Source organism: Streptomyces sp. NRRL B-1140, from assembly GCF_001280065.1.
Lineage (GTDB): Bacteria > Actinomycetota > Actinomycetes > Streptomycetales > Streptomycetaceae > Streptomyces.
The window spans coordinates 56,080-113,750 of sequence record NZ_LGEA01000014.1; the positions used below are offsets into that span (position 1 = coordinate 56,080).

Sequence of the window (57,671 nt, forward strand, 5' to 3'; positions counted from 1 at the left end):
CATGAACTGCCCGATGCACAACCTGATCTTCGACGCGCGCGGGCGCTCCTACCGTGAACTGCCGCTGCGCCTCTTCGAGTTCGGGACCGTGTACCGGTACGAGAAGTCCGGCGTCGTGCACGGCCTGACCCGCGCCCGCGGCTTCACCCAGGACGACGCGCACATCTACTGCACCCGCGAGCAGATGTCGGAGGAACTCGACAAGACGCTCACCTTCGTCCTCGGCCTGCTGCGCGACTACGGCCTGACCGACTTCTACCTGGAGCTGTCCACCAAGGACCCGGAGAAGTTCGTCGGCTCGGACGAGGCCTGGGAAGAGGCCACCGAGACGCTGCGCCAGGTCGCCGAGAAGCAGGGCCTGCCCCTCGTCCCGGACCCGGGCGGCGCCGCCTTCTACGGCCCGAAGATCTCCGTCCAGGCCAAGGACGCCATCGGCCGCACCTGGCAGATGTCGACGATCCAGCTCGACTTCAACCTGCCCGAGCGCTTCGACCTGGAGTACACCTCCGCCGACGGCTCCAAGCAGCGCCCCGTCATGATCCACCGCGCGCTGTTCGGCTCCATCGAGCGGTTCTTCGCGGTGCTCCTGGAGCACTACGCGGGTGCCTTCCCGGCCTGGCTGGCACCGGTCCAGGCCGTCGGCATCCCGATCGGCGACGCGCACGTGGAGTATCTGGAGAAGTTCGCCGCCGCGGCCAAGAAGAAGGGTCTGCGCGTCGAGGTCGACTCCTCCTCCGACCGCATGCAGAAGAAGATCCGCAACGCCCAGAAGCAGAAGGTGCCCTTCATGGTCATCGCGGGCGACGAGGACATGTCCCACGAGTCCGTGTCCTTCCGCTACCGCGACGGCTCGCAGGAGAACGGCATCCCCTTCGACGAGGCCATCGCGAAGATCCTCAAGGTCGTCGAGGAACGCGCCCAGGTCTGATCACACGGTGCGTAGGCCCCCGGGGAGACCCGGGGGCCTTTGCCGTCCCCCCAGGTCGACGCCATATGCTGCACTGCATGACGAGTGAGCCGGAGCAGCAGCTGGGAGTAGGGACGCAGGACGCGTTCCAGCGTCTGTGGACGCCCCATCGGATGGCCTACATCCAGGGCGAGAACAAGCCCACCGGCCCGGGCGCCGGCGACGGCTGCCCCTTCTGCTCGATCCCGGCCAAGTCCGACGAGGACGGGCTCGTCGTCCGGCGCGGCGAGCAGGTCTACGCGGTGCTCAACCTCTACCCGTACAACGGCGGCCACCTGATGACCGTGCCCTACCGGCACGTCGCCGACTACACCGACCTCACCGCGGGGGAGACAGCCGAGCTCGGCGAACTCACCAAGCAGGCGATGACGGCCTTGCGCACGGCCTCCGGCGCCCACGGCTTCAACATCGGCATGAACCAGGGCACGGTCGCCGGCGCCGGCATCGCCGCACACCTGCACCAGCACATCGTGCCGCGCTGGGGCGGGGACACGAACTTCATGCCGGTGGTGGGACACACGCGGGTGCTGCCACAGCTCCTGGCCGACACAAGGAAGATGCTGGCGGACGCCTGGCCGTCATGAACCGCGGGCATGCGTGCCGCCCGGGGCGGTGGGGGTCCCCCCCTGCTCGAGCGAAGCCGAGAGCTTGGGGGAGGGCGGGCGCGGCGGCACCCCGCGGCGCCGGGCCGCGCACCCACCCGTGCCCCAGCACCAACGCCGGACACCTCACCGACTAGGCGTCGTAGACGTCCGCCTTCTTCGGCGAAGCCTCCTGCACCGCCCCGCTGAGCGCCGCCGACCTGGACCCGAACTTCTCCACGTCCACGCCGTTCTCCCGCAGCACCTTCAGGGCCGCCGTATGCACCACCCGCAGCACCGGCGTGGCCGCCCGCAGCGCGTCGTCGGCCATGAAGCGGTGCCGCCACGGCTGGTCGGCCCACGCGTGCCGCAGGCCGAACGGCTCCGGCAGCGTCAGGCTGCCGCCGAGCCAGTTGAGCACCGGCGGATACCAGGTCAGCGGGGCGCGCGCGGCCAGCCGTACCACCTCGTCGGCGTCGATCAGCGGGAGCTTGACCGTGCGGGTCTCCCAGAACTTGAACGACTTCTGGACCGTCTTCTCCTTGGCGGCGGGCTTCTCGTTGAACAGGGAGTTCACCGGCCCCAGCGCGTGCCCGGTGACCTCGATGCGCAGCGTGTCGTGCAGCACGGTCACCGTGATCAGCATCGTGATCACCAGGTGGCCGTCCCACAGGGTCCACTGGACGCCCAGGTAGTGCCGGTCGCCGCTGCCGAACTGCTGCTTGTTGCAGATGTCCTGGATGGCGTGCGTCCGGACCGTGTACGCGTCGACGTCCGTGCCGCTCGGCCGGGACACCTCCGTCGCCTTCTCGCCGATCGGCGTGACGACCCAGTGCGTGATGGACGGCTTGGGGAAACCGCCGGTGTTGATGGACGTACGCTCCAGCATGCCGAGGCCGCCCTGGATCGCCACGATGACGTCCCAGCTGCGGAACGGGTGGAAGTCCTTGCCCGGCTCGGCCGATACCAGTTCCTCGGCCAGTTGCCAGCTGCCCCACCGCGTGCCCATGCCGAGTATGCCCTTGGGACCGGCGTAGAAGACCGAGTTGGAACGCTGCTCGGCCGCGAGGCGGGCCAGCTCCTTGCGGACCTGCTCGGCGGCGTCACCGGGGTTGCCGGGGACGGCCTCGGGGATCTTGGCGCCGACACCGCCGCCCGACAGCAGGCTCGCCCAGCGCTCCCGCAGGTCCCGGGCGGTCCGCTCGCAGATGTGCTTGGCCCAGAACCAGCCCACGACGGGCATGATCACCGCCGCGCGCCCGTACAGGGCCCAGAATCCCGTGAACGGCATGCGCAGCAGGAACAGCACGGCCAGTGCGCCCACGGCGACCAGCAGCGTCGTCGCGAGGGCACCCGCACGCTTGTCCTCGCGCTTGGCCATGGTGGTGCGCAGGGTGAACACCAGCAGCCACACGAGGAAGCCCGGCAGGAACAGCAGCCCGCAGATCACCGTGACCGCCGACAGGCGGTTGTCGCGGTCGCGGCGGATGCGGTGGGCCGCCAGGCAGTGCTCCACGACGACCTGGGGCTCGATGCCGAAGGACTGGATGACCGGCTTGCGCTCGGCACCCAGCATCCGGTCGATCACCGCGCGGGAGAAGGCCTCGCCCAGCCTGGGGCGGAAGATCTTCGCCCAGGAGCGCGGCGGGGTCACCTTCGACTGGTGCCACTCGTTGTCGGCGGCCAGGATCTTGGTGACCTCGTCGTCCCGGTAGGCCGCCGCCGCCAGCGCGTAGGTCGCCGCCGTCTGGCCGCTCGCACCCGCGAGGGGTACCTGAGCCCCCGGGCTGAAGTCGAATCCGTCCGTCACTGCCGCCCCCATCGCTGCCGCATCCGCATCTGCGGCCTTCCCGACTTCCGCGCTCCGCACACCTGTTGATCAGGTCATCAGCGTATCCGCCCGTGCCGGAGAGCGGGGCGGGCGGCCCGTCAAGCCGCCCGCCCCGGCGGAGAGAAGCCCCCAGGAGGGAACGTGGTGGCGCCCGGCGCCGACTACGAGGCCACGCGCTCCTCTTCGCGCACCCGGTCCGCGACCTGCTGCGGCATCGGTTCGTGCCGCGCGTACCGCCGGCTGAACCCCGCCGTGCCGTGCGCCATCGACCGCAGGTCGATCGCGTACCGGCCGATCTCGATCTCGGGCACCTCGGCCCGGATCAGCGTGCGCCCGCCGGGGGTCTGCTCGGTGCCCAGCACCCGCCCGCGCCGCCCCGACAGGTCGCTCATCACGGCACCCACGAAGTCGTCGCCGACCAGCACCGACACCTCGGCCACCGGCTCCAGCAGATGGATCCTCGCGCCGGCCGCGGCCTCCCGCAGCGCCAGCGCTCCGGCCGTCTGGAACGCGGCGTCGGAGGAGTCCACCGAGTGCGCCTTGCCGTCGAGGAGGGTCACCCGTACGTCGATGAGCGGGTACCCGGCAGCGACTCCCCTGGCCGCCTGAGCGCGCACGCCCTTCTCCACCGACGGGATGAACTGCCGGGGCACCGCGCCGCCGACGACCTTGTCGACGAACTCGATGCCGGACCCGCCGGGCAGCGGCTCGACCTCGATCTCGCAGATGGCGAACTGCCCGTGCCCGCCGGACTGCTTGACGTGCCTGCCCCGGCCGGCCGACCTGGTCGCGAACGTCTCGCGCAGCGACACCCGGTGCGGCACGACGTCGACTTGGACGCCGTACCGGCTGCGCAGCCGCTCCAGGGCAACGTCGGCGTGCGCCTCGCCCAGGCACCACAGCACCACCTGGTGGGTGTCCTGGTTCTGTTCGAGCCGCATCGTCGGGTCCTCGGCCACCAGCCGGGCCAGGCCCTGGGAGAGCTTGTCCTCGTCCGGTTTGCTGTGCGCCCGGATGGCCAGCGGCAGCAGCGGGTCGGGCATCTGCCACGGCTCCATGAGCAGCGGGTCGTCCTTGGCGGACAGGGTGTCGCCGGTCTCGGCGCGGCCCAGCTTCGCCACGCAGGCCAAGTCACCCGCGATGACGTGCGACACCGGGCGCTGCTGCTTGCCGAACGGCGTGGACAGGGCGCCGATCCGCTCGTCGACGTCGTGGTCCTCGTGCCCCCGGTCGGCCAGCCCGTGCCCGGAGACGTGGACCGTCTGATCGGCGCGCAGGGTGCCGGAGAACAGCCGGATCAGCGACAGCCGGCCGACGTACGGGTCGGAGGAGGTCTTCACGACCTCCGCGACCAGCGGAGCGCCCGGGTCGCACGGCTTGAGCTCGCGCGGCTTGCCGTCGATGGTCGTGACCTGCACCCTCTCGTGCTCCAGTGGCGTGGGGAAACCCCGCGTGATCAGCTCCAGCAGCTCCAGGGTGCCGAGCCCCTGCCGGGCTCCCTCACCCGCGGGGGCGGCGGCCAGGACGGGGAAGAAGACGCCTCGCGCGACGGCCCGCTCCAGATCCTCGATGAGCGTGGCGACGTCGATCGGCTCCCCGCCGAGGTAGCGGTCCATGAGGGTCTCGTCCTCGCTCTCGGAGATGATCCCCTCGATGAGCCGGTTGCGGGCCTCCTCGATCAGCGGCAGCTGGTCCTCGCCCGGCTCGGATTCCTTGCGCTCGCCGGCCGAGTAGTCGAACAGCTTCTGCGACAGCAGGCCGATCAGCCCGGTCACGGGCGCGTGCCCGTCGGGAGCCTGGGGGCCGTGCAGCGGCAGGTAGAGCGGCAGGACCGCGTCGGGATCGTCCGCGCCGAAGGCCTCCGCGCAGGTCCGTGTCATCTCCTCGAAGTCGGAACGCGCCGACTCCAGGTGCGTGACGACGATGGCCCGGGGCATGCCCACGGCCGCGCACTCCTCCCACACCATGCGGGTCGAGCCGTCCACGCCGTCCGAGGCCGAGACGACGAAGAGGGCCGCGTCCGCCGCGCGCAGACCGGCCCTGAGCTCACCGACGAAGTCGGCGTATCCGGGGGTGTCGAGGAGATTGACCTTGATGCCGTCCCACTCGACGGGCACCAGGGAGAGCTGCACCGAGCGCTGCTGCCGGTGCTCGATGTCGTCGTAGTCGGAGACGGTGCCGCCGTCCTCCACGCGACCCGCCCGGTTCACCGCCCCCGCCGTGAGTGCGAGGGCCTCCACCAATGTGGTCTTGCCCGATCCGGAGTGGCCGACCAGCACCACATTCCGTACGGAGCGAGGGTGGTCGGCCGCTCGTGCCCTGCCGGCGGCCCCAGGGTGTGTCTGTGCCTTGTCGCCCATGATCCTGCCTCCCGTGCACGGTGAGGTCACTGTGGGCGCGGACACGCGGAGCCCGCGTGCGGTGCGGCTCCGGCGACGCCCGCGGTCATTCGACCTTCCCACTCCCGTCACGGCGCGTCCATACGAACGACGTGGGCGCGCCGCCCACCAGGGGCTCGAGGGTTCCCCCGAAAGGGGTCCGGGTGCCCGGCCCTCGCCCACGCGCGCGCGTGACTACGATGGGCCAGCCGGTGGCCAGCAGGGGCCAGACGGCGACACCGACCCTCGGGAAGGCCATGCTGAACAAGTACGCGCGTGCATTCTTCACGCGTGTCCTCACACCGTTCGCCGCGTTTCTGATCCGGCGGGGCGTCAGCCCCGACACCGTCACGCTCATCGGCACCGCCGGTGTGGTCGCGGGCGCGCTGGTCTTCTACCCCATGGGCGAGTTCTTCTGGGGCACGGTCGTGATCACGCTGTTCGTGTTCTCCGACCTCGTCGACGGCAACATGGCCCGGCAACTGGGCCGCTCCAGCCGCTGGGGCGCCTTCCTGGACTCCACGCTCGACCGGGTCGCCGACGGCGCGATCTTCGGCGGCTTCATCCTCTGGTACGCAGGAGGGGGCGACGACCTCGTCCTGTGCGCCGTCTCGATCTTCTGTCTGGCCAGCGGGCAGGTGGTGTCGTACACCAAGGCCCGGGGCGAGTCGATCGGCCTGCCGGTGGCGGTCAACGGGCTCGTCGAGCGGGCCGAGCGGCTGGTGATCTCCCTGGTCGCGGCGGGGCTCGCGGGCCTGCACAAGTTCGGCGTGCCCGGCATCCAGTACCTGCTGCCCGTCGCCCTGTGGATCGTCGCCGTGGGCAGCCTCGTCACGCTCGTCCAGCGGGTCGTCACGGTCCGCCGGGAGTCCGCGGAGGCCGAGGCCGCGGCGGCCACGGCGGACGGGCAGGACAATGAGGACGAGCAGCAGAACGCCTCTCACGGGAGCGAGGCGGCCACGTGAGCGCTCAGGACCGGCTGACGGACGCGCTGTACGGCCTCGGCTGGGGCACGGTCAAGAAGCTCCCCGAGCCGGCCGCCGCACGGCTCGGCCGCACCATCGCCGACCTGGCCTGGAAGCAGCGCGGCAAGGGCGTGCAGCGCCTGGAGAGCAACTACGCGCGTGTGGTGCCCGGTGCGAGCCCCGAGCGTCTCGCCGAACTGTCCCGCGCGGGCATGCGCTCCTACCTGCGTTACTGGATGGAGTCCTTCCGCCTCCCCGCCTGGAGCAAGGAGCGGATCAAGGGCGGTTTCGAGCCGAAGGACCTGCACCACCTCACCGAGGGCATGGCCGCAGGCAAGGGCGTCATACTCGCGCTGCCGCACCTCGCCAACTGGGACCTCGCCGGCGCCTGGGTCACCACGAGACTCGGCATCCCCTTCACCACGGTCGCCGAGCGCCTGAAGCCCGAGACGCTCTACGACCGCTTCGTCGCCTACCGCGAGGGCCTCGGCATGGAGGTCCTGCCGCACAGCGGCGGCACCGCCTTCGGCACCCTGGCCCGCCGGCTGCGCGACGGCGGACTGGTCTGCCTGGTCGCCGACCGCGACCTGTCCGCCTCCGGCGTCGAGGTCGACTTCTTCGGCGCCACGGCGCGCATGCCGGCCGGACCCGCCCTGCTCGCCCAGCAGACCGGCGCCCTGCTGCTGCCCGTCACCCTCTGGTACGACGACTCGCCCGTGATGCAGGGCCGCGTCCACCCGCCCGTCGAGGTCCCCGAGCCGGGCACACGCGCCGAGAAGACATCCGTCATGACACAGGCGCTGGCCGACGCCTTCGCCACGGGTATCGCCGACCATCCGGAGGACTGGCACATGCTGCAGCGCCTGTGGCTCGCGGACCTCGACCCCGCGAAGGGGCGCCCGTGAGAATCGGTATCGTCTGCCCGTACTCCTGGGACGTACCGGGCGGCGTGCAGTTCCACATCCGTGACCTCGCCGAGTACTTCATCCGCCTCGGCCACGAGGTGTCCGTCCTGGCCCCGGCCGACGACGACACCCCGCTGCCGCCGTACGTGGTCTCGGCCGGACGCGCGGTGCCGGTGCCGTACAACGGGTCGGTGGCCCGGCTGAACTTCGGTTTCCTGAGCGCGGCCCGGGTGCGCCGCTGGCTGCACGACGGCGCGTTCGACGTGATCCACATCCACGAGCCGACCTCGCCGTCGCTGGGCCTGCTGACCTGCTGGGCCGCCCAGGGGCCGATCGTCGCCACGTTCCACACGTCCAACCCGCGCTCGCGCGCGATGATCGCCGCGTACTCGATCCTCCAGGCCGCCCTGGAGAAGATCAGCGCCCGCATCGCGGTGAGCGAGTACGCCCGCCGCACCCTGGTGGAGCACCTCGGCGGCGACGCGGTCGTGATCCCCAACGGCGTCGACGTCGACTTCTTCGCCGACGCCGAGCCCAAGGCCGAGTGGCAGGGCGAAACGATCGGCTTCATAGGGCGTATCGACGAGCCCCGCAAGGGACTCCCGGTGCTGATGAGGGCCCTGCCCGCGATCCTCGCCGCGCGTCCGCAGACCCGGCTGCTGGTCGCCGGACGCGGTGACGAGGAGGAGGCCGTGGAGTCCCTGCCGGCCGAGCTGCGCTCGCGCGTCGAGTTCCTCGGCATGGTCAGCGACGAGGACAAGGCCCGCTTCCTGCGCAGCGTCGACCTGTACGTCGCGCCCAACACCGGCGGTGAGAGCTTCGGCATCATCCTCGTCGAGGCCATGTCCGCCGGGGCCCCCGTCCTCGCCTCCGACCTGGACGCCTTCGCCCAGGTCCTGGACCGCGGGTCGGCCGGCGAGCTGTTCCCCAACGAGGACGCCGACGCCCTGGCCGAGGCGGCCGTACGGCTCCTGGCCGACCCGCAGCGGCGGGCGGAGCTGCGGGAGCGGGGGAGTGCCCACGTGCGGCGCTTCGACTGGTCGACCGTCGGCGCGGACATCCTGTCCGTCTACGAGACGGTCACGGCGGGAGCGGCGGCGGTGGCCGAGGACGAGCGGGCGACGGGCCTGTGGGGGCGGCTGGGGTTCGCCCGGGACTGATGCCGGGCCGGCTGCGGCCGGCCCCGGGCCGGGGGGTGAACGGCGAGAGTGCCCGTGCCGCTAGCCTTGCCGCCCGTGACCACCACTCTCATCTGGATCGCCGTCGCCCTGGTCGCGATCGGGCTCTACCTGAGCTGGACCGCAGGCCGGCTCGACCGTCTCCACGCCCGGATCGACGCCGCGCGGGCCGCCCTGGACGCGCAGCTGCTGCGCCGGGCCTCGGTCGCGCAGGAACTGGCGACCTCGGGAGTCCTGGACCCGGCCGCCTCGATCGTGCTGTACGAGGCCGCACACGCCGCCCGACAGGCCGAGGAGGACCAGCGGGAAGTCGCCGAGAGCGAACTGAGCCAGGCGCTGCGGGCCGTCTTCGGAGAGGCCCCGCAGGTGGAGGCGGTGCGAGAGGCACCCGGGGGAGAGGAGGCGGCCCGGGAACTCACCGAGGCGGTCCGCAGGGTGCCGATGGCCCGGCGTTTCCACAACGACGCCGTACGGGCGGCCCGGGCCCTGCGCCGGCATCGCAAGGTGCGCTGGTTCCGCCTGGCCGGTCACGCGCCCTTCCCGATGGCCTTCGAGATGGACGACGAGCCTCCGGCGGCCCTGGTGGACCGGGCCGCCTGAACCGTCCACCCGTCGCTTTCCGGCCGTCCGTCGCAAAAAGGATCCACGGCGTTCACATTGGCCCTTGCTGTGGCCTGGTTCTCTCACGTTTCCTCAGTGCTGCAGAAATCCCCTTTCCCCTCAGCGAGGTCACCCGTGTCCATCTCCGAAAACCAGGCTCCCGAGACCGGTACCGCCCGAGTGAAGCGCGGCATGGCCGAGCAGCTCAAGGGCGGCGTCATCATGGACGTCGTCACCCCGGAGCAGGCGAAGATCGCCGAGGACGCGGGCGCCGTGGCCGTCATGGCCCTGGAGCGGGTCCCGGCCGACATCCGCAAGGACGGCGGCGTGGCCCGCATGTCCGACCCGGACATGATCGAGGGCATCATCGACGCCGTCTCCATCCCGGTCATGGCCAAGTCCCGCATCGGCCACTTCGTCGAGGCCCAGGTCCTGCAGTCCCTCGGCGTCGACTACATCGACGAGTCCGAGGTCCTCACCCCGGCCGACGAGGTCAACCACTCCGACAAGTGGGCCTTCACCACCCCGTTCGTCTGTGGCGCCACCAACCTCGGCGAGGCCCTGCGCCGCATCGCCGAGGGCGCGGCGATGATCCGCTCCAAGGGCGAGGCCGGCACCGGCAACGTCGTCGAGGCCGTCCGCCACCTGCGCCAGATCAAGAACGAGATCGCCCGCCTGCGCGGCTACGACAACAACGAGCTGTACGCCGCCGCCAAGGAGCTGCGCGCCCCGTACGAGCTGGTCAAGGAAGTCTCCGAGCTCGGCAAGCTCCCCGTGGTGCTGTTCTCCGCCGGCGGTGTCGCCACCCCGGCCGACGCGGCCCTGATGCGCCAGCTCGGCGCCGAGGGCGTCTTCGTCGGCTCCGGCATCTTCAAGTCCGGCGACCCGGCCAAGCGCGCCGCCGCCATCGTGAAGGCCACCACCTTCTACGACGACCCGAAGATCGTCGCCGACGCCTCCCGCAACCTCGGCGAGGCCATGGTCGGCATCAACTGCGACACCCTCCCCGAGGCCGAGCGCTACGCCAACCGCGGCTGGTAAGGCACAGGAATCCATGAGCGACATCCCCGTCATAGGCGTCCTGGCCCTCCAGGGCGACGTACGGGAGCACCTCGTCGCCCTGGCCGCGGCCGATGCCGTGGCCAGGCCGGTGCGGCGCCCCGAAGAGCTCGCCGAGGTGGACGGCCTCGTCCTCCCCGGCGGCGAGTCCACCACCATCTCCAAGCTGGCCGTCCTGTTCGGCCTGATGGAGCCCCTTCGCGCGCGCGTGCGCAACGGTATGCCCGTCTACGGCACCTGCGCCGGCATGATCATGCTCGCCGACAAGATCCTCGACCCGCGCTCGGGCCAGGAGACCATCGGCGGCATCGACATGATCGTGCGCCGCAACGCCTTCGGACGGCAGAACGAGTCCTTCGAAGCGGCCGTCGACATCCGCGGCATCGAGGGCGATCCTGTCGAGGGCGTCTTCATCCGGGCCCCCTGGGTGGAGTCCGTCGGGGCCCGGGCCGAGGTGCTCGCCGAGCACGACGGCCACATCGTCGCGGTCCGCCAGGGCACCGCGCTGGCCACGTCGTTCCACCCGGAACTGACCGGCGACCACCGCGTGCACGCCCTGTTCGTCGACATGGTGCGGGGGAACCGGACAGCGGAGTCCTTGTAGGATTCCTGCGTTCGTTGCTGAGATGGGTTACGCGAAGGAGACAGGCAGATGTCCGGCCACTCTAAATGGGCCACGACGAAGCACAAGAAGGCCGTCATCGATGCCAAGCGCGGCAAGCTCTTCGCGAAGCTGATCAAGAACATCGAGGTCGCGGCGCGGATGGGCGGCGTCGACCTCGAGGGCAACCCGACGCTCTACGACGCCGTCCAGAAGGCCAAGAAGCAGTCGGTCCCGAACAAGAACATCGACTCCGCGATCAAGCGTGGTGGCGGTCTCGAGGCCGGCGGCGCCGACTACGAGACGATCATGTACGAGGGTTACGGCCCGAACGGCGTGGCCGTGCTCATCGAGTGCCTCACCGACAACCGCAACCGCGCCGCCTCCGACGTCCGCGTCGCCATGACCCGCAACGGCGGCTCGATGGCCGACCCGGGCTCGGTGTCGTACATGTTCAGCCGCAAGGGCGTCGTCATCGTCCCCAAGGGCGAGCTGACCGAGGACGACGTCCTCACGGCCGTCCTGGACGCGGGCGCCGAGGAGGTCAACGACCTCGGTGAGTCCTTCGAGGTCATCAGCGAGGCCACCGACCTGGTCGCGGTCCGCACCGCCCTCCAGGACGCCGGCATCGACTACGACTCCGCCGACTCCAGCTTCGTGCCGTCCGTCCAGGTCGAACTGGACGAGGAGGGCGCCAAGAAGATCTTCAAGCTGATCGACGCGCTCGAGGACAGCGACGACGTGCAGAACGTCTTCGCCAACTTCGACGTGAGCGACGAGGTCATGGAGAAGGTCGACGCGTAACTCCGGACTCCGCATTTCCGGACTCCACCGGGTCGACGGGCCGACGGGACACACCCCGTCGGCCCGTCGCGTTGTCGGTGGCACCCGATAGCCTGCACAAACAGGTGAGCGAAAGGGAGGGCGCGTGCGCGTACTGGGGGTGGACCCGGGACTGACCCGGTGCGGTGTCGGCGTGGTCGAGGGCGTCGCCGGACGGCCGCTCACGATGATCGGCGTCGGAGTCGTCCGCACACCCGCCGACGCCGACCTCGGCCACCGCCTCGTGGCGGTCGAACAGGGCATCGAGCAGTGGCTCGACGAGCACCGGCCGGAATGCGTCGCCGTGGAACGCGTCTTCAGCCAGCACAACGTGCGTACGGTGATGGGCACCGCCCAGGCCAGCGCCGTCGCCATGCTCTGCGCCGCCCGCCGCGGGATCCCCGTGGCGCTGCACACCCCGAGCGAGGTCAAGGCCGCCGTCACCGGCAGCGGCCGGGCCGACAAGGCACAGGTCGGCGCCATGGTGACCCGCCTGCTCCGGCTCAGCGCCCCGCCCAAGCCCGCCGACGCCGCCGACGCCCTCGCTCTCGCCATCTGCCACATCTGGCGCGCCCCCGCCCAGAACCGACTCCAGCAGGCCGTCGCCCTGCACACCGCACCCACACCGAAAGGCCGGACGGCATGATCGCCTTCGTCAGCGGCACAGTGGCCGCGCTCGCCCCGGACGCCGCGGTCGTCGAGGTCGGCGGCGTCGGCATGGCCGTCCAGTGCACGCCGAACACGCTGTCGACGCTCCGCATGGGCCAGCCCGCCAAGCTGCACACGTCCCTGGTCGTCCGCGAGGACTCCCTCACCCTGTACGGGTTCGCGGACGACGACGAGCGGCAGGTCTTCGAGCTGCTCCAGACCGCGAGCGGCGTCGGACCGAGACTCGCCCAGGCGATGCTGGCCGTGCACAGCCCGGACGCGCTGCGCCGGGCCGTCGCCACCGGCGACGAGAAGGCCCTCACGGCCGTCCCCGGCATCGGGAAGAAGGGGGCCCAGAAGCTGCTCCTGGAGCTGAAGGACCGGCTCGGCGCACCGGTCGGAGCACCCGCCGTCGGCGCACCGGTCAGCACCGGCTGGCGCGACCAGCTGCACGCGGCTCTGATCGGCCTCGGCTACGCGACCCGGGAGGCCGACGAGGCCGTCGCCGCCGTGAGCCCGCAGGCCGAGGCCGTCGAGGGCACGCCACAGGTGGGGCAGCTACTGAAGGCGGCCCTGCAGACACTGAACCGAGCCCGCTGATCCACGACCCTCTGAGGCACATCCATGAACTGGGACGACACGACCGACACCACCGCCGGCGAGCGGCTGGTGGACTCTGTCGCCGACCGTGAGGACCAGGCCGTCGAGGCAGCCCTGCGCCCCAAGGACCTGGACGAGTTCATCGGCCAGGAGAAGGTCCGCGAGCAACTCGACCTCGTGCTGCGCGCCGCACGCGCGCGCGGGGCCACGGCCGACCACGTGCTGCTGTCCGGCGCCCCGGGCCTCGGCAAGACCACCCTGTCGATGATCATCGCGGCCGAGATGGGCGCCCCGATCCGCATCACCTCGGGCCCCGCGATCCAGCACGCCGGCGACCTCGCCGCGATCCTCTCCTCCCTCCAGGAGGGCGAGGTGCTCTTCCTCGACGAGATCCACCGCATGTCCCGGCCCGCCGAGGAGATGCTGTACATGGCCATGGAGGACTTCCGCGTCGACGTCATCGTCGGCAAGGGCCCCGGGGCCACGGCCATTCCCCTGGAGCTGCCCCCCTTCACCCTGGTCGGCGCGACCACCCGGGCCGGCCTGCTGCCCCCGCCGCTGCGCGACCGGTTCGGCTTCACCGCACACATGGAGTTCTACGAACCGGCCGAACTGGAGCGGGTCATCCACCGCTCGGCCGGTCTCCTGGAGGTCGAGGTCCGGCCGGAGGGCGCCGCCGAGATCGCCGGACGCTCCCGCGGCACGCCGCGCATCGCCAACCGCCTGCTGCGTCGCGTCCGCGACTATGCGCAGGTCAAGGCCGACGGGCTGATCACCAGGGACATCGCGGCGGCCGCCCTCGCGGTGTACGAGGTGGACGCCCGCGGTCTCGACCGCCTCGACCGGGGTGTGCTGGAAGCGCTGCTCAAGCTGTTCGGCGGCGGCCCGGTCGGCCTCTCCACGCTCGCTGTCGCGGTGGGAGAGGAACGTGAGACCGTGGAGGAGGTCGCAGAGCCCTTCCTCGTACGGGAGGGACTGCTGGCCCGCACCCCCCGCGGCCGGGTCGCCACGCCCGCCGCATGGGCGCATCTCGGCCTCACCCCGCCACGCTCCCAGGCCACCGGAAACGGACAACAGGACCTGTTCGGGGCGTGACGGGGCCGTCACGGCTCCGGGGCGCCCAGGCCACGGCGAGGTCACTGGCCGGACCAGGAACCCCGGTGCCATGCTGAGCGTTGTTCCATGCGCGCGGACTCGCTTAGACTCCGCCGATGCCGCCTTTGACGGCGGCGTACACACCCCCAACCATCTGGCCGCTCACAGCGCGGTCGTGTGAAGGAAGTACCGACCCGTGAGTCTCCTGACCCTCCTCCCGTTCATCGTGCTCATCGGGGCCATGTTCCTGATGACCCGATCGGCAAAGAAGAAGCAGCAGCAGGCCGTGGAGATGCGGAACCAAATGCAGCCCGGCAGCGGCATCCGCACCATCGGGGGCATGTACGCCACGGTCAAGGAGGTCAACGAGGACACCGTCCTCGTCGACGCCGGTCCCGGCGTCGAGCTCCTCTTCGCCAAGAACGCCATCGGCGCCGTGCTCACGGACGACGAGTACAACCGCATCGTCCACGGCATCGAGCACGACCTGAAGTCCGACGCCGACCTCGTCCCGGACGACGCCTCCTCCCTCACCGGGACCGGCGACTCCGCCGCCGACGCCCCCGCTGACGACAAGGCCGTCGACCTCGGCAAGAAGGACACGGCCGATGAGCCGGCCGACGAGGCGACCGACGCGAAGACGGACGCAGAGCCGAAGAAGACCGACGGCGACTCCGAGGCGAAGTAGTCGTGTCCCGGGGTGCGCGGGCCAGGCCCGCGCACCCCGGGACACGCCCAGCTCGCACGGAATCCCGACACCATGTCATGGCCGCCCGTCCGCCGATGAGGAGCGAGGTGGCCCGAGAGGGAGTACGAGAAGGTGGCCACACCTAAAAAGGGCAGGAACGCGAGCGCCCAGAGCAAGCCGGGGCGCTCGCTGGCCCTGATCCTGATCGCCATCGTGGCGCTCACCGGTGGAATGTTCGCCTCGGGACACACGAAACCGCGTCTGGGCATCGACCTGGCCGGTGGTACGAGCATCACGCTCCGCGCGGTCCCCGAGGCCGGCAACGAGTCGGCGATCAACAAGACCAACATGGACACGGCCGTCTCCATCATGGAGCGCCGCGTCAACGGTCTGGGCGTCTCCGAGGCCGAGGTCCAGACACAGGGCCGCGACAACATCGTCGTGAACATCCCCAAGGGGACCAACTCCGAGCAGGCCCGCAAGCAGGTCGGCACCACCGCCAAGCTCTACTTCCGTCCGGTCATCGCCACCGAGGTCTCCGGCGGCAAGGGCGCGGCCAGCCCCTCCCCGAGCCCCTCCGGCAGCCCCTCGGGCAAGCCGTCCGGCAAGCCCGAGGCCACCGAGAAGAACTCCGCCTCCCCGTCCGCCACGCCCACCACCCAGGGCCGCGCGGTCACCGACGGGCTGAAGGCCGACGCCACGCCGTCCGCGAGTGCCTCGGACAAGCCCGAGTCCAGCCCCTCCCCGTCGGCGAGCGACGGCAGCGCCCAGGCCGATGCGAACGCGCTGCAGGCGAAGTACGCCAAGCTCGACTGCACGGACACCAAGACCCGCTCCACCGTGGGCGACGGCGTCAAGGCTTCCCAGCCCACCCTGGCCTGCGGCAAGAACTCGGGGGGCCAGTGGCAGAAGTACATCCTCGGCCCCGCCGAGGTCGACGGCACGGACGTCGACAAGGCCCAGGCCGTCCTGAACACCCAGACCGGTGCCGGCTGGACGGTCACGATGGACTTCACGGACGCAGGTGCCAAGAAGTTCGGCGACATCACCGGCAAGCTGGCCCAGAACCAGCCGCCGCAGAACCAGTTCGCGATCGTCCTGGACGGCGACGTGGTCTCCGATCCGTCCGTCCGGCAGGCCCTGACCGGCGGCAACGCCGAGATCTCCGGCAACTTCAACCAGCAGTCCGCCCAGGAACTGTCCAACATGCTGAGCTACGGCGCCCTGCCGCTGACCTTCAAGGTCGACAGCATGACGACCGTGACCGCAGCCCTGGGCGGTGACCAGCTGCACGCCGGTCTGATCGCCGGCGCGATCGGCCTCGCGCTGGTCGTCGTCTACCTGCTGGCCTACTACCGCGGTCTGTCGTTCGTCGCGATCCTCTCGCTCATGGTCTCCGCCGCCCTCACCTACACGCTGATGGCCCTGCTCGGCCCGGCCATCGGCTTCGCGCTGAACCTGCCGGCCGTGTGCGGTGCCATCGTCGCGATCGGCATCACGGCGGACTCGTTCATCGTCTACTTCGAACGCGTCCGTGACGAGATCCGCGAGGGCCGCACCCTGCGCCCCGCCGTCGAGCGGGCCTGGCCGCGCGCCCGGCGCACCATCCTGGTCTCCGACTTCGTGTCGTTTCTCGCCGCCGCGGTGCTGTTCATCGTCACCGTCGGCAAGGTCCGCGGCTTCGCCTTCACGCTCGGTCTGACCACACTGCTCGACGTGGTCGTGGTCTTCCTCTTCACCAAGCCGCTCCTGACCCTGCTGGCCCGTCGCCCCTTCTTCGCGAACGGCCACAAGTGGTCCGGCCTCGACCCGAAGAGCCTGGGTGCCCAGCCGCCGCTGCGCCGCACCCGCCGTCCCTCCGCCCCCGTCGAGACGAAGGAGGCGTGAGATGTCGAAACTCGGCAACCTCGGCGCCCGGCTGCACCGTGGCGAGATCGGCTACGACTTCGTCAAGAACCGCAAGATCTGGTACGGCCTGTCGATCCTGATCACCATCACGGCCATCGTCGGCCTGGCGGTGCGCGGCCTGAACATGGGCATCGAGTTCCAGGGCGGTGCCGTCTTCAACACCCCGAAGAACATGAGCGTCTCGGTGGCCCAGGCCGAGGAGTACGCGGAAACGGCCTCCGGCCACGACGCGATCGTCCAGAAGCTCGGTGACGGCAGCCTGCGGATCCAGGTCGCGGGCATCGAGACCGACAAGGCCAACCAGATCAAGGCCCAGCTCTCGGACGACCTCAAGGTCGACTCGGAGCAGATCAACGCCGAACTGGTCGGTCCCAGCTGGGGTGAGCAGATCGCCAACAAGGCCTGGCAGGGCCTCGGCATCTTCCTGATCCTCGTGGTGATCTACCTGGCGATCGCGTTCGAGTGGCGCATGGCGCTGGCCGCGTTCGTCGCGCTGATCCACGACATCACCATCACCGTCGGCATCTACGCCCTCGTCGGCTTCGAGGTCACACCGGGCACGGTGATCGGTCTGCTGACCATCCTCGGCTACTCGCTCTACGACACGGTCGTCGTCTTCGACAGCCTCAAGGAGCAGACGAAGGACCTCACCAAGCAGACCCGCTGGACCTACAGCGACGTCGCCAACCGCTCGATCAACAGCACCCTGGTCCGCTCCATCAACACCACGGTGGTGGCGCTGCTGCCGGTCGCGGGCCTGCTGTTCATCGGTGGCGGCGTCCTCGGCGCGGGCATGCTGAACGACATCTCGCTGTCGCTGTTCGTCGGCCTCGCCGCCGGTGCGTACTCCTCGATCTTCATCGCCACGCCGCTCGTCGCCGACCTCAAGGAGCGCGAGCCGCAGATGAAGGCCCTGAAGAAGCGCGTCCTGGCCAAGCGCGCCCAGGCCGCGGCCAAGGGCGAGACCGCGGTCCAGGACGACCACGAGGTGTACGCCGACGAGCCCGAGGACGCCGCACCCGCGGTGGTCGGGCCGCGCAACCAGCCCGCCTCCCGCAGCCGGGGCCGCGGCCGTCCCTCGGGGAAGCGCCGATGACCGACATCAGAGAGCTGCTCCTCAGCCGCATCAGGGACGTGGCGGACTACCCGGAGCCGGGCGTGATGTTCAAGGACATCACCCCGCTTCTGGCGGACCCGGCGGCGTTCACCGCGCTCACCGACGCCCTCGCCGAGATCGCCGAGAGGGCCGGGGCCACCAAGGTCGTCGGCCTGGAGGCCCGTGGCTTCATCCTCGGCGCCCCGGTCGCCGTCCGCGCCGGCCTCGGCTTCATCCCCGTACGCAAGGCGGGCAAGCTCCCCGGAGCCACCCTCGCCCAGGCCTACGACCTGGAGTACGGCTCGGCGGAGATCGAGGTGCACGCCGAGGACCTCACCGACGGGGACCGGGTGCTCGTCGTCGACGACGTCCTCGCCACCGGCGGCACCGCCGAGGCCTCCGTCGAGCTCATTCGCCGAGCCGGCGCCGAGGTCGCGGGTCTGGCCGTCCTCATGGAGCTCGGCTTCCTGAACGGCCGCGCCCGCCTGGAACCGGCGCTGAACGGTGCCCCCCTGGAGGCGCTGCTCACGGTCTGACGGCCGCGCAGCCGTCCCGGTGGACACCGGCACGGCACCGCAGAGGCGGGCCCGGAGGAATCCGGCGCCCGCCTCGTGCGTTACCTGCGTTTCCCGGGTAGACGGTCCTCACATCGGCCTGAAGGCGATCCCGGGGCACGGGATCGCTACCATGGGGGTCCGGAGCCTGACCGGGGGACCCGGATCGCGCACGAGGAGTCCTCTTGCCAGACGAGGCCCAGCACCTGACCGCCGCCAAGCCCGAGTCCGCCTCGGCAGCCGCGGCGAAGCCCGCGCCGAACGCGCCCCACGCGAAGAACGACACCCGCGGGCCCGTCGAGCACGCCCAGGCGGCGCCGGTCGACAAGCCCGCCGAGCAGGCGCGGCCCAAGCCCACCCCGCCCCCCGCGGTCCGTCAGGCGGCCGGCCAGCAGGCCCGTTCCGGCTCCTCCAACCGCGTCCGCGCCCGTCTGGCCCGGCTCGGTGTGCAGCGCGCGAACCCGTACAACCCCGTGCTGGAGCCGTTGCTGCGGATAGTCCGCGGCAACGACCCGAAGATCGAGACGGCCACGCTCCGCCAGATCGAGCGTGCCTACCAGGTCGCCGAGCGCTGGCACCGCGGCCAGAAGCGCAAGAGCGGCGACCCGTACATCACGCACCCGCTCGCCGTCACGACCATCCTCGCCGAGCTGGGCATGGACCCGGCCACGCTGATGGCCGGCCTGCTGCACGACACGGTCGAGGACACCGAGTACGGCCTGGAGGACCTGCGCCGCGACTTCGGCGACGTCGTCACGCTGCTCGTCGACGGCGTCACCAAGCTGGACAAGGTCAAGTTCGGTGAGGCCGCGCAGGCCGAGACCGTGCGCAAGATGGTCGTCGCCATGGCCAAGGATCCGCGTGTCCTGGTCATCAAGCTCGCCGACCGCCTGCACAACATGCGCACCATGCGCTACCTCAAGCGCGAGAAGCAGGAGAAGAAGGCGCGCGAGACCCTCGAGATCTACGCGCCGCTCGCCCACCGCCTGGGCATGAACACCATCAAGTGGGAGCTGGAGGACCTCGCCTTCGCGATCCTCTACCCCAAGATGTACGACGAGATCGTCCGGCTGGTGGCCGAGCGGGCACCCAAGCGCGACGAGTACCTGGCCATCGTCACCGACGAGGTCCAGCAGGACCTGCGGGCCGCCCGCATCAAGGCGACCGTCACCGGCCGCCCGAAGCACTACTACAGCGTCTACCAGAAGATGATCGTCCGCGGCCGGGACTTCGCGGAGATCTACGACCTGGTGGGCATCCGCGTCCTCGTGGAGACCGTCCGCGACTGCTACGCGGCCCTCGGCACCGTGCACGCGCGATGGAACCCGGTCCCCGGCCGGTTCAAGGACTACATCGCGATGCCCAAGTTCAACATGTACCAGTCGCTGCACACGACGGTCATCGGCCCCGGCGGCAAGCCGGTCGAACTGCAGATCCGCACCTTCGACATGCACCGCCGCGCCGAGTACGGCATCGCCGCGCACTGGAAGTACAAGCAGGAGGCCGTCGCCGGTGCGTCGAAGGTGCGCTCCGACGCGCCCAAGTCGTCCGGCAAGGGCAAGGACGACCACCTCAACGACATGGCCTGGCTGCGCCAGCTCCTGGACTGGCAGAAGGAGACGGAGGACCCGGGCGAGTTCCTGGAATCGCTGCGCTTCGACCTCTCCCGCAACGAGGTCTTCGTCTTCACCCCCAAGGGCGACGTCATAGCGCTCCCCGCCGGCGCCACCCCGGTCGACTTCGCGTACGCGGTGCACACGGAGGTCGGCCACCGCACGATAGGCGCCCGCGTCAACGGCCGGCTGGTCCCGCTGGAGTCCACCCTCGACAACGGCGACCTGGTGGAGGTCTTCACCTCCAAGGCGGCCGGCGCGGGCCCCTCCCGGGACTGGCTCGGCTTCGTGAAGTCACCGCGCGCCCGCAACAAGATCCGGGCCTGGTTCTCCAAGGAGCGCCGCGACGAGGCGATCGAGCAGGGCAAGGACGCCATCGTCCGCGCGATGCGCAAGCAGAACCTGCCGATCCAGCGCATCCTGACCGGCGACTCCCTGGTGACCCTCGCGCACGAGATGCGCTACGCCGACATCTCCGCGCTGTACGCGGCGATCGGCGAGGGCCATGTCTCCGCGCAGAACATCGTGCAGAAGCTGGTCCAGGCCCTCGGCGGCGAGGAGGCCGCCACCGAGGAGATCGACGAGTCGGTCCCGCCGGCCCGTGGCCGCAGTCGCAAGCGCCGCTCCAGCGCCGACCCGGGCGTCGTCGTCAAGGGCGTCGAGGACGTGTGGGTCAAGCTGGCCCGCTGCTGTACGCCCGTCCCCGGCGACCCCATCATCGGCTTCGTCACCCGCGGCAGCGGCGTCTCGGTGCACCGCAGCGACTGCGTGAACGTCGACTCGCTCTCCCGCGAGCCCGAGCGCATCCTCGACGTCGAATGGGCGCCCACCCAGTCCTCGGTCTTCCTGGTCGCCATCCAGGTCGAGGCCCTGGACCGCTCCCGGCTCCTCTCCGACGTCACCCGCGTCCTGTCCGACCAGCACGTCAACATCCTCTCCGCGGCCGTCCAGACCTCCCGCGACCGCGTCGCCACCTCCCGCTTCACCTTCGAGATGGGCGACCCGAAGCACCTCGGGCACGTACTGAAGGCGGTCAGGGGAGTGGAGGGCGTCTACGACGTGTACCGCGTGACATCGGCGCGCAGCAGGTCGTAACGGCCGCAGCGGCACACGAAAGGGGGGCTCCCGTACAGCGTGTACGGGAGCCCCCCTTCGCGTCGGCTGCTCAGCCTCCGAACTCCTGCAGGCCCTTCTGCGCCTGGTCCAGCAGCGCCTGCCGGCCGTCGAGCTCACGCTGGAGCTTGTCGGCCTTGGCGTTGTTGCCCTGGGCACGGGCCTGTTCGATCTGGCCCCGCAGCTTGTCCACGGCGGCCTGCAGCTGGCCGGTCAGGCCCGCGGCACGCGCGCGTGCCTCCGGGTTCGTCCGGCGCCACTCGGCCTCCTCGGCCTCCTGGATGGCCCGCTCGACCGCGTGCATCCGGCCCTCGACCTTCGGCCGGGCGTCGCGCGGCACATGGCCGATGGCTTCCCAGCGCTCGTTCACGTTCCTGAAGGCGGCCCGGGCCGCCTTCAGGTCCGAGACCGGCAGGAGCTTCTCAGCCTCCTCGGCGAGCTCCTCCTTCAGCTTCAGGTTCTCCGCCTGCTCGGCGTCGCGCTCGGCGAAGACCGAGCTGCGGGCCGCGAAGAACACGTCCTGGGCGCCGCGGAAGCGGTTCCACAGGTCGTCCTCGTGCTCGCGCTGTGCTCGGCCCGCGGCCTTCCACTCGGACATCAGCTCGCGGTAGCGCGCCGCCGTGGCGCCCCAGTCCGTCGAGTTCGACAGCGCCTCGGCCTCGGAGACCAGCCGCTCCTTGGTCTTGCGGGCCTCCTCGCGCTGCGCGTCGAGCTGCGCGAAGTGCTGCTTGCGCCGCTTGGAGAACGCCGACCGCGCGTGCGAGAACCGGTGCCACAGCTCGTCGTCGGACTTGCGGTCCAGGCGCGGCAGACCCTTCCAGGTGTCCACCAGGGCCCGCAGCCGCTCACCGGCCGCCCGCCACTGGTCGGACTGGGACAGCTCCTCCGCCTCGGCCACCAGCGCCTCTTTGGCGTGACGGGCCTCGTCGGACTGCTTCGCCCGCTGCGCCTTGCGCTCCTCGCGACGCGCCTCCACCAGCTCCACGAGCTTGTCCAGCCGGACCCGCAGGGCGTCCAGGTCACCCACCACGTGGTGCGCGTCGACCTGCTCCCGGATGTGGTCGATGGCCGCCTGGGCGTCCTTCGCCGACAGGTCGGTGGTCTTCACTCGCTTCTCGAGGAGGCCGATCTCGACAACCAGGCCCTCGTACTTGCGCTCGAAATAGGCCAGCGCCTCCTCGGGGGAGCCCGCCTGCCAGGAACCGACGACCTGCTCGCCGTCGGCCGTACGCACGTACACGGTCCCCGTCTCGTCGACGCGGCCCCACGGGTCGCTGCTCACAGCGCCTCCTCCACATGATGCCTGCGGGGGGCCTCAGCTCCCCCGGGCATCGTCCACAGTTTCGTCACGGCCAACATAGGCGACCGGCGGGGGGCCTGTCCGCATCCCGCGCGACCGAAATTTCGCAGTTGGGGGTCAGGATTTCGTGATCGTGGCCTTGTTGATCACGACCGTCGCGTTCGGTGCCGTATTGCCCGTCTGGGGGTCGGGGGCCTGCGCTCCGGCGTCCGCGATCTTCTTCAGAACCTTCATGCCCGCCTCGGACACCGTACCGAACGGCGTGTAGTCGGGGGGCAGCTGACTGTCCTGGTAGACGAGGAAGAACTGGCTGCCGCCGCTGTTGCGGCCCTGCTTCGTCTGCGCGTTGTACTGGTTCGCCATCGCGACCGTGCCCGCCGGGTACATCCCGCCCTTGAGGCTCTTGTCCTTCAGGTTCTCGTCGGGGATGGTGTAGCCCGGTCCGCCCATGCCGGTGCCCTTGGGGTCACCGCACTGCAGGACGTAGATGCCCTGGGCGGTGAGCCGGTGGCACTTGCTGTGGTCCAGGTAGCCCTTGCCGAGCAGGAAGTTGAACGAGTTGACGGTGTGCGGCGCGGCCGACGCCTTCAGCGCGACGTCTATCTCGCCGCAGGTGGTGTCCAGCTTCATCGTGTACTTGGCCGACTCGTCGATGGTCATGGCCGGTTCCTTCTTCCAGGTCTCCGACTTGACCTTGCCCGGAGCCGGCTTCTCGCACGGGTCCGGGGCCTTGCTGGGCGAGGCGCTCGGGGTGACCTCCGCGTTCGCGTTCTCCTTCTTGCCGTCGTCCTCGAACGGTTTGGTCAGGAAGACCGTCACCGAGAGCACCACGACCACGCCGAGAACCGAGGCGATCACGGAATTGCGGATACGGGCCTTGCGTCGCGCCTCCGTGCGCCGCTGCTGCTGCCGCAAGAACTTCTCCCGGGCGAGCTGACGCCGCCGCTGTTCCTGGCTGACCACCGGGTTCTCTCCTCATGGGTCTCGAACGTCGACAGGTACGCCTGCGTCCTGTGTGCCGAGCGCGTGCGTGTGACCCGTACCGTATATGGGTTCGCTGAGGAATCGGCAGCGCCGGTAGGCTCTGTGAGCAGCCGTAGCCGCCCGTATCGACACAACGAAGGACGATCGTGCTCATTGCCGGGTTCCCCGCCGGGGCCTGGGGGACGAACTGCTACCTCGTCGCCCCCGCCGCCGGTGAGGAGTGCGTGATCATCGACCCCGGCCATCAGGCCGCCGACGGCGTAGCGGAAGCGATCAGGAAGCATCGCCTCAAGCCCGTCGCCGTCGTCCTCACCCACGGCCACATCGACCATGTGGCCTCGGTCGTCCCGGTGTGCGGCGCGCACGACGTGCCGGCCTGGATCCACCCCGACGACCGGTACATGATGAGCGACCCGGAGAAGGGGATCGGCCGTTCCATCGGACTGCCGCTGCTGGGCGAGCTGACCGTGGGGGAGCCGGACGACGTCAAGGAGCTGACCGACGGGGCGAAGCTGGAGCTGGCGGGCCTGGAGCTGTCCGTCGCGCACGCGCCGGGCCATACCAAGGGGTCGGTGACCTTCGGCATGCCCGAGGCGGCGGACATCCCGCCGATCCTGTTCTCGGGTGACCTGCTGTTCGCCGGCTCCATCGGACGCACCGACCTGCCCGGCGGTGACATGGCCGAGATGCTCGACTCGCTGGCCCGCGTGTGCCTGCCGCTCGACGACTCGACCGTGGTGCTGTCCGGCCACGGCCCCCAGACGACCATCGGCCAGGAGCGCTCCACCAACCCGTATCTGCGGCAGGTGGCCGCCGGCCAGGGAGCCCAGCCCGCTCCCCGACGAGGAATGTGACGAGACCTTCCGTGAGCACCTTCAAGGCCCCCAAGGGCACGTACGACCTGATCCCGCCGGACAGCGCGAAGTACCTCGCCGTCCGTGAGGCGATCGCCGCTCCGCTGCGCAACTCCGGTTACGGCTACATCGAGACGCCGGGCTTCGAGAACGTCGAGCTCTTCGCACGCGGCGTCGGCGAGTCCACCGACATCGTCACCAAGGAGATGTACGCCTTCGAGACCAAGGGCGGCGACCGGCTCGCCCTGCGCCCCGAGGGCACGGCCTCCGTCCTGCGCGCCGCGCTGGAGGCGAACCTGCACAAGGCCGGCAACCTCCCGGTCAAGCTCTGGTATTCGGGCTCGTACTACCGCTACGAGCGCCCCCAGAAGGGCCGTTACCGCCACTTCTCCCAAGTCGGCGCCGAGGCGATCGGTGCCGAGGACCCGGCGCTGGACGCCGAGCTGATCATCCTGGCCGACCAGGCGTACCGCTCGCTGGGCCTGAGCGACTTCCGGATCCTGCTCAACAGCCTCGGCGACCAGGAGTGCCGCCCGGTGTACCGGACGGCGCTGCAGGAGTTCCTGCGGGGGCTTGACCTCGACGAGGACACCCTGCGCCGCGCGGAGATCAACCCGCTGCGCGTCCTGGACGACAAGCGCGAGTCGGTCCAGAAGCAGCTCGGGGACGCGCCGCTGCTGCGCGACTACCTGTGCGACGCGTGCAAGGCGTACCACGAGGAGGTCCGCGAGCTGATCACGGCGGCGGGCGTCTCCTTCGAGGACGACCCGAAGCTGGTCCGCGGCCTGGACTACTACACCCGCACCACCTTCGAGTTCGTCCACGACGGTCTCGGTTCGCAGTCCGCGGTGGGCGGCGGCGGCCGCTACGACGGCCTCTCCGAGATGATCGGCGGCCCCGCGCTGCCGTCCGTCGGCTGGGCCCTCGGCGTCGACCGCACGGTCCTCGCCCTGGAGGCGGAGGGCGTCGAGCTCGAACTGCCCGCGACCACCAGCGTGTTCGCCGTCCCGCTCGGCGAGGAGGCGCGCCGGGTCCTGTTCGCCAAGGTGACCGAGCTGCGCAAGAACGGCATCGCGGCCGACTTCTCCTACGGCGGCAAGGGCCTCAAGGGCGCCATGAAGAACGCCAACCGCAGCGGCGCCCGCTACACGGTCGTCGCCGGCGAGCGCGACCTCGCCGAGGGGGTCGTCCAGCTGAAGGACATGGAGTCCGGTGAGCAGACGGCGGTCGGCGTGAACGAGATCGTGGCCGAGCTGGAGGCACGGCTCGGCTGAGACGCGAGGGAGGAAGGCGCCGGGTACGGCGCCTCCCCCTGTCGCGCACCCCTCGGCTGGTTCGTACTTCTGTGCTGTCATGCGACAGGCGTTGGCCGGAACACAACTCTCGGGGACGACCGGACCGACATCCTTATGTCCACTGAACGGTGGGGACGGGCACCGGTGCGGCACAATGGGCCCTGCCCGAAGATGTTCAGGTCTCAAGTGACGGAATCGGCGTGATGAGCAAGACGACAGTCAAGGACGTCTCCGTGGAGCCCGAGCCACAGCGTGCCGAGATCGCGCCCCGCGCGGAGGGCGGCAGCCGGGCCCTCGCCCTGCTGCTGGTGATCACCGGCGCGGCCGGGCTGCTCGCCGCCTGGGTCATCACGATCGACAAGTTCAAGATCCTCGAGGCCAAGGTCGCGGGCAAGTCGTACACACCCGGCTGCAGCCTCAACCCCGTCGTCTCCTGCGGCAGCGTCATGGAGAGCAAGCAGGCCGCGGTCTTCGGATTCCCGAACCCGATGCTCGGCATCGTCTGCTACGGGATCGTCATCGGCGTCGGCATGGCACTGCTCGCCCGCGCCCGTTTCCCGCGCTGGTACTGGCTCACCTTCAACGCGGGCTGCCTCTTCGGCGTCGTCTTCTGCGCCTGGCTGATGTTCCAGTCCCTGTACCGGATCAACGCGCTGTGCCTGTGGTGCAGCCTGGCCTGGGTCGCCACGATCCTGATGTTCTGGTACGTCACGTCGTTCAACATCCGCAAGGGCTTCCTGCCCGCCCCGCACTGGCTCAAGAGCTTCTTCGGCGAGTTCACGTGGGTCATGCCCGTACTGCACATCGGCATCATCGGCATGCTGATCCTGACCCGCTGGTGGGACTTCTGGCTCAGCTGATCCGGGCCGCTGCGGGCCCGGGGCGGACTGTCAGTGCGGTGATTTAGGGTTTCTGACGTGGAGCCCGACCTGTTCACCGCCGCAGCCGAAGAACGCCAGGAGAAGGAGCCGTCCAGCAGCCCCCTGGCGGTGCGGATGCGCCCGCGCACCCTCGACGAGGTCGTGGGCCAGCAGCATCTGCTGAAGCCGGGCTCGCCCCTGCGCAGACTGGTGGGGGAGGCCTCCGGCCCGGCCGGGCCCTCCTCGGTGCTCCTGTGGGGCCCGCCCGGCACCGGCAAGACCACCCTGGCCTACGTCGTGTCCAAGGCGACCGACGCCCGCTTCGTGGAGCTGTCGGCGATCACCGCCGGCGTCAAGGAGGTGCGCGCGGTCATCGACGGCGCCCGCCGCGCCTCCGGCGGGTACGGCAAAGAGACCGTCCTCTTCCTCGACGAGATCCACCGCTTCAGCAAGGCCCAGCAGGACTCCCTGCTCCCGGCCGTCGAGAACCGCTGGGTGACGCTCATCGCCGCGACGACGGAGAACCCGTACTTCTCGGTCATCTCGCCCCTGCTGTCCCGCTCCCTGCTGCTCACCCTCGAACCGCTCACGGACGACGACATCAGGGCCCTCATCCGCCGGGCCCTCACCGACGAGCGCGGCCTCAAGGAGGCCGTCACCCTCCCCGCTGAGACCGAGGACCACCTCCTGCGGATCGCCGGCGGCGACGCCCGCCGCGCCCTGACCGCCCTGGAGGCGGCCGCCGGGGCCGCTCTCGACAAGGGCGAGGCGGAGATCGGCCTGACCACCCTGGAGGAGACGGTCGACCGGGCCGCCGTGAAGTACGACCGCGACGGCGACCAGCACTACGACGTGGCCAGCGCCCTGATCAAGTCCATCCGCGGCTCCGATGTCGACGCCGCCTTGCACTACCTGGCCCGCATGATCGAGGCGGGCGAGGACCCCCGCTTCATCGCCCGCCGTCTGATGATCTCCGCCAGCGAGGACATCGGCCTGGCCGACCCGACCGCCCTGCAGACGGCGGTCGCCGCCGCCCAGGCCGTCGCCATGATCGGCTTCCCCGAGGCCGCCCTCACCCTCAGCCACGCCACGATCGCCCTCGCCCTGGCGCCCAAGTCCAACGCCGCGACCACCGCGATCGGTGCCGCCCTGGAGGACGTCCGCAAGGGCCACGCCGGACCCGTGCCCGCCCACCTGCGCGACAGCCACTACAAGGGCGCGACCAAGCTCGGCCACGGCCAGGGCTACGTCTACCCGCACGACCTGCCCGAGGGCATCGCCGCCCAGCAGTACGCCCCGGACGAGCTGAAGAACCGCGAGTACTACGAGCCGACCCGGCACGGCGCCGAGGCCCGCTACGCGGACGCCGTGGAGTGGACCCGGAAGAACCTCGGTCGAAAGCGGTCCTGAGCACCCTGTAAACTCGTGCGGAGTGCCGCGTCCCGTGCAGTCAGAACGGGACAGTCGGCCGGAGCTCCGATCCCCCGGGATCGGCTCCAGGAGCGTCGCGCACCGTCGAACGGTGTCGCGGGCAGCCCACCACCCCCCGTCCTGGGACGGGACCGGCCGGTGGGCCACTCGCGTGCTGCACGTATGTGCCCAGACCAGGGAGCGGCTGCCCACCCGGGCCCGACAGGGTTCCAGGCGGGTTTCCCCGGCTGCGGATGCGACCTCCCACAACCCTGACAAGCCGATACGACGAAAGCGAAAACAGTGGCGAACCAGTCCCGCCCCAAGGTCAAGAAGTCGCGTGCCCTCGGCATCGCGCTGACCCCGAAGGCCGTCAAGTACTTCGAGGCCCGCCCCTACCCCCCGGGTGAGCACGGCCGCGGCCGCAAGCAGAACTCGGACTACAAGGTCCGTCTGCTCGAGAAGCAGCGTCTGCGCGCGCAGTACGACGTGTCCGAGCGCCAGCTCGTCCGCGCCTACGACCGTGCCTCCAAGGTCCAGGGCAAGACCGGTGAGGCCCTGATCATCGAGCTGGAGCGCCGTCTCGACGCCCTGGTTCTGCGTTCGGGCATCGCCCGCACGATCTACCAGGCCCGCCAGATGGTCGTCCACGGCCACATCGCGGTCAACGGCAAGAAGGTCGACAAGCCCTCCTTCCGTGTCCGTCCGGACGACGTCGTGCAGGTCCGCGAGCGCTCCAAGGAGAAGACCCTCTTCACGATCGCTCGTGAGGGTGGCTTCGCCCCCGACGGTGAGACCCCGCGCTACCTCCAGGTGAACCTCAAGGCCCTGGCCTTCCGCCTGGACCGCGAGCCGAACCGCAAGGAGATCCCGGTGATCTGCGACGAGCAGCTCGTCGTCGAGTACTACGCCCGCTGATACACGGCAGGCACGCGGTACCCCGGCCCGCCGTCTCCCCGCCCCTGTGGGCGGGCGAGGCGGCGGGCTTTCGCGATCACCCCGGGGCCGGAGGGTAATCCGGTACGGAGCGCCACCCCCGGCGCGATAGGCTCGTCGCACGACTTTTTCGATGTTCAGGCACGTTTTTCAGGGAGCGGGTGCACACAGTGTCCGGTGGAGAGGTTGCCGGAATCCTGGTGGCCGTCTTCTGGGCGATCCTGGTCTCCTTCCTCGCCGTCGCGCTGGCGAGGGTGGCCCAGACGCTCAAGGCGACCACCAAGCTCGTGGCGGACGTGACCGACCAGGCCGTCCCGCTGCTGGCAGACGCCTCCGCGGCGGTGCGCTCCGCGCAGACCCAGATCGACCGGGTCGACTCGATCGCCTCCGACGTCCAGGAGGTCACGTCGAACGCCTCCGCGCTGTCGACCACCGTCGCCTCCACCTTCGGCGGCCCCCTGGTCAAGGTCGCGGCCTTCGGCTACGGCGTGCGCCGGGCCCTCGGCGGCGGCAAGGAGGACGTGCCCGCCAAGGCGTCCAGGCGTACCGTGATCGTGGGCCGCACGGTCAACCGGCGCAGCGCCCGAGACAAGAGGGACTGAGAGCCAGCGATGTTCCGCCGTACCTTCTGGTTCACCACGGGCGTCGCCGCCGGTGTGTGGGCCACCACCAAGGTCAATCGCAAGCTGAAGCAGCTGACCCCCGAGAGCCTTGCCAGAACCGCCGGGAACAAGGCGATCGAGGCCGGTCACCGCATCAAGGACCGTGCCGTGGGCTTCGCGCTCGACGTCCGGGACAACATGGCCGTGCGGGAGGCAGAGTTGGGCGACGCCCTCGGAATCAACGAGAACCCCGAACTTCCCGGCCCCCGGCGCTACGCCGCCATCGAGAACCGCAGCAACCCGAAGTCCGTCGACGGCGACTGGACGACGTACTCGTACAACCGGAATGAGGACCACTGATGGAGTCGGCTGAGATTCGCCGCCGCTGGTTGAGCTTCTTCGAGGAGCGCGGTCACACCGTCGTCCCTTCGGCGTCGCTCATCGCGGACGACCCGACTCTGCTCCTCGTCCCGGCCGGCATGGTGCCCTTCAAGCCCTACTTCCTGGGTGAGGTCAAGCCGCCCTTCGCCCGTGCCACCAGCGTCCAGAAGTGCGTGCGCACGCCGGACATCGAAGAGGTCGGCAAGACCACCCGGCACGGCACGTTCTTCCAGATGTGCGGCAACTTCTCCTTCGGCGACTACTTCAAGGAAGGCGCCATCAAGCTCGCCTGGGAGCTGCTCACCAGCCCCCAGGACAAGGGCGGTTACGGCCTCGACCCCGAGCGCCTGTGGATCACCGTCTACAAGGACGACGACGAGGCCGAGCGCATCTGGCACGAGGTCGTCGGCGTGCCGAAGGAGCGCATCCAGCGCCTCGGCATGAAGGACAACTACTGGTCCATGGGCGTCCCCGGCCCCTGCGGCCCCTGCTCCGAGATCAACTACGACCGCGGCCCCGAGTTCGGCGTCGAGGGCGGCCCCGCCGTCAACGACGAGCGGTACGTGGAGATCTGGAACCTCGTCTTCATGCAGTACGAGCGCGGCGAGGGCATCGGCAAGGACAACTTCGAGATCCTCGGCGACCTGCCGAGCAAGAACATCGACACCGGCCTCGGCCTCGAGCGCCTCGCCATGATTCTGCAGGGCGTGCAGAACATGTACGAGATCGACACCTCGATGGCCGTCATCGACAAGGCCACCGAGCTGACCGGCGTCCGCTACGGCGACGCCCACGACTCGGACGTCTCCCTGCGCGTGGTCACCGACCACATGCGCACCTCCGTCATGCTCATCGGTGACGGTGTCACGCCCGGCAACGAGGGCCGCGGCTACGTGCTGCGCCGCATCATGCGCCGCGCCATCCGCAACATGCGCCTGCTCGGTGCCACCGGCCCGGTCGTTAAGGACCTGATCGACACCGTGATCGGCATGATGGGCCAGCAGTACCCCGAGCTCATCACCGACCGCGAGCGCATCGAGAAGGTCGCCCTCGCCGAGGAGAACGCCTTCCTCAAGACGCTGAAGGCCGGCACGAACATCCTCGACACGGCCGTCACGGACACCAAGGCCGCCGGTGGCACCGTCCTGCCCGGCGACAAGGCCTTCCTGCTCCACGACACCTGGGGCTTCCCGATCGACCTCACCCTGGAGATGGCCGCCGAGCAGGGCCTGTCCGTGGACGAGGACGGCTTCCGGCGCCTGATGAAGGAGCAGCGGGAGCGCGCCAAGGCCGACGCCCAGGCCAAGAAGACCGGGCACGCCGGTGCCGGTGCCTACCGTGAGATCGCCGACCAGGCCGGCGCCACCGACTTCATCGGCTACACCGACACCGAGAGCGAGTCCACGATCGTCGGCATCCTCGTCGACGGCGCCTCCTCCCCGGCCGCCACCGAGGGCGACGAGGTCGAGATCGTCCTCGACCGCACCCCGTTCTACGCCGAGGGCGGTGGCCAGATCGGTGACACCGGCAGGATCAAGGTCGACACCGGTGCCGTCATCGAGATCCGCGACTGCCAGAAGCCGGTGCCGGGGGTCTACGTCCACAAGGGCGTCGTCCAGGTCGGCGAGGTCACAGTCGGGGCCAAGGCCCACGCCTCGATCGACGACCGCCGCCGCAAGGCCATCGCCCGTGCCCACTCGGCCACCCACCTGACCCACCAGGCCCTGCGCGACGCCCTCGGCCCGACGGCCGCCCAGGCCGGTTCCGAGAACCAGCCCGGCCGCTTCCGGTTCGACTTCGGCTCCCCGTCCGCCGTCCCGACGGCCGTGATGACCGACGTCGAGCAGAAGATCAACGAGGTGCTCGCCCGCGACCTCGACGTCCGCGCCGACGTCATGGGCATCGACGAGGCCAAGAAGCAGGGCGCCATCGCCGAGTTCGGCGAGAAGTACGGCGAGCGCGTCCGCGTGGTGACCATCGGCGACTTCTCCAAGGAGCTGTGCGGCGGCACCCACGTGCACAACACCGCCCAGCTGGGCCTGGTGAAGCTGCTCGGCGAGTCCTCCATCGGCTCGGGTGTGCGCCGGATCGAGGCCCTGGTCGGCGTGGACGCCTACAACTTCCTCGCCCGGGAGCACACGGTCGTCGCCCAGCTCCAGGAGCTGATCAAGGGCCGCCCGGAAGAGCTCCCGGAGAAGGTCTCCGCCATGCTCGGCAAGCTGAAGGACGCCGAGAAGGAGATCGAGAAGTTCCGCGCCGAGAAGGTCCTCCAGGCCGCCGCCGGTCTCGCCGAGTCCGCCAAGGACGTCCGTGGCGTTGCTGTCGTGACCGGTCAGGTACCGGACGGCACGACCGCCGACGACCTGCGCAAGCTCGTCCTTGACGTGCGCGGACGCATCCAGGGCGGACGGGCCGCCGTGGTCGCCCTGTTCACTGTCGTGAACGGTAAGCCGCTGACGGTCATCGCCACCAACGAGGCCGCCCGCGAGCGCGGACTGAAGGCCGGCGACCTGGTCCGTACGGCCGCCAAGACCCTCGGTGGCGGCGGTGGCGGCAAGCCGGACGTCGCCCAGGGCGGCGGCCAGAACCCGGCGGCCATCGGTGACGCCGTGGACGCCGTGGAGCGTCTGGTCACCGAGACGGCCAAGTAAGAGACGGGTCGGAAGCATGCGCAGAGGACGTCGACTCGCGATCGACGTCGGGGACGCCCGCATCGGGGTCGCCTCGTGCGACCCCGACGGGATCCTCGCCACCCCGGTCGAGACGGTCCCGGGACGTGACATCCCCGCAGCTCAGCGACGGTTGAAGCAACTCGTCGAAGAATACGAGCCCTTGGAGGTCGTGGTCGGGCTCCCGCGCTCCCTCAAGGGGGGCGAGGGGCCGGCCGCGGCCAAGGTCCGGGGCTTCACCCAGGAACTGGCCCGCATGATCTCCCCGGTTCCGGTAAGACTCGTCGACGAGCGCATGACGACGGTGACGGCCAGTCAGGGCCTGCGCGCCTCCGGCGTGAAGTCCAAGAAAGGCCGGTCCGTCATCGACCAGGCGGCAGCCGTGATCATCCTGCAACAGGCCCTCGAATCCGAACGGATGTCAGGTAAACCACCCGGCGAAGGCGTCGAAGTGGTCATCTGATCGCGATACGGTAACGTTCCGCGCGATGCGGCGGCGTTCGAACAGCCACCGCACAGCAAGAGGCGGGACGGGAGCCGAGCCGGAAGCCGCGCTACCGCCGCCTCGCGGCTCTAGGGGATCGATGACTGAGTATGGCCGGGGCCAGGGCTCCGAACCGTGGCATCCGGAGGACCCGTTGTACGGGGACGGCGGATGGGGCGGCCAGCAGGCCCATCAGGGTCAGCAGTCCGCCTACGACGGCCAGCCGCAGCACTACCCGCAGCAGCCGCAGCACACGCAGTACGGCGACTGGGGCACCGGTGACCAGGCCGCATACGGTCAGCAGCAATACCCGTACGACCAGCACTATGCGGCACAGGCCCACGGCCATCAGCAGTACCCCGGCCAGCAGGACCCTGGACACCACCAGCCCCAGGGCTACCACCAGCAGCAGTACGACACCGGCGGCTGGGCCGGTGATCCCCACCAGCAGGCCTCGTACCCGGGTGATCCACAGGATCCGTACGGCCAGCAGGCCGATGCGTACGGCGCGGGCCAACAGGACTACTACGACACGCCTGAGGCGTATCCACCCGCGGAGCCGTCCGGCCGGCGCGCGGCCGAACCCGCCCCCGAGCCGGAGTGGGACCCAGGCCCGGACCAGGGCGAACACGCCTTCTTCGCGGGCGGTGACGACGATGACGACGGCGCGGAGCCGGAGGGCCGTCGCGGTCGCGACGACAAGCGAGGACGCGGCGGCGGCAAACCGAAGAAGAAGAGCCGTAACGGCATGGCCTGCCTGCTGGTCGCCGTGATCCTCGGCGGCGGCCTGGCAGGAGCCGGCTACTTCGGCTACCAGTTCTACCAGGATCGTTTCGGCGACGCCCCGGACTTCGCGGGTGGGGGCAACGGGCAGCAGGTGACGGTCGAGATCCCCGAGGGCGCGCTCGGTTACAAGATCGGCCAGGTCCTGAAGGACGCGGGGGTCGTCAAGAGCGTCGACGCGTTCGTCGCGGCCCAGCAGAGCAACCCCGACGGCAAGAGCATCCAGGACGGCGTGTACACGCTGCAGAAGCAAATGTCGGCCGAGAGTGCGGTCGAACTGATGCTCAGCCCCAAGAGCCGCGACAACCTGATCATCGCGGAGGGCAAGCGCAACGCCGACATCTACCGGCTCATCGACAAGCGCCTCAAGGTCAAGGACGGCACCACGGCCGCGGTCGCCGAGAAGGACTACAAGAAGCTCGGCCTGCCCGCATGGGCGCTGAACCATCGGAACGTCAAGGATCCGCTCGAAGGATTCCTCTATCCGTCGAGCTACGGCGTCAGCAAGGGGCAGAAGCCCGAGGCCGTGCTCAAGCAGATGGTGGCTCGTGCCACCGCGACGTACGAGAAAGCCGGAGTCGAGAAGAAGGCCGAGAGCCTCGGACTCGAGAACCCGTGGCAACTGGTCACCGTCGCGAGCCTCGTCCAGGCCGAGGGCAAGACGCACGACGACTTCCGGAAGATGGCCGAGGTGGTCTACAACCGCCTCAAGCCCACCAACACGGAGACCAACCAGCTGCTCCAGTTCGACTCGACCTTCAACTACCTGAAGAACGAGAGCAACATTCACATCAGCGAGTCCGAGATCAACAGCAACAAGGACCCGTACAACACGTACACCAACAAGGGCCTGCCGCCGGGCCCGATCGGGAATCCCGGGGATGTCGCGTTGCAGGCGGCTCTGAACCCCACGAAGGACGGTTGGATCTACTTCGTGGCGACCGATGGTGTGAGCAAGACCGAGTTCGCCAAGACCCATGCGCAGTTCCTGAAGTTGAAGGAAAAGTTCGATGCCAGCTCGGGCAACTGACGCCCGCCGTGCCGGAGTGCTCGGCAGCCCCATCGCCCACTCCCTCTCCCCGGTGCTGCACCGCGCGGCGTATGCGCAACTGGGGCTGAGCGGCTGGTCGTACGACCGCTTCGAGATCGACGAGGCGAAACTGCCGGGCTTCATCGAGAAGCTCGGACCCGAGTGGGCCGGGCTCTCGCTGACCATGCCGTTGAAGCGGGCCGTCATCCCCCTGCTGGACGAGATCAGCGAGACCGCCGCGTCGGTGGAGGCGGTCAACACCGTCGTGTTCACCGAGGACGGCCGCCGCATCGGCGACAACACCGACATCCCCGGCATCGTCGCAGCGCTGCGCGAGCACGGCATCGAGCAGGTGGACTCCGCCGCCATCCTCGGCGCCGGCGCCACCGCCTCCTCCGCGCTGGCCGCGCTGTCCCGGATCTGCACCGGTGAGATCGCCGTGTACGTGCGCAGCGAGACCCGGGCCGCCGAGATGCGGCAATGGGCGGAGCGGCTCGACGTCGCCGTCCGGATCGCGGACTGGGCGGACGCCGAGCAGGCCCTGTGCGCCCCTCTGGTGATCAGCACCACGCCGGCCGGAGTCACCGACGCCCTCGCCCGGTCCGTTCCGGAGCGCCCGGCAGCCCTCTTCGACGTCCTGTACGACCCCTGGCCGACCGACCTCGCCGCCCGCTGGTCGGGGTACGGGGGCGCCGTCGTCAGTGGTCTCGACCTGCTGGTGCACCAGGCCGTGCTCCAGGTCGAGCAGATGACGGGGCGGGCGCCGGCGCCCCTGGACGCCATGCGAAAAGCGGGCGAGCGCGCTCTCGCCGGCCGATAAGATCCGCTCTCGGTTCCGCAGGGGGCGGAACAGGGGAGGGGAACGTCCGTCATGTCCACAGGCCTGCCTCAGGCGTCCGTGAAGTCCCAGATATTCGAGTCCCTGCTGGGGTTCCTGCCCGAGTGGGTGCAGATCACGGTGCTCGCCCTGATCGTGCTCGCCGTCGTGGCGTCCTGGGTCGTCAAGATCAAACGCAAGATCGCCTACCGGCGTGCCCTCCGGAACGGTCAGCCGGTGCACGCCGCCGCCCAGTTTGGGCAGGGGCGCGGCGCGGACTACCTGGGGCAGCACGCGCCTCAGCCGCAGACCCAGCCGGGACAGCAGGGCAGTGGGGCCGACCACCTGGGGACCTACTCCCCGCAGGGCCGGCCCGCGCAGCAGCCGAGCGGCGCCGACTTCCTCGGGGCGTACGCGCCCCAGCCGCGGCGGGGCGACGGTCCGTCCGCGAACGCGTCCGCTTGATGGACCGGCCGCCGGGCAATGAGCCCCGGCGTGGGAGGATCGGAGATGGTGGACCGGGCCGCGCACCCGGTCACGCCGTCGCCGTACGCGACGAGGCGCGTACGCAGGGCAGTCCCAGGGCGCGAGCATTTGAGGAGCACCGTTGAGCAGGTTGCGCTGGCTGACCGCGGGGGAGTCCCACGGTCCTGCACTCATCGCGACGCTGGAGGGCCTTCCCGCCGGCGTGCCGATCACCACGGACATGGTGGCGGACCATCTCGCGAGGCGGCGCCTGGGCTATGGGCGCGGTGCCCGGATGAAGTTCGAGCGCGACGAGGTCACCTTCCTCGGCGGCGTCCGGCACGGCCTCACCCTCGGCTCCCCGGTCGCGATCATGGTGGGCAACACCGAGTGGCCGAAGTGGGAACAGGTCATGTCCGCCGACCCGGTCGACCCGGAGATCCTCGGCGGGCTCGCCCGCAACGCCCCGCTGACCCGGCCGCGCCCCGGCCACGCCGACCTCGCGGGCATGCAGAAGTACGGCTTCGACGAGGCCCGGCCGATCCTGGAGCGTGCCTCCGCCCGTGAGACCGCCGCCCGGGTCGCCCTGGGTGCGGTGGCCCGCTCGTACCTGAAGGAGACCACCGGCGTCGAGATCGTCTCGCACGTGGTGGAGCTGGCGGCGGCGAAGGCGCCCAAGGGCGTGTACCCGACGCCCGCCGACGTCGAGAAGCTGGACGCGGACCCCGTGCGCTGCCTGGACTCCGACGCCTCGAAGGCGATGGTCGCCGAGATCGACCAGGCCCACAAGGACGGCGACACCCTCGGCGGAGTGGTCGAGATCCTCGCGTACGGCGTGCCCGTCGGTCTCGGTTCGCATGTGCACTGGGACCGCAAGCTGGACGCCCGGCTCGCCGGTGCGCTCATGGGCATCCAGGCGATCAAGGGCGTCGAGATCGGCGACGGTTTCGAGCTGGCGCGGATCCCCGGCTCCAAGGCGCACGACGAGATCGTCAGGACCGACGACGGCATCCGGCGCACCACGGGTCGCTCCGGCGGCACCGAGGGCGGTCTGACCACCGGTGAGCTGCTGCGCGTCCGCGCAGCCATGAAGCCGATCGCGACCGTGCCGCGCGCCCTGCAGACCGTGGACGTCACCACCGGCGAGGCGGCACAGGCCCACCACCAGCGCTCCGACGTCTCCGCGGTCCCGGCCGCCGGCATCGTCGCCGAAGCCATGGTGGCCCTGGTCCTCGCGGACGCGGTCGCGGAGAAGTTCGGCGGCGACTCGGTGTCCGAGACCCGCCGCAACGTGACGTCGTACCTCGACAACCTCGCCATCCGATGAGCGGCCCGCTGGTCGTCCTGGTCGGCCCGATGGGCGTGGGCAAGTCCACCGTCGGGCAGCTGCTGGCCGAGAGGCTCGGCGTGTCCTACCGGGACACCGACGACGACATCGTCGCCGCGCAGGGCAGGACCATCGCCGAGATCTTCGTCGACGAGGGCGAACCCGCCTTCCGCGCGATCGAGAAGGCCGCCGTGCACCGGGCCCTCGCCGAGCACGACGGCGTCCTGGCCCTGGGCGGCGGCGCCATCCTCGACGCCGGTACACGCGCACTGCTCGCCGGGCAGCGGGTGGCGTACCTGTCGATGGACGTCGAGGAGGCGGTCAAGCGCACCGGCCTCAACACGGCCCGCCCCCTGCTCGCGGTCAACCCGCGCAAGCAGTGGCGCGAGCTGATGGAGGCCCGGCGCCACCTGTACGAAGAGATCGCCACGGCGGTGGTCGCCACCGACGGCCGGACGCCCGAAGAGGTCACCGAAGCCGCCCTGGACGCACTGGAGTTGAAGGAAGCATGAGCGAGGCAGTCACCCGGATCCAGGTCGGCGGCACCGCGGGCACCGACCCCTACGAGGTCCTGGTGGGCCGGCAACTGCTGGGGGAACTCGGCGGTCTGATCGGCGAGAAGGCCCAGCGGGTCGCGATCCTCCATCCCGAGGCGCTGGCCGAGACCGGTGACGCGCTGCGCGCCGACCTGGCCGAGCAGGGCTACGAGGCCATCGCCATCCAGGTGCCCAACGCGGAGGAGGCCAAGACCGCCGAGGTCGCCGCGTACTGCTGGAAGGCGCTCGGCCAGTCCGGGTTCACGCGCACGGACGTCGTCGTCGGCGTCGGCGGCGGCGCGACCACGGACCTCGCCGGGTTCGTGGCAGCCACCTGGCTGCGCGGAGTGCGCTGGATCGCGATCCCCACGACCGTGCTCGCCATGGTGGACGCGGCCGTCGGCGGCAAGACCGGCATCAACACCGCCGAGGGCAAGAACCTCGTCGGCGCCTTCCACCCGCCCGCCGGTGTGCTCTGCGACCTGTCCGCGCTGGACTCCCTGCCGGTCAACGACTACGTCTCCGGCCTCGCCGAGGTCATCAAGGCCGGCTTCATCGCCGACCCGGTGATCCTGGACCTCATCGAGTCCGACACGGAGGCCGCCCGCACCCCGGCCGGCCCGCACACCGCCGAGCTCATCGAGCGCTCCATCAGGGTCAAGGCCGACGTCGTGTCGTCGGACCTGAAGGAGTCGGGCCTGCGCGAGATCCTCAACTACGGTCACACGCTCGGCCACGCCATCGAGAAGAACGAACGCTACAAGTGGCGTCACGGCGCGGCCGTCTCGGTCGGCATGCACTTCGCGGCCGAACTGGGGCGCCTGGCGGGCCGGCTGGACGACGCGACGGCCGACCGCCACCGCACGATCCTCGAAGCGGTCGGACTGCCCCTGCACTACCGGTACGACCAGTGGCCCAAGCTGCTGGAGACCATGAAGGTCGACAAGAAGTCCCGCGGCAACCTGCTGCGCTTCATCGTCCTCGACGGACTGGCCAAGCCCACCGTTCTGGAGGGACCCGACCCGGCCGTGCTGCTCGCCGCGTACGGCGAAGTCGGGCAGTAAGTCCTCCGGCGCGCCTTCCGCCCGAATTCACCTCACGCGGCGGGCACTTCGGGCCGCCCCCGGCCGTTCACACATCGACGACCGGGGGCGGTACCGTTCGGTGGCGGGGGGATTCCGCCCCCTGTCAGCGCCCATCGCCTGTACGAGACGGAGTGGCACCGGATGCAGCACGCAGTGGGTTCTCCGCTGCCGCCGCCCCATCAGCCGGGGCACGGACCGGCCACGGGCTGGTCGCCGGCCGCACATCACCCGGTCCCGCCGAACGCGGGCGTCCACCAGGGCTCGGTGCCCGCACCCCCGCCGCCCCCGGCGCCGGGGTACCCGGCGCCGCCGCCCGGACCGGCCCCCGCTTCCGCCCCGTCGGCGCCGGAGACCACCGGCCATGTGCCGCTGCCACCCGGCGGCCCCGTCGCCATGCCCATGGCCCCGCCCGCCGCGACGGTTCCCGACCCCGCCGGTACGACACTCGCGGTGCTGCTCATCGGCCCCGCGGGCGCGGGCAAGACCAGCGTCGCCAAGTACTGGGCGGACCACCGCCGCGTCCCCACGGCCCACATCAGCCTCGACGACGTACGCGAGTGGGTCCGCTCCGGCTTCACCGACCCCCAGTCCGGGTGGAACGACAACTCCGAGGCCCAGTACCGCCTGGCCCGCCGCACCTGCGGCTTCGCCGCGCGGAACTTCCTGGCCAACGGCATCTCGTGCATCCTCGACGACGCGGTCTTCCCCGACCGCCCGGTCGTCGGCCTCGGCGGCTGGAAACGCCACGTCGGACCGGGCCTGCTGCCGGTCGTCCTCCTGCCCGGGCTGGACATCGTCCTCGAACGCAACGCGCAGCGCTCGGGCAACCGGCGGCTGTCCGACGAAGAGGTCGCCCGCATCCACGGCCGCATGGCCGGCTGGTACGGCTCCGGCCTGCCGATCATCGACAACTCCCAGCTGGACGTCCTGGAGACGGCGAGAGTCCTGGACGACGTCCTGGCCAGATCGATCGCCAGCCCACCCCAGTGGTGAGCGCCCCATAGGAGCGCGGGGAACTGCGCGACAAGCCCCCCAGACAGCCGCGGACGGCACACGACCCCGCGCGGCACGCACACTCGCCGAACAGCACCCCCACCCACCCGGACACTCCGCCACCGCCCACTCAGACGCCCTCAACCAGCACAAAACCGGCGGAGCTCATACGCTCGGGTCATGTCAGAGGTGTACGCGGCCCGCCGGACGCGTCTGAGGGAATACTGCAACGCGGGCGGCAGCGCGGCGGCGCTGGTCTCCCGCCCCGCCAACGTGCGCTATCTCGCGGGCGCCGCCCCGCCCGGCGCCGTTCTGCTGCTGGGCAGGTCCGAGGATCAGGACCTCCTGGTCTGTGCCGGGCCGACGGCCGACCGCCCCACCCAGGAGCGCCCCGACGAGGCCCTGCGGGTCCACACCCTGCCCGGAGTCGGCGGCGGTGATCCGGCCGTCGCGGCGGCCCGCCTCGCCGTGGGCCAGGGCGCCGACTCCCTCGCCGTGGAGGAGCACCACCTCACCGTGGCCCGGCACCGCGCCCTCGGCTCGGTCGCCCCCGGGCTGCGCCTGGCGGGCCTCGGCAGCGCGGTCGAGCAGCTCAGGGTCGTCAAGGACGAGGAGGAGATCTCCTGCCTGCGCATCGGCGCCGAGATCGCCGACCAGGCCCTCGGTGAGCTGCTGGAGTCGATCCTCGTCGGCCGTACCGAGCGCCACCTCGCCCTGGAACTCGAGCGACGACTCGTGGACCACGGGGCGGACGGACCGGCCTTCCCCACCTCCGTCGCCACCGGCCCGAACTCCGGCCGGCCCGGACACCGGCCCACCGACCGCCGCGTCGAGGAGGGCGACTTCCTCTCCGTGTGCCTCGGCGCGACGTACCGCGGCTACCGCTGCGAGATCGGCCGCACATTCGTCATCGGCACCGCTCCCGCGGACTGGCAGATCGAGCTGTACGACCTGGTCTTCGCCGCCCAGCGGGCCGGGCGTGAGAGCCTGGTACCCGGCGCCGCCTGCCGGGACGTCGACCGCGCCGCCCGCCAGGTCCTGGACTCGGCGGGGTACACGGAGGGCCTCACGGTCCTGACCGGACACGGTGTAGGGCTCGAAATCGACGAGGACCCTCAATTGAGTCCCGCGGCCATGGGTAAACTGGACGCTTGCGTGCCAGTCACCGTCGAACCGGGAGTCCACCTCCCGGGCCGGGGCGGTGTCCGGATCGATGACACGCTCGTCGTCCGCCCCGAGGCGGACGGCGGACCCGAGCTACTCACCATCACGACCAAGGAGCTGCTCGCCCTGTAGCCAGGCAGGTGCGTGCCCCGGGGTCGTACGTCAGTCCAGGAGATTCCGCAACCGTGGCTTCCACGAACGACCTCAAGAACGGCATGGTGCTCAAGCTCGAAGGCGGCCAGCTCTGGTCCGTCGTCGAGTTCCAGCACGTCAAGCCCGGCAAGGGCCCGGCCTTCGTGCGCACCAAGCTCAAGAACGTGCTCTCCGGCAAGGTCGTCGACAAGACCTTCAACGCCGGCGTCAAGGTCGAAACGGCCACCGTCGACAAGCGCGACATGCAGTTCTCCTACATGGACGGCGAGTACTTCGTCTTCATGGACATGGAGACCTACGACCAGCTGCACGTCGACAGGAAGGCCGTCGGCGACGCCGCGAACTTCCTGATCGAGGGCTTCACCGCCACCGTCGCGCAGCACGAGGGCGAGGTGCTCTTCGTGGAGCTGCCGGCCGCCGTCGAGCTCGTCATCCAGGAGACCGAGCCGGGCGTCCAGGGCGACCGCTCCACCGGCGGCACCAAGCCCGCCATCCTGGAGACCGGTCACCAGATCAACGTCCCCCTCTTCATCACCACCGGTGAGAAGATCAAGGTCGACACCCGCACCAGCGACTACCTCGGCCGGGTGAACAGCTAGCCGTGGCTGCCCGCAACACGGCCCGCAAGCGCGCCTTCCAGATCCTCTTCGAGGCAGACCAGCGCGGCGCCGACGTGCTGACCGTCCTCGCGGACTGGGTCCGGCTGTCCCGGTCGGACACCCGGCAGCCGCCGGTCAGCGAGTACACGATGGAGCTGGTCGAGGGCTACGCGACGCAGGCGAAGCGCATCGACGAGCTGATCGCCCAGTACTCCGTCGGCTGGACCCTCGACCGGATGCCCGTCGTCGACCGCAACATCCTGCGGCTCGGCGCCTACGAGCTGATCTGGGTCGACGCGACGCCGGACGCCGTCGTCCTCGACGAGATGGTGCAGCTGGCGAAGGAGTTCTCCACGGACGAGTCGCCCTCGTTCGTGAACGGCCTGCTCGGCCGGCTGAAGGAACTCAAGCCCTCGCTCCGCCGCGACGAGGTCTGAGACGGACCACATGCCGGAGGGCCCGCAGCATCACCGCTGCGGGCCCTCCGGCGTTCCCGGACGTCCTCGGTGCGGCGCAGGGATGTCAGAGCCGCACAACGCCGCCGGGGCGGCCGGGAACCATAAGGTTCCGGCCACCCCGGCGGCACGTTTCTGCTGGACCCCTCTTCCGGCCCTGCGGAGCGGTCAGGCGTCCTCGTGGGACGCCACCGCGCGGCGCGCGTCCGCGTCCAGGACACCCCAGCTGATCAGCTGTTCCGTCAGGACCGACGGCGACTGGTCGTAGATGACGGCGAGTGTGCGCAGGTCGTCCTGTCGGATCGACAGCACCTTGCCGTTGTAGTCACCGCGCTGCGACTGGATCGTGGCCGCGTAGCGCTGAAGAGGGCCCGCCTTCTCGGCCGGCACCGTGGCCAGCCGCTCCAGGTCCAGGACCAGCTTCGGCGGCGGCTCGGCGGCCCCGCCCGGGGTCGTGCCCGGAAGCAGTTCCTGCACCGGGACGCCGTAGAAATCCGCCAGCTCGGCAAGGCGCTGCACGGTCACGGCACGGTCGCCGCGCTCGTACGAACCGACCACGACCGCCTTCCAGCGTCCCTGGGACTTCTCCTCGACACCGTGGAGGGAAAGGCCCTGCTGGGTGCGGATCGCCCGGAGCTTGGCCCCGAGCTGTTTGGCGTATTCGCTGGACATATAGCTCCCCGGCACTGTGTCAACGCGTCTGGCGTGGGTGCCAGGCCGCGCGGCTGGTAACTCACTGTGAGGTTACGCAGCGTTACTCTGCCGCGTCAAGCCGAATGGTCCGCACCGACTCTTCCGTGGTATCGGCCGTTGGTTGCGCCGAATGGGTGATCCAAGGGGGCCGTACGGGCGATCACAGGGACCTGCTACCGTGTATGGCGCAATCTCGACGTCCTTTAAGGTCCGTCCCGTGAGGCGGAGAAGGAGGTCCGTTTCGTATGGACACGCACGACACGCGCGAAGCACAGTCCGATGCCCGGCCCGTTCTCGAAGGGCCCGACATCGCGCGGGTGCTGACCCGCATCGCCCACGAGATCGTCGAACGCGCCAAGGGCGCCGACGACGTGGTGCTCCTCGGCATCCCGACCCGGGGCGTCTTCCTCGCCCGGCGCATCGCCGACAAGCTCGAGCAGATCACCGAGCGCAAGGTCCCATGCGGCTCGCTCGACATCACCATGTACCGCGACGACCTGCGCATGCACCCGCCGCGCGCGCTGGCCCGCACCGAGATCCCCGGTGACGGCCTCGACGGCAAGCTCGTCGTCCTCGTCGACGACGTGCTCTTCTCCGGCCGCACCATCCGCGCCGCCCTCGACGCCCTGAACGACCTCGGGCGTCCGCGCGCGGTGCAGCTCGCCGTCCTCGTCGACCGCGGTCACCGCGAACTGCCCATCCGTGCCGACTACGTCGGCAAGAACCTCCCCACGTCGTTGCGGGAGACGGTCAAGGTCCAGCTCGCCGAGGAGGACGGTCGCGACACCGTGCTGCTCGGTGCCAAGCCGACCCCTCAGTAGCGCTCCAGAGGCGTACGCCGCCGCCGTACGCCGGCTCAGTGCGCGCCCCGGCGCGCCCGTCTGCCCCGAATCTCCCGAATGAACTGCCTTACGGAGCCTGACAGATGCAGCGTCATCTCATCTCGGCCGCCGACCTCACCCGCGACGACGCCGTCCTGATCCTCGACACCGCCGAGGAGATGGCCCGGGTCGCCGACCGGCCGATCAAGAAGCTGCCGACCCTGCGCGGCCGCACGATCGTCAACCTCTTCTTCGAGGACTCCACCCGGACCCGGATCTCCTTCGAAGCCGCCGAGAAGCGGCTGTCCGCGGACGTCATCAACTTCTCCGCCAAGGGCTCCAGCGTCTCCAAGGGCGAGTCCCTGAAGGACACCGCCCAGACCCTGGAGGCGATGGGCGTCGACGCCGTCGTCATCCGGCACGGCGCCTCCGGAGCCCCGTACCGCCTCGCCAACTCCGGCTGGATCGACGCGGCCGTGGTCAACGCCGGCGACGGCACCCACCAGCACCCCACCCAGGCCCTGCTGGACGCCTTCACCATGCGCCGCCGCCTGATCGGCCCGGACGCCGGACTCGGCCGGGACCTCGAGGGCAAGCGCATCACGCTCGTCGGCGACGTCCTGCACAGCCGGGTCGCCCGCTCCAACGTCGACCTGCTGCACACCCTCGGCGCCGAGGTCACCCTCGTCGCCCCGCCGACCCTGCTGCCGGTCGGCATCGAGACCTGGCCCTGCGAGGTCTCCTACGACCTCGACAGCACCCTGCCCAAGTCCGACGCGGTGATGATGCTGCGCGTCCAGCGCGAGCGCATGAACGCCGCGTTCTTCCCCACCGAGCGCGAGTACTCCCGGCGCTACGGGCTCGACGGCGACCGCATGGCCCGGATGCCCGAGCACGCCATCGTGATGCACCCCGGCCCGATGGTCCGCGGCATGGAGATCACCGCCGAGGTCGCCGACTCCGACCGCTGCACCGTCGTCGAGCAGGTCGCAAACGGAGTGTCCATCCGGATGGCCGTCCTGTACCTGCTGCTCGGTGGGAACGAGCCCGCCGTCACCCACCCCCGCACCGAGGAGAAGTAAGACAGATGAGCAAGATCCTGATCCGTGGTGCGAAGGTGCTCGGCGGCGAGCCGCAGGACGTCCTGATCGACGGCGGGACCATCGCCGAGGTGGGGGGCGGGCTGTCCGCCGAGGGCGCGGAGGTCGTCGAGGCCGACGGCAAGGTGCTGCTGCCGGGCCTGGTCGACCTGCACACCCATCTGCGCGAGCCCGGCCGCGAGGACTCCGAGACCGTCCTCACCGGCACGCGCGCGGCGGCCTCCGGCGGCTTCACCACCGTCTTCGCCATGGCCAACACCTTCCCGGTCGCCGACACCGCCGGTGTCGTCGAGCAGGTCTGGCGGCTCGGCAAGGAGCACGGCTACTGCGACGTCCAGCCCATCGGCGCGGTAACCGTCGGCCTGGAGGGCAAGAAGCTCGCCGAGCTGGGCGCCATGCACGAGTCCGCCGCCGGCGTCACCGTCTTCTCCGACGACGGCAAGTGCGTCCACGACGCCGTGATCATGCGCCGGGCCCTGGAGTACGTGAAGGCCTTCGGCGGTGTCGTCGCCCAGCACGCACAGGAGCCGCGGCTGACCGAGGGCGCCGAGATGAACGAGGGCATCGTCTCCGCCGAGCTGGGCCTTGGGGGCTGGCCCGCGGTGGCCGAAGAATCGATCATCGCCCGGGATGTCCTGCTCGCCGACCACGTCGGCTCCCGCGTCCACATCTGCCATCTCTCGACCGCCGGGTCCGTGGAGATCGTCCGCTGGGCCAAGTCCCGCGGCATCCAGGTCACCGCCGAGGTCACCCCGCACCACCTCCTCCTCACGGATGAGCTGGTCCGCACCTACAACCCCGTCTACAAGGTCAACCCGCCGCTGCGCACCGAGCGCGACGTCATGGCCCTGCGCGAGGCCCTCGCCGACGGCACGATCGACATCGTCGCCACCGACCACGCTCCGCACCCGCACGAGGACAAGGACTGCGAGTGGGCCGCGGCTGCCATGGGCATGGTCGGCCTGGAGACCGCGCTGTCGGTGGTGCAGGAGACGATGGTCGACACGGGTCTGCTGGACTGGGCCGGCGTCGCCGACCGGATGTCCGTCACGCCCGCGCGGATCGGACGGGCCACGGGCCACGGCCGTCCCGTCTCGGCAGGTGAGCCCGCCAACCTCACCCTGGTCGACACGGCATACCGTGGGCTGGTGGAACCCGCGGGCTTCGCCTCACGCAGCCGCAACACCCCCTACGAGGGGCGTGAGCTGCCGGGCCGTGTGACGCACACGTGGCTGCGGGGCAAGGCCACGCTCGTCGACGGGAAGCTCACGTGACACCTGTACTCCTGCTGGCCGCCGAGAAGGAATCGGCGCAAGTGACCGACTGGGCCGCCCGCATCGGCTGGGTCGTCGGCCTCGCCCTGTTCGTCGCGCTCGTCTACTGGCTGATGCGCGAGGGCTGGAAGTGGCGCGGCACCCTCCAGGGCGACCTGCCCGAGCTGCCCGCCGCACCGGCCGAACAGGGCCCGGTGAAGCTCACCCTGAGCGGCCGCTACCACGGCTCCACCACCGCCGGGCAGTGGCTCGACCGCATCGTCGCGCACGGCCTGGGCACCCGCAGCCGAGCCGAGCTGACCCTGACGGACGCCGGCCTCGACGTCGTACGCCCCGGTGCGCAGGACTTCTTCGTCCCGGCCGCGGCGCTGCGCGAGGCCCGGCTCGACAAGGGCATCGCCGGCAAGGTGCTCACCGAGGGCGGTCTGCTGATCGTCACCTGGGAGCACGGCGACCGGCTGATCGACTCCGGGTTCCGATCCGACCACGCGGCCGAACACCACGAGTGGGTCGAGACCCTCAACTCCATGATCGAAACGAACACCAGGGAAGGCGCCGAACGATGACCACCTCCACCAGGGGAGCCGCCAAAACTCCCGCCGTACTCGTCCTGGAGGACGGCCGGGTCTTCCGCGGCCGCGCCTACGGGGCCGTGGGGGAGACCTTCGGCGAAGCGGTGTTCTCCACCGGCATGACCGGCTACCAGGAGACCCTCACCGACCCCTCCTACCACCGCCAGGTGGTCGTGATGACCGCCCCGCACGTCGGCAACACCGGCGTCAACGACGAGGACATGGAGTCCAGGAAGATCTGGGTCTCCGGCTACGTCGTGCGCGACCCCGCGCGCGTGCCGTCCAACTGGCGCTCCCGGCGCACGCTGGACGAGGAGCTGGACGCCCAGGGCGTCGTCGGCATCAGCGGCATCGACACCCGCGCCCTCACCCGCCACCTGCGCGAGCGTGGCGCCATGCGCGTCGGCATCTTCAGCGGCGACGCCGTCCGGGACGACGCCGCACTGCTGGCCCGCGTCCAGGAAGCCCCGCAGATGAAGGGCGCGAACCTGTCCGCGGAGGTCGCCACCACCGAGCCGTACGTCGTCCCCGCCATCGGCGAGAAGAAGTTCACCGTCGCCGCCGTCGATCTCGGCATCAAGGGCATGACCCCGCACCGCATGGCCGAGCGCGGCATCGAGGTGCACGTGCTCCCGGCGACCGCGACCGTCGAGGACATCTACGCGGTGAACCCCGACGGCGTGTTCTTCTCCAACGGCCCGGGCGACCCGGCCACCGCCGACCACCCCGTCTCCGTGATGCAGGGCGTCCTGGAGCGCGGCACCCCGCTGTTCGGCATCTGCTTCGGCAACCAGATCCTGGGCCGCGCCCTCGGCTTCGGCACCTTCAAGCTGAAGTACGGCCACCGCGGCATCAACCAGCCGGTGCAGGACCGCACGACCGGCAAGGTCGAGGTCACCGCGCACAACCACGGCTTCGCCGTCGACGCCCCGCTCGAGAAGGTCTCCGAGACCCCGTTCGGCCGCGCCGAGGTGTCCCACGTCTGTCTGAACGACAACGTGGTGGAGGGACTCCAGCTCCTCGACCGCCCCGCGTTCAGCGTCCAGTACCACCCCGAAGCGGCAGCCGGCCCGCACGACGCCGCCTACCTGTTCGACCGCTTCGTATCCCTGATGGAGGGCCAGCGTGCCTAAGCGCACCGATATCCAGTCCGTCCTGGTCATCGGCTCCGGCCCGATCGTCATCGGCCAGGCCGCCGAGTTCGACTACTCCGGCACCCAGGCGTGCCGCGTCCTCAAGTCCGAGGGCCTGCGGGTCGTCCTGGTGAACTCCAACCCGGCGACGATCATGACCGACCCGGAGATCGCCGACGCCACCTACGTCGAGCCGATCACCCCCGAGTTCGTCGAGAAGATCATCGCCAAGGAGCGCCCCGACGCGCTGCTGCCCACCCTGGGCGGCCAGACGGCCCTCAACACGGCCATCTCGCTCCACGAGGCGGGCACACTCGACAAGTACGGCGTCGAACTGATCGGCGCCAACGTCGAGGCCATCAACAAGGGCGAGGACCGCGACCTCTTCAAGGAGGTCGTCGAGGCCGTACGCCGGAAGATCGGGCACGGCGAGTCCGCCCGCTCGGTCATCTGCCACTCCATGGACGACGTGCTCCAGGGCGTCGAGACGCTCGGCGGCTACCCGGTCGTCGTCCGCCCCTCCTTCACCATGGGCGGCGCCGGCTCCGGCTTCGCGCACGACGAGGAGGAGCTGCGCCGCATCGCCGGCCAGGGCCTCACGCTCTCCCCGACCACCGAGGTGCTCCTGGAGGAGTCCATCCTCGGCTGGAAGGAGTACGAGCTGGAGCTGATGCGCGACAAGCACGACAACGTCGTGGTCGTCTGCTCCATCGAGAACTTCGACCCCATGGGCGTGCACACCGGCGACTCGATCACGGTCGCCCCGGCGATGACCCTCACCGACCGCGAGTACCAGACCCTGCGCGACATCGGCATCGCCGTGATCCGCGAGGTCGGCGTCGACACCGGCGGCTGCAACATCCAGTTCGCGGTGAACCCCGAGGACGGCCGGGTCATCGTCATCGAGATGAACCCGCGCGTCTCGCGCTCCTCGGCGCTCGCCTCCAAGGCGACCGGCTTCCCGATCGCGAAGATCGCCGCCAAGCTCGCCGTCGGCTACACCCTCGACGAGATCCCGAACGACATCACGCAGGAGACCCCGGCCTCCTTCGAGCCGACGCTCGACTACGTGGTCGTCAAGGCCCCGCGCTTCGCCTTCGAGAAGTTCCCGAGCGCCGACAGCACGCTGACCACCACCATGAAGTCGGTCGGCGAGGCCATGGCCATCGGCCGCAACTTCACCGAGGCCTTCCAGAAGGCCCTGCGCTCGCTGGAGAAGAAGGGCAGCCAGTTCACCTTCGTCGGCGAGCCCGGCGACAAGCTCCAGCTCCTGGAGCAGGCGGTGCGCCCCACCGACGGCCGCATCAACACCGTCATGCAGGCCATCCGCGCCGGCGCCACGCCCGAGGAGATCTTCGAGTACACGAAGATCGACCCCTGGTTCGTGGACCAGCTCTTCCTGATCAAGGAGATCGCCGACGAGCTGGCCGAGGCCCCCGAGCTGACCGCCGACCTGTTCGCCGAGGCCAAGCGGCACGGCTTCTCCGACGCGCAGATCGGGGAGATCCGCGGCCTGCGCGAGGACGTCGTCCGCGAGGTCCGGCACGCGCTCGGCATCCGCCCCGTCTACAAGACGGTCGACACCTGCGCCGCCGAGTTCGCCGCGAAGACGCCGTACTTCTACTCCTCCTACGACGAGGAGAGCGAGGTCGCGCCCCGCGAGAAGCCGGCCGTCATCATCCTGGGCTCCGGCCCGAACCGCATCGGCCAGGGCATCGAGTTCGACTACTCCTGCGTCCACGCCTCCTTCGCGCTCAGCGACGCGGGCTACGAGACGGTCATGGTCAACTGCAACCCGGAGACCGTCTCCACGGACTACGACACCTCCGACCGCCTGTACTTCGAGCCGCTGACGCTCGAGGACGTGCTGGAGATCGTGCACGCCGAGCAGCAGGCCGGACCGGTCGCGGGTGTCGTCGTACAGCTCGGCGGCCAGACGCCGCTCGGCCTGTCGCAGGCGCTGAAGGACAACGGCGTGCCGATCGTCGGCACCTCCCCGGAGGCCATCCACGCCGCCGAGGACCGGGGCGCCTTCGGCCGGGTCCTCAAGGAGGCCGGCCTCCCCGCCCCCAAGCACGGCACGGCCACGACCTTCTCCGAGGCCAAGGCCATCGCCGACGAGATCGGCTACCCGGTCCTGGTCCGCCCCTCCTACGTCCTCGGCGGACGCGGCATGGAGATCGTCTACGACGAGACGCGCCTGGAGGCGTACATCGCCGAGTCGACCGAGATCAGCCCTTCCCGGCCGGTCCTCGTCGACCGGTTCCTCGACGACGCGATCGAGATCGACGTAGACGCCCTCTACGACGGCGAGGAGCTCTACCTCGGCGGCGTCATGGAGCACATCGAGGAGGCCGGCATCCACTCCGGCGACTCGGCGTGCGCCCTGCCCCCGATCACGCTGGGCGGCTTCGACATCAAGCGCCTGCGCGCCTCCACGGAGGGCATCGCGAAGGGCGTCGGGGTCCGCGGCCTGATCAACATCCAGTTCGCGCTCGCGGGCGACATCCTCTACGTCCTGGAGGCCAACCCCCGCGCCTCCCGGACCGTGCCCTTCACCTCGAAGGCGACGGCGGTGCCGCTGGCCAAGGCCGCCGCCCGCATCTCGCTCGGCGCCACCATCGCCGACTTGCGCGCCGAGGGCCTCCTCCCGGCCAACGGCGACGGCGGCGAGCTGCCGTTCGACGCGCCGATCTCCGTCAAGGAGGCCGTCATGCCGTGGTCCCGCTTCCGCGACATCCACGGCCGCGGCGTCGACACGGTCCTCGGCCCGGAGATGCGCTCCACCGGCGAGGTCATGGGCATCGACTCGGTCTTCGGCACGGCCTACGCCAAGTCGCAGGCCGGCGCCTACGGCCCGCTGCCCACCAAGGGACGTGCGTTCATCTCGGTCGCCAACCGCGACAAGCGCTCGATGATCTTCCCGGCCCGCGAGCTCGTCGCGCACGGCTTCGAACTGCTCGCCACCTCCGGCACCGCCGAGGTCCTCAAGCGCAACGGCATCAACGCCACCATCGTTCGCAAGCAGTCCGAGGGCACCGGCCCGAACGGCGAGAAGACCATCGTCCAGCTCATCCACGACGGCGAGGTCGACCTCATCGTCAACACCCCGTACGGCACGGGCGGCCGCCTCGACGGCTACGACATCCGTACGGCGGCCGTGGCACGCTCCGTGCCCTGCCTTACGACGGTCCAGGCCCTCGCGGCGGCGGTCCAGGGCATCGACGCCCTCAACCGCGGCGACGTGAGCGTCCGATCGCTCCAGGAACACGCGGAACACCTGACCGCGGCCCGCGACTAGCAGCCCCGAGGGGGACACCGGAAACGGTGTCCCCCTCTTCGTGAGGACACCACGTCCTCGTGAGGACACCATGTACAAGATCTTCTTCCGTCTCTTCTTCAAGGGGCTGGACCCCGAGCACGCGCACCACATGGCCTTCCGCTGGATCCGGCTGGCCGCCCGCGTGCCCGTGCTGCGCACCTTCCTCGCGGCCGCCCTGGCGCCCCGCTACAAGGAGCTGCGCACCGAGGCCCTCGGCCTGCGGATGCACGGCCCCTTCGGGCTCGCGGCCGGCTTCGACAAGAACGCCGTCGGCATCGACGGCATGGCCATGCTCGGCTTCGACCACGTCGAGATCGGCACGGTGACCGGTGAGCCCCAGCCCGGCAACCCCAAGCAGCGGCTGTTCCGCCTGGTCGCGGACCGCGCGCTGATCAACCGCATGGGCTTCAACAACGACGGCTCGCTCCGCGTCGCGGCCCGCCTCGCCTCCCGCACGCCCGTCTTCAAGCCGGTCGTCGGCGTCAACATCGGCAAGACCAAGGTCGTCCCCGAGGAGGAGGCCGTCGCGGACTACGTGAAGTCCGCCGAGCGGCTCGCGCCGTACGCCGACTACCTGGTCGTCAACGTCTCCTCGCCGAACACGCCCGGCCTGCGCAACCTCCAGGCCACCGAGGCCCTGCGCCCCTTGCTGAGCGCCGTCCGCGAAGCCGCCGACCGCACGGTCTCCGCCCGTCGCGTGCCGCTCCTGGTCAAGATCGCGCCGGATCTCGCCGACGAGGACGTCGACGCCGTCGCCGACCTGGCCGTGGAGCTCGGCCTGGACGGCATCATCGCCACGAACACCACGATCGCGCGCGAGGGTCTCGGCCTGAAGTCGGACACCTCCCTGGTCAAGGAGACCGGCGGGCTGTCCGGAGCGCCCCTCAAGGAGCGGTCCCTGGAGGTCCTGCGCCGCCTCTACGCGCGCGTGGGCGACCGGATCACCCTGGTGGGCGTCGGCGGCATCGAGACCGCCGAGGACGCCTGGCAGCGCATCCTGGCCGGTGCCACGCTGGTCCAGGGCTACAGCGCCTTCATCTACGAGGGGCCCTTCTGGGGCCGCGCGATCCACAAGGGGCTCGCCGCACGCCTGGCCGCCGGCCCCTACGCCACGCTCGCCGACGCGGTGGGCGCCGACGTGAGGAAGACGGCATGAGCGGTCTCGAACCCTTCGGCGCACGCCTGCGCCGGGCCATGGACGAGCGCGGCCCGCTGTGCGTCGGCATCGACCCGCACGCCTCCCTGCTCGCCTCGTGGGGCCTGAACGACGACGTGGCGGGTCTGGAGCGGTTCAGCCGCACGGTCGTCGAGGCCGTCGCCGACCGGGTCGCCGTGCTCAAGCCGCAGAGCGCGTTCTTCGAGCGCTTCGGCTCCCGGGGCGTCGCCGTGCTGGAGAAGTCGGTGGCCGAGGCCCGGGCGGCGGGCGCGCTGGTCGTGATGGACGCCAAGCGCGGCGACATCGGCTCGACCATGGCCGCGTACGCCGCCTCCTTCCTGCACAAGGACGCGCCGCTGTTCTCCGACGCCCTGACCGTCTCGCCCTACCTCGGGTACGGCTCGCTCAGCCCGGCCGTCGCGCTGGCCCGCGAGAGCGGCGCAGGACTGTTCGTGCTGGCGCTGACCTCCAACCCGGAGGGCGGCGAGGTTCAGCACGCCGTGCGGTCCGACGGCCGGAACGTCGGAGCGACGATGCTGGCGCACCTGGCCGCCGAGAACGCGGGGGAGGAGCCCCTGGGGTCCTTCGGCGCGGTCGTCGGCGCCACCCTCGGTGACCTGTCGACCTACGACCTGGACATCAACGGCCCGCTCCTCGCGCCCGGCATCGGTGCCCAGGGCGCCGAGCCGGCCGATCTTCCCGGGGTCTTCGGGGCGGCGGTGCGCAACGTCGTGCCGAACGTGAGCCGGGGAGTGCTACGCCACGGTCCCGACGTGGTCGCTCTGCGTGACGCCGCCGAGCGCTTCGCGGAGGAGATCCGTCAGGTCGTGACGTCTTCGTGAGGCGGTCCGGACCTTCCGCTGAGACCTCCGATGAGTGGTCCGGGGCGGCCTTGAGTCTGAATACATCCTCAAATCCGGGGCAGTATGTCCTAAATGTCCGTCCAGATGAAGGCTGACCAGGACTTTTCCGCTGTTCTCAATGACTCCGGCGGACTTGCCCGCTAGTCTCCGACGAGAGAACGGGCAAGCGTGTGTTGCTCGTGGCTCCCCAGGTGTGGGGCGACTAGGTTCCTCACCGGTCCGTATCCGACAGTTCGACATCCGAGGTGACGTAGGCGTGGCTCTTCCGCCCCTTACCCCTGAACAGCGCGCAGCCGCGCTCGAAAAGGCCGCCGCGGCTCGCCGGGAGCGGGCCGAGGTCAAGAATCGACTCAAGCACTCCGGCGCCTCCCTTCACGAGGTCATCAAGCAGGGCCAGGAGAACGACGTCATCGGCAAGATGAAGGTCTCCGCCCTCCTCGAGTCGCTGCCGGGCGTGGGCAAGGTCCGCGCCAAGCAGATCATGGAGCGACTCGGCATCTCCGAGAGCCGCCGTGTGCGTGGCCTCGGTTCCAACCAGATCGCCTCCCTGGAGCGCGAGTTCGGCAGCACCGGCTCCTGAACGGCGCAGTCCGGGGAAGCGAGTCCCGGGCACTCCGCGATTGCTGGATAATCGCTGCATGGCTGCAACACCCCGGGGGACGTCCCCCGTACCCCCGGACGTACGTCCGCGGCTGACCGTGCTCTCCGGCCCCTCCGGGGTCGGCAAGAGCACGGTCGTCGCCCATATGCGCAAGGAACACCCCGAGGTCTGGCTCTCCGTGTCGGCCACGACCCGCAAGCCCCGCCCCGGCGAGCAGCACGGAGTCCACTACTTCTTCGTCTCCGACGACGAGATGGACAAGCTCATCGCCAACGGGGAACTGCTGGAGTGGGCCGAGTTCGCCGGCAACCGCTACGGCACGCCGCGTGCGGCCGTGCAGGAGCGACTGGAGAACGGCGAGCCCGTGCTCCTGGAGATCGATCTGCAGGGCGCCCGCCTGGTCCGTGAGTCGATGCCCGAGGCCCAGCTGGTGTTCCTGGCTCCTCCCTCCTGGGAGGAGCTCGTACGCAGACTCACCGGGCGGGGCACCGAACCGCCCGAGGTGATCGAGCGCCGGCTCGGCGCGGCGAAGATCGAACTCGCGGCCGAGCCGGAGTTCGACACCACCCTGGTCAACACCTCCGTCGAGGACGTGGCCCGCGAGCTGCTAGCCTTGATGGACGTCGTGTGACCATCGCCGCCCGTTCCGGCCGGCCGATCACCCCGACAGAATCTTTCCCATCCATCGGAAGGTAGAGCGTGTCCTCTTCCATCTCCGCGCCCGAGGGCATCATCAACCCGCCGATCGACGAGCTCCTCGAGGCCACCGACTCGAAGTACAGCCTGGTGATCTACGCGGCCAAGCGTGCCCGCCAGATCAACGCGTACTACTCGCAGCTCGGCGAGGGTCTCCTCGAGTACGTCGGTCCTCTCGTCGACACCCACGTCCACGAGAAGCCCCTCTCGATCGCCCTCCGCGAGATCAACGCGGGTCTTCTGACGTCCGAGGCCGTCGAGGGCCCGGCGCAGTAAGCAGGATTGACAGCTTCACGCTGGCTCATCCACAGGCCCGGCAGGCCTACTGCCGGGCCTGTGGTGTGTCATGGAGTCGTACGGTGTGCCGGTAGCCGAGGTCCGGGGAGAGACGTGGACAAGCCGAAGGTCGTTCTGGGGGTCAGCGGGGGCATCGCCGCGTACAAGGCCTGTGAGCTGCTGCGGCGGCTGACGGAGTCGGGCCACGACGTGCGGGTGGTGCCGACCGCCTCCGCGCTGCACTTCGTCGGCGCCGCCACCTGGTCCGCGCTCTCCGGCAACCCCGTCTCCACCGAGGTGTGGGACGACGTGCACGAGGTCCCGCACGTCCGCATCGGGCAGCACGCCGACCTGGTCGTCGTCGCCCCCGCCACCGCCGACATGCTCGCCAAGGCGGCCCACGGCCTCGCCGACGACCTCCTCACCAACACGCTGCTCACCGCCCGATGTCCGGTGGTCTTCGCGCCCGCCATGCACACGGAGATGTGGGAGCACCCGGCCACCCAGGAGAACGTGGCCACGCTGCGCCGCCGCGGCGCCCTCGTCATCGAGCCGGCCGTGGGCCGCCTCACCGGCGTCGACACCGGCAAGGGCCGACTGCCCGACCCGGGCGAGATCTTCGAGCTCTGCCGCCGTGTGCTGGCCCGAGGGGTCACCGAGCCCGACCTCACGGGCCGGCATGTCGTCGTGAGCGCCGGCGGCACCCGCGAGCCCCTGGACCCCGTCCGTTTCCTGGGCAACCGTTCCTCCGGCAAGCAGGGCTACGCCCTCGCCCGCACCGCCGCCGCCCGCGGCGCCCGCGTCACGCTGATCGCGGCCAACAGCACCCTGCCCGCCCCGGCGGGCGTCGACGTCGTCCCGGTCGGCACCGCCGTGGAGCTGCGCGAGGCGGTGCTGGGCGCCGCGCCGGACGCCGACGCCGTGGTGATGGCGGCCGCGGTGGCGGACTTCCGTCCGGCGGCGTACGCGGCGGGGAAGATCAAGAAGAAGGACGGCCAGGAGCCCGAGCCGATCACCCTGGTGCGGAATCCGGACGTTCTCGCGGAGATCTCCGCCGACCGGGCCCGCACAGGACAGGTGATCGTCGGCTTCGCCGCGGAGACGGACGACGTCCTCGCCAACGGCCGCGCCAAGCTCAAGCGCAAGGGCTGCGACCTGCTGGTCGTGAACGAGGTGGGGGAGCGCAAGACCTTCGGTTCCGAGGAGAACGAGGCGGTCGTGCTCGGCGCGGACGGCAGCGAGACCGCCGTGGCGCACGGCCCCAAGGAAGCCCTGGCCGAGACGGTGTGGGACCTGGTGGCCGAGCGCCTGCGCTGAGGTCCGGTCGCCGGGCGCCCGCTGCGGCCCGATCGTCGTCCACCCGCTCGAAAACGGGTGGACCCGGGCGTGGCGCCTCTGGCCAACGTCGCTCGCCATTGGGCAGAATGCCCGTGCCGCAGGTCACAGCGCTCCCGAGTGGCGAGACAGGGGGCCCGTGGCCGAAGCGTGACCCGTAAACTGTTCCACGGACGGCGCCGGGTGCAGCCCCCGCCGTCCGCCAATGATCAGCCAGCAGCCGCTGCAACCCCAGGGAGCGTTGTGTCCCGTCGCCTGTTCACCTCGGAGTCCGTGACCGAGGGTCACCCCGACAAGATCGCTGACCAGATCAGCGACACCATTCTCGACGCGCTCCTGCGCGAGGACCCCTCCTCGCGCGTCGCCGTCGAGACCCTGATCACGACCGGCCTGGTGCACGTGGCCGGCGAGGTCACGACCAAGACGTACGCGGACATCGCGACGCTGGTCCGCAACAAGATCCTCGAGATCGGTTACGACTCCTCCAAGAAGGGCTTCGACGGCGCGTCCTGCGGCGTGTCCGTGTCCATCGGCGCGCAGTCCCCGGACATCGCCCAGGGCGTGGACACGGCCTACGAGAAGCGCGTCGAGGGCGACGAGGACGAGCTCGACAAGCAGGGCGCCGGCGACCAGGGCCTGATGTTCGGCTACGCGACGGACGAGACGCCGACGCTGATGCCGCTGCCGATCTTCCTGGCCCACCGCCTGTCGAAGCGGCTGTCCGACGTGCGCAAGAACGGCACCATCCCCTACCTGCGCCCGGACGGCAAGACCCAGGTCACCATCGAGTACGACGGCGACAAGGCGGTCCGTCTGGACACCGTCGTGGTCTCCTCGCAGCACGCCTCCGACATCGACCTGGACTCGCTGCTGGCTCCCGACATCAAGGAGTTCGTGGTCGAGCCCGAGCTGAAGGCCCTGCTGGACGACGGCATCAAGCTCGACACGGAGAACTACCGGCTCCTGGTCAACCCCACCGGCCGCTTCGAGATCGGCGGCCCGATGGGTGACGCCGGCCTCACCGGCCGCAAGATCATCATCGACACCTACGGCGGCATGGCCCGCCACGGTGGTGGCGCGTTCTCCGGCAAGGACCCCTCCAAGGTGGACCGTTCCGCCGCGTACGCGATGCGCTGGGTCGCGAAGAACGTGGTCGCAGCGGGTCTCGCCACCCGCTGCGAGGTCCAGGTCGCGTACGCGATCGGCAAGGCCGAGCCGGTGGGTCTGTTCGTCGAGACCTTCGGCACCGCCAAGATCGACACCGAGAAGATCGAGAAGGCGATCGACGAGGTCTTCGACCTCCGCCCGGCCGCCATCATCCGCGACCTCGACCTGCTCCGCCCGATCTACTCGCAGACCGCGGCGTACGGTCACTTCGGCCGCGAGCTTCCCGACTTCACGTGGGAGCGGACGGACCGCGTGGACGCGCTGCGCAAGGCCGCGGG

The 57,671-nt window shown here is 70.3% G+C and carries 54 protein-coding genes (2 of these 54 only partly in view); 49 read left to right on the forward strand and 5 right to left on the reverse strand.

What is annotated here, in order from left to right; genetic code table 11:
* Together thrS and ADK65_RS03430 are read left to right on the forward strand one after the other, a co-directional pair.
* Positions 1 to 928 carry the 3' end of a threonine--tRNA ligase gene (gene thrS, locus ADK65_RS03425; RefSeq protein WP_053668279.1) on the forward strand. It extends 1,049 nt beyond the left edge of the window, so the window shows 928 of its 1,977 coding nt (coding positions 1,050–1,977); its start codon lies beyond the left edge, outside the window; the stop codon is at positions 926 to 928.
* Between the two features lie 65 nt (positions 929 to 993).
* Positions 994 to 1,551: an HIT family protein gene (locus ADK65_RS03430; protein ID WP_053668280.1), complete on the forward strand. Its 558-nt coding sequence runs from the start codon at positions 994 to 996 to the stop codon at positions 1,549 to 1,551.
* Positions 1,552 to 1,702: 151 nt separating this feature from the next.
* Here ADK65_RS03430 and ADK65_RS03435 read toward each other — a convergent pair whose 3' ends face one another.
* Both ADK65_RS03435 and ADK65_RS03440 read right to left on the reverse strand, forming a co-directional pair.
* Positions 1,703 to 3,370, reverse strand: coding sequence for a hypothetical protein (locus tag ADK65_RS03435; RefSeq protein WP_053668281.1), 1,668 nt, complete (start codon positions 3,368 to 3,370; stop codon positions 1,703 to 1,705).
* Between the two features lie 170 nt (positions 3,371 to 3,540).
* The gene (locus ADK65_RS03440; RefSeq protein ID WP_053668282.1) at positions 3,541 to 5,739 is read right to left on the reverse strand and encodes an elongation factor G-like protein EF-G2; all 2,199 of its coding nucleotides are present in this window, start codon (positions 5,737 to 5,739) and stop codon (positions 3,541 to 3,543) included.
* A gap of 218 nt (positions 5,740 to 5,957) precedes the next feature.
* Between ADK65_RS03440 and pgsA the strand changes: the two genes are divergently transcribed.
* The 15 genes from pgsA (at position 5,958) to relA (ending at position 21,184) form a co-directional block, all read left to right on the forward strand.
* Positions 5,958 to 6,722 carry a phosphatidylinositol phosphate synthase gene (pgsA, locus tag ADK65_RS03445; protein WP_063787986.1) on the forward strand — a complete coding sequence of 255 codons (765 nt, stop codon included), beginning with the start codon at positions 5,958 to 5,960 and terminating at the stop codon, positions 6,720 to 6,722.
* Positions 6,719 to 7,627 (forward strand): phosphatidylinositol mannoside acyltransferase, encoded by a 909-nt coding sequence (locus ADK65_RS03450; RefSeq protein ID WP_053668284.1) that lies wholly within the window; start codon positions 6,719 to 6,721, stop codon positions 7,625 to 7,627. Before pgsA ends, ADK65_RS03450 begins: the two co-directional genes overlap by 4 nt.
* Positions 7,624 to 8,787, forward strand: a complete 1,164-nt coding sequence (locus ADK65_RS03455; protein ID WP_053668285.1) for a glycosyltransferase family 4 protein — start codon at positions 7,624 to 7,626, stop codon at positions 8,785 to 8,787. Before ADK65_RS03450 ends, ADK65_RS03455 begins: the two co-directional genes overlap by 4 nt.
* A 75-nt stretch (positions 8,788 to 8,862) precedes the next feature.
* Positions 8,863 to 9,405 carry a hypothetical protein gene (locus ADK65_RS03460; RefSeq protein WP_053668286.1) on the forward strand — a complete coding sequence of 181 codons (543 nt, stop codon included), beginning with the start codon at positions 8,863 to 8,865 and terminating at the stop codon, positions 9,403 to 9,405.
* Between the two features lie 135 nt (positions 9,406 to 9,540).
* Entirely contained in the window at positions 9,541 to 10,446 is a 906-nt protein-coding gene (pdxS, locus tag ADK65_RS03465; RefSeq protein WP_053668287.1) for a pyridoxal 5'-phosphate synthase lyase subunit PdxS, read from the forward strand.
* 13 nt (positions 10,447 to 10,459) lie between these two features.
* A complete protein-coding gene (pdxT, locus tag ADK65_RS03470; protein ID WP_053668288.1) occupies positions 10,460 to 11,068 on the forward strand; it encodes a pyridoxal 5'-phosphate synthase glutaminase subunit PdxT in 609 nt (202 codons plus the stop codon).
* A gap of 48 nt (positions 11,069 to 11,116) precedes the next feature.
* A complete protein-coding gene (locus ADK65_RS03475; protein WP_003988987.1) occupies positions 11,117 to 11,869 on the forward strand; it encodes a YebC/PmpR family DNA-binding transcriptional regulator in 753 nt (250 codons plus the stop codon).
* A 124-nt stretch (positions 11,870 to 11,993) separates the two neighbouring features.
* Positions 11,994 to 12,533, forward strand: a complete 540-nt coding sequence (gene ruvC, locus ADK65_RS03480) for a crossover junction endodeoxyribonuclease RuvC (RefSeq protein WP_053668289.1) — start codon at positions 11,994 to 11,996, stop codon at positions 12,531 to 12,533.
* Complete coding sequence (gene ruvA, locus ADK65_RS03485) at positions 12,530 to 13,135, forward strand: Holliday junction branch migration protein RuvA (protein ID WP_053668290.1); 606 nt, start codon at positions 12,530 to 12,532, stop codon at positions 13,133 to 13,135. Before ruvC ends, ruvA begins: the two co-directional genes overlap by 4 nt.
* Positions 13,136 to 13,159: 24 nt before the next feature.
* Positions 13,160 to 14,230 carry a Holliday junction branch migration DNA helicase RuvB gene (gene ruvB, locus ADK65_RS03490; RefSeq protein ID WP_053668291.1) on the forward strand — a complete coding sequence of 357 codons (1,071 nt, stop codon included), beginning with the start codon at positions 13,160 to 13,162 and terminating at the stop codon, positions 14,228 to 14,230.
* 196 nt (positions 14,231 to 14,426) lie between these two features.
* Positions 14,427 to 14,918 carry a preprotein translocase subunit YajC gene (yajC, locus tag ADK65_RS03495; RefSeq protein ID WP_053668292.1) on the forward strand — a complete coding sequence of 164 codons (492 nt, stop codon included), beginning with the start codon at positions 14,427 to 14,429 and terminating at the stop codon, positions 14,916 to 14,918.
* 132 nt (positions 14,919 to 15,050) lie between these two features.
* Complete coding sequence (gene secD / locus ADK65_RS03500; protein ID WP_053668293.1) at positions 15,051 to 16,805, forward strand: protein translocase subunit SecD; 1,755 nt, start codon at positions 15,051 to 15,053, stop codon at positions 16,803 to 16,805.
* 1 nt (position 16,806) lies between these two features.
* Positions 16,807 to 17,922: a protein translocase subunit SecF gene (gene secF / locus ADK65_RS03505; protein ID WP_053668294.1), complete on the forward strand. Its 1,116-nt coding sequence runs from the start codon at positions 16,807 to 16,809 to the stop codon at positions 17,920 to 17,922.
* On the forward strand, positions 17,919 to 18,458 hold the full coding sequence (locus tag ADK65_RS03510; protein WP_053668295.1) for an adenine phosphoribosyltransferase: 540 nt from the start codon (positions 17,919 to 17,921) through the stop codon (positions 18,456 to 18,458). The genes secF and ADK65_RS03510 overlap by 4 nt, the downstream gene beginning before the upstream one ends.
* Before the next feature lie 203 nt (positions 18,459 to 18,661).
* Complete coding sequence (gene relA / locus ADK65_RS03515; RefSeq protein ID WP_053668296.1) at positions 18,662 to 21,184, forward strand: GTP pyrophosphokinase; 2,523 nt, start codon at positions 18,662 to 18,664, stop codon at positions 21,182 to 21,184.
* 70 nt (positions 21,185 to 21,254) lie between these two features.
* Here relA and ADK65_RS03520 read toward each other — a convergent pair whose 3' ends face one another.
* The gene (locus tag ADK65_RS03520; protein ID WP_053668297.1) at positions 21,255 to 22,484 is read right to left on the reverse strand and encodes a DUF349 domain-containing protein; all 1,230 of its coding nucleotides are present in this window, start codon (positions 22,482 to 22,484) and stop codon (positions 21,255 to 21,257) included.
* Between the two features lie 135 nt (positions 22,485 to 22,619).
* Complete coding sequence (locus ADK65_RS03525) at positions 22,620 to 23,465, reverse strand: peptidylprolyl isomerase (RefSeq protein ID WP_053668298.1); 846 nt, start codon at positions 23,463 to 23,465, stop codon at positions 22,620 to 22,622.
* Between the two features lie 167 nt (positions 23,466 to 23,632).
* Here ADK65_RS03525 and ADK65_RS03530 point away from each other — a divergent pair, with 167 nt between their 5' ends.
* The 19 genes from ADK65_RS03530 to nusB all read left to right on the forward strand — a co-directional run bounded on the left by ADK65_RS03530 (position 23,633) and on the right by nusB (position 42,366).
* Positions 23,633 to 24,340, forward strand: coding sequence for an MBL fold metallo-hydrolase (locus ADK65_RS03530; protein ID WP_053668299.1), 708 nt, complete (start codon positions 23,633 to 23,635; stop codon positions 24,338 to 24,340).
* An 11-nt stretch (positions 24,341 to 24,351) separates the two neighbouring features.
* Positions 24,352 to 25,614: a histidine--tRNA ligase gene (gene hisS, locus ADK65_RS03535; RefSeq protein WP_053668300.1), complete on the forward strand. Its 1,263-nt coding sequence runs from the start codon at positions 24,352 to 24,354 to the stop codon at positions 25,612 to 25,614.
* Positions 25,615 to 25,838: 224 nt separating this feature from the next.
* Positions 25,839 to 26,495 carry a vitamin K epoxide reductase family protein gene (locus ADK65_RS03540; protein WP_053668301.1) on the forward strand — a complete coding sequence of 219 codons (657 nt, stop codon included), beginning with the start codon at positions 25,839 to 25,841 and terminating at the stop codon, positions 26,493 to 26,495.
* Positions 26,496 to 26,552: 57 nt separating this feature from the next.
* Positions 26,553 to 27,905, forward strand: a complete 1,353-nt coding sequence (locus ADK65_RS03545) for a replication-associated recombination protein A (protein ID WP_053668302.1) — start codon at positions 26,553 to 26,555, stop codon at positions 27,903 to 27,905.
* 303 nt (positions 27,906 to 28,208) lie between these two features.
* A complete protein-coding gene (gene rpsD, locus ADK65_RS03550) occupies positions 28,209 to 28,823 on the forward strand; it encodes a 30S ribosomal protein S4 (RefSeq protein WP_053668303.1) in 615 nt (204 codons plus the stop codon).
* Between the two features lie 179 nt (positions 28,824 to 29,002).
* Entirely contained in the window at positions 29,003 to 29,443 is a 441-nt protein-coding gene (locus ADK65_RS03555) for a DUF948 domain-containing protein (RefSeq protein ID WP_053668304.1), read from the forward strand.
* Between the two features lie 9 nt (positions 29,444 to 29,452).
* Positions 29,453 to 29,803, forward strand: coding sequence for a hypothetical protein (locus tag ADK65_RS03560; RefSeq protein ID WP_053668305.1), 351 nt, complete (start codon positions 29,453 to 29,455; stop codon positions 29,801 to 29,803).
* Positions 29,803 to 32,475 (forward strand): alanine--tRNA ligase, encoded by a 2,673-nt coding sequence (gene alaS, locus ADK65_RS03565; protein ID WP_053668306.1) that lies wholly within the window; start codon positions 29,803 to 29,805, stop codon positions 32,473 to 32,475. Before ADK65_RS03560 ends, alaS begins: the two co-directional genes overlap by 1 nt.
* Before the next feature lie 16 nt (positions 32,476 to 32,491).
* Entirely contained in the window at positions 32,492 to 32,956 is a 465-nt protein-coding gene (gene ruvX, locus ADK65_RS03570) for a Holliday junction resolvase RuvX (RefSeq protein ID WP_053668307.1), read from the forward strand.
* A 121-nt stretch (positions 32,957 to 33,077) separates the two neighbouring features.
* On the forward strand, positions 33,078 to 34,790 hold the full coding sequence (gene mltG, locus ADK65_RS03575; protein ID WP_053668308.1) for an endolytic transglycosylase MltG: 1,713 nt from the start codon (positions 33,078 to 33,080) through the stop codon (positions 34,788 to 34,790).
* Positions 34,771 to 35,610, forward strand: coding sequence for a shikimate dehydrogenase (locus tag ADK65_RS03580; RefSeq protein WP_053668309.1), 840 nt, complete (start codon positions 34,771 to 34,773; stop codon positions 35,608 to 35,610). Before mltG ends, ADK65_RS03580 begins: the two co-directional genes overlap by 20 nt.
* 51 nt (positions 35,611 to 35,661) lie before the next feature.
* Entirely contained in the window at positions 35,662 to 36,072 is a 411-nt protein-coding gene (locus tag ADK65_RS03585; RefSeq protein ID WP_053668310.1) for a hypothetical protein, read from the forward strand.
* 142 nt (positions 36,073 to 36,214) lie between these two features.
* Complete coding sequence (gene aroC, locus ADK65_RS03590; protein ID WP_053668311.1) at positions 36,215 to 37,399, forward strand: chorismate synthase; 1,185 nt, start codon at positions 36,215 to 36,217, stop codon at positions 37,397 to 37,399.
* Positions 37,396 to 37,911: a shikimate kinase gene (locus tag ADK65_RS03595; RefSeq protein ID WP_053668312.1), complete on the forward strand. Its 516-nt coding sequence runs from the start codon at positions 37,396 to 37,398 to the stop codon at positions 37,909 to 37,911. The genes aroC and ADK65_RS03595 overlap by 4 nt, the downstream gene beginning before the upstream one ends.
* Positions 37,908 to 38,999 carry a 3-dehydroquinate synthase gene (aroB, locus tag ADK65_RS03600; RefSeq protein ID WP_053668313.1) on the forward strand — a complete coding sequence of 364 codons (1,092 nt, stop codon included), beginning with the start codon at positions 37,908 to 37,910 and terminating at the stop codon, positions 38,997 to 38,999. The genes ADK65_RS03595 and aroB overlap by 4 nt, the downstream gene beginning before the upstream one ends.
* 162 nt (positions 39,000 to 39,161) lie before the next feature.
* Positions 39,162 to 40,013 (forward strand): Pro-rich N-terminal domain-containing protein, encoded by an 852-nt coding sequence (locus ADK65_RS03605; protein WP_078955795.1) that lies wholly within the window; start codon positions 39,162 to 39,164, stop codon positions 40,011 to 40,013.
* A gap of 180 nt (positions 40,014 to 40,193) precedes the next feature.
* Positions 40,194 to 41,309, forward strand: a complete 1,116-nt coding sequence (locus ADK65_RS03610) for an aminopeptidase P family protein (protein ID WP_053668315.1) — start codon at positions 40,194 to 40,196, stop codon at positions 41,307 to 41,309.
* Positions 41,310 to 41,362: 53 nt separating this feature from the next.
* Complete coding sequence (gene efp / locus ADK65_RS03615) at positions 41,363 to 41,929, forward strand: elongation factor P (RefSeq protein ID WP_031138970.1); 567 nt, start codon at positions 41,363 to 41,365, stop codon at positions 41,927 to 41,929.
* 2 nt (positions 41,930 to 41,931) lie between these two features.
* Complete coding sequence (gene nusB / locus ADK65_RS03620) at positions 41,932 to 42,366, forward strand: transcription antitermination factor NusB (RefSeq protein ID WP_053668316.1); 435 nt, start codon at positions 41,932 to 41,934, stop codon at positions 42,364 to 42,366.
* A gap of 186 nt (positions 42,367 to 42,552) precedes the next feature.
* On the opposite strand, the gene bldD is transcribed toward nusB, so the two are convergent.
* Positions 42,553 to 43,056 (reverse strand): transcriptional regulator BldD, encoded by a 504-nt coding sequence (bldD, locus tag ADK65_RS03625; RefSeq protein WP_006131213.1) that lies wholly within the window; start codon positions 43,054 to 43,056, stop codon positions 42,553 to 42,555.
* A 266-nt stretch (positions 43,057 to 43,322) separates the two neighbouring features.
* Between bldD and pyrR the strand changes: the two genes are divergently transcribed.
* From pyrR to metK, 13 genes are all read left to right on the forward strand, one after another.
* Entirely contained in the window at positions 43,323 to 43,898 is a 576-nt protein-coding gene (pyrR, locus tag ADK65_RS03630; RefSeq protein ID WP_053668317.1) for a bifunctional pyr operon transcriptional regulator/uracil phosphoribosyltransferase PyrR, read from the forward strand.
* A 104-nt stretch (positions 43,899 to 44,002) separates the two neighbouring features.
* Positions 44,003 to 44,980: an aspartate carbamoyltransferase catalytic subunit gene (locus ADK65_RS03635; protein ID WP_053668318.1), complete on the forward strand. Its 978-nt coding sequence runs from the start codon at positions 44,003 to 44,005 to the stop codon at positions 44,978 to 44,980.
* Between the two features lie 5 nt (positions 44,981 to 44,985).
* A complete protein-coding gene (locus tag ADK65_RS03640; protein WP_053668319.1) occupies positions 44,986 to 46,272 on the forward strand; it encodes a dihydroorotase in 1,287 nt (428 codons plus the stop codon).
* Positions 46,269 to 46,838: a hypothetical protein gene (locus tag ADK65_RS03645; protein ID WP_053668320.1), complete on the forward strand. Its 570-nt coding sequence runs from the start codon at positions 46,269 to 46,271 to the stop codon at positions 46,836 to 46,838. The genes ADK65_RS03640 and ADK65_RS03645 overlap by 4 nt, the downstream gene beginning before the upstream one ends.
* Positions 46,835 to 47,977: a glutamine-hydrolyzing carbamoyl-phosphate synthase small subunit gene (gene carA, locus ADK65_RS03650; RefSeq protein WP_053668321.1), complete on the forward strand. Its 1,143-nt coding sequence runs from the start codon at positions 46,835 to 46,837 to the stop codon at positions 47,975 to 47,977. Before ADK65_RS03645 ends, carA begins: the two co-directional genes overlap by 4 nt.
* On the forward strand, positions 47,970 to 51,278 hold the full coding sequence (carB, locus tag ADK65_RS03655) for a carbamoyl-phosphate synthase large subunit (protein ID WP_053668322.1): 3,309 nt from the start codon (positions 47,970 to 47,972) through the stop codon (positions 51,276 to 51,278). Before carA ends, carB begins: the two co-directional genes overlap by 8 nt.
* 70 nt (positions 51,279 to 51,348) lie before the next feature.
* Entirely contained in the window at positions 51,349 to 52,455 is a 1,107-nt protein-coding gene (locus ADK65_RS03660) for a quinone-dependent dihydroorotate dehydrogenase (protein ID WP_053668323.1), read from the forward strand.
* Positions 52,452 to 53,297, forward strand: coding sequence for an orotidine-5'-phosphate decarboxylase (gene pyrF / locus ADK65_RS03665; RefSeq protein ID WP_053668324.1), 846 nt, complete (start codon positions 52,452 to 52,454; stop codon positions 53,295 to 53,297). Before ADK65_RS03660 ends, pyrF begins: the two co-directional genes overlap by 4 nt.
* Positions 53,298 to 53,574: 277 nt before the next feature.
* Entirely contained in the window at positions 53,575 to 53,898 is a 324-nt protein-coding gene (locus ADK65_RS03670; protein ID WP_003977346.1) for an integration host factor, read from the forward strand.
* 58 nt (positions 53,899 to 53,956) lie between these two features.
* On the forward strand, positions 53,957 to 54,550 hold the full coding sequence (gmk, locus tag ADK65_RS03675; RefSeq protein ID WP_053668325.1) for a guanylate kinase: 594 nt from the start codon (positions 53,957 to 53,959) through the stop codon (positions 54,548 to 54,550).
* Between the two features lie 68 nt (positions 54,551 to 54,618).
* Positions 54,619 to 54,891 carry a DNA-directed RNA polymerase subunit omega gene (gene rpoZ / locus ADK65_RS03680; RefSeq protein ID WP_003988945.1) on the forward strand — a complete coding sequence of 91 codons (273 nt, stop codon included), beginning with the start codon at positions 54,619 to 54,621 and terminating at the stop codon, positions 54,889 to 54,891.
* A gap of 114 nt (positions 54,892 to 55,005) precedes the next feature.
* Entirely contained in the window at positions 55,006 to 56,208 is a 1,203-nt protein-coding gene (gene coaBC / locus ADK65_RS03685; protein ID WP_053668326.1) for a bifunctional phosphopantothenoylcysteine decarboxylase/phosphopantothenate--cysteine ligase CoaBC, read from the forward strand.
* Positions 56,209 to 56,469: 261 nt separating this feature from the next.
* On the forward strand, positions 56,470 to 57,671 hold the 5' portion of the coding sequence (gene metK, locus ADK65_RS03690) for a methionine adenosyltransferase (RefSeq protein WP_053668327.1). Its footprint extends 7 nt past the window's final position; the window shows 1,202 of its 1,209 coding nt (coding positions 1–1,202); the start codon lies at positions 56,470 to 56,472; its stop codon lies beyond the right edge, outside the window.

Bases quoted from the DNA above. Each gene is read 5' to 3' on its own strand.
- ADK65_RS03660 (WP_053668323.1), top strand. From the start codon at position 51,349: ATGTACAAGATCTTCTTCCGTCTCTTCTTCAAGGGGCTGGACCCCGAG.
- gmk (WP_053668325.1), top strand. From the start codon at position 53,957: ATGGCTGCAACACCCCGGGGGACGTCCCCCGTACCCCCGGACGTACGT.
- carA (WP_053668321.1), top strand. From the start codon at position 46,835: ATGACCACCTCCACCAGGGGAGCCGCCAAAACTCCCGCCGTACTCGTC.
- ADK65_RS03430 (WP_053668280.1), top strand. From the start codon at position 994: ATGCTGCACTGCATGACGAGTGAGCCGGAGCAGCAGCTGGGAGTAGGG.
- pyrF (WP_053668324.1), top strand. From the start codon at position 52,452: ATGAGCGGTCTCGAACCCTTCGGCGCACGCCTGCGCCGGGCCATGGAC.
- ruvX (WP_053668307.1), top strand. From the start codon at position 32,492: ATGCGCAGAGGACGTCGACTCGCGATCGACGTCGGGGACGCCCGCATC.
- ADK65_RS03605 (WP_078955795.1), top strand. From the start codon at position 39,162: ATGCAGCACGCAGTGGGTTCTCCGCTGCCGCCGCCCCATCAGCCGGGG.
- aroB (WP_053668313.1), top strand. From the start codon at position 37,908: ATGAGCGAGGCAGTCACCCGGATCCAGGTCGGCGGCACCGCGGGCACC.
- ruvB (WP_053668291.1), top strand. From the start codon at position 13,160: ATGAACTGGGACGACACGACCGACACCACCGCCGGCGAGCGGCTGGTG.
- ADK65_RS03435 (WP_053668281.1), bottom strand. From the start codon at position 3,370: ATGGGGGCGGCAGTGACGGACGGATTCGACTTCAGCCCGGGGGCTCAG.
- pyrR (WP_053668317.1), top strand. From the start codon at position 43,323: ATGGACACGCACGACACGCGCGAAGCACAGTCCGATGCCCGGCCCGTT.
- ADK65_RS03580 (WP_053668309.1), top strand. From the start codon at position 34,771: ATGCCAGCTCGGGCAACTGACGCCCGCCGTGCCGGAGTGCTCGGCAGC.
- ADK65_RS03585 (WP_053668310.1), top strand. From the start codon at position 35,662: ATGTCCACAGGCCTGCCTCAGGCGTCCGTGAAGTCCCAGATATTCGAG.
- pgsA (WP_063787986.1), top strand. From the start codon at position 5,958: ATGGGCCAGCCGGTGGCCAGCAGGGGCCAGACGGCGACACCGACCCTC.
- ADK65_RS03440 (WP_053668282.1), bottom strand. From the start codon at position 5,739: ATGGGCGACAAGGCACAGACACACCCTGGGGCCGCCGGCAGGGCACGA.
- secF (WP_053668294.1), top strand. From the start codon at position 16,807: ATGTCGAAACTCGGCAACCTCGGCGCCCGGCTGCACCGTGGCGAGATC.
- ADK65_RS03610 (WP_053668315.1), top strand. From the start codon at position 40,194: ATGTCAGAGGTGTACGCGGCCCGCCGGACGCGTCTGAGGGAATACTGC.
- pdxT (WP_053668288.1), top strand. From the start codon at position 10,460: ATGAGCGACATCCCCGTCATAGGCGTCCTGGCCCTCCAGGGCGACGTA.
- ADK65_RS03635 (WP_053668318.1), top strand. From the start codon at position 44,003: ATGCAGCGTCATCTCATCTCGGCCGCCGACCTCACCCGCGACGACGCC.
- ADK65_RS03475 (WP_003988987.1), top strand. From the start codon at position 11,117: ATGTCCGGCCACTCTAAATGGGCCACGACGAAGCACAAGAAGGCCGTC.
- ADK65_RS03560 (WP_053668305.1), top strand. From the start codon at position 29,453: ATGTTCCGCCGTACCTTCTGGTTCACCACGGGCGTCGCCGCCGGTGTG.
- ADK65_RS03510 (WP_053668295.1), top strand. From the start codon at position 17,919: ATGACCGACATCAGAGAGCTGCTCCTCAGCCGCATCAGGGACGTGGCG.
- alaS (WP_053668306.1), top strand. From the start codon at position 29,803: ATGGAGTCGGCTGAGATTCGCCGCCGCTGGTTGAGCTTCTTCGAGGAG.
- ADK65_RS03640 (WP_053668319.1), top strand. From the start codon at position 44,986: ATGAGCAAGATCCTGATCCGTGGTGCGAAGGTGCTCGGCGGCGAGCCG.
- ADK65_RS03595 (WP_053668312.1), top strand. From the start codon at position 37,396: ATGAGCGGCCCGCTGGTCGTCCTGGTCGGCCCGATGGGCGTGGGCAAG.
- mltG (WP_053668308.1), top strand. From the start codon at position 33,078: ATGACTGAGTATGGCCGGGGCCAGGGCTCCGAACCGTGGCATCCGGAG.
- ruvA (WP_053668290.1), top strand. From the start codon at position 12,530: ATGATCGCCTTCGTCAGCGGCACAGTGGCCGCGCTCGCCCCGGACGCC.
- ADK65_RS03540 (WP_053668301.1), top strand. From the start codon at position 25,839: ATGAGCAAGACGACAGTCAAGGACGTCTCCGTGGAGCCCGAGCCACAG.
- bldD (WP_006131213.1), bottom strand. From the start codon at position 43,056: ATGTCCAGCGAATACGCCAAACAGCTCGGGGCCAAGCTCCGGGCGATC.